This window comes from Halopseudomonas xiamenensis, assembly GCF_014219065.1.
GTDB classification, from domain to species: domain Bacteria; phylum Pseudomonadota; class Gammaproteobacteria; order Pseudomonadales; family Pseudomonadaceae; genus Halopseudomonas; species Halopseudomonas xiamenensis.
Window position 1 is genome coordinate 1 of record NZ_JACLGO010000013.1, and the last position, 56,088, is coordinate 56,088.

Annotated in this window: 56 protein-coding genes (1 of these 56 only partly in view); 35 read left to right on the top strand and 21 right to left on the bottom strand. The window is 58.2% G+C overall.

The window, feature by feature from the left end; translation table 11 throughout:
• Positions 1-355: 355 nt before the first annotated feature.
• The 3 genes from H6X51_RS10390 to H6X51_RS10400 all read right to left on the bottom strand — a co-directional run bounded on the left by H6X51_RS10390 (position 356) and on the right by H6X51_RS10400 (position 3,143).
• On the bottom strand, positions 356-922 hold the full coding sequence (locus H6X51_RS10390; protein ID WP_185267467.1) for a cob(I)yrinic acid a,c-diamide adenosyltransferase: 567 nt from the start codon (positions 920-922) through the stop codon (positions 356-358).
• Positions 923-1,258: 336 nt separating this feature from the next.
• Positions 1,259-2,185, bottom strand: a complete 927-nt coding sequence (locus tag H6X51_RS10395) for a 2-dehydropantoate 2-reductase (protein ID WP_185267468.1) — start codon at positions 2,183-2,185, stop codon at positions 1,259-1,261.
• The gene (locus H6X51_RS10400) at positions 2,178-3,143 is read right to left on the bottom strand and encodes a GGDEF domain-containing response regulator (RefSeq protein WP_185267469.1); all 966 of its coding nucleotides are present in this window, start codon (positions 3,141-3,143) and stop codon (positions 2,178-2,180) included. Before H6X51_RS10400 ends, H6X51_RS10395 begins: the two co-directional genes overlap by 8 nt.
• Positions 3,144-3,254: 111 nt before the next feature.
• Here H6X51_RS10400 and H6X51_RS10405 point away from each other — a divergent pair, with 111 nt between their 5' ends.
• Entirely contained in the window at positions 3,255-3,740 is a 486-nt protein-coding gene (locus tag H6X51_RS10405; protein WP_185267470.1) for a YajQ family cyclic di-GMP-binding protein, read from the top strand.
• Positions 3,741-3,942: 202 nt separating this feature from the next.
• Here H6X51_RS10405 and H6X51_RS10410 read toward each other — a convergent pair whose 3' ends face one another.
• Together H6X51_RS10410 and H6X51_RS10415 are read right to left on the bottom strand one after the other, a co-directional pair.
• The gene (locus H6X51_RS10410; protein ID WP_185267471.1) at positions 3,943-5,307 is read right to left on the bottom strand and encodes an AmpG family muropeptide MFS transporter; all 1,365 of its coding nucleotides are present in this window, start codon (positions 5,305-5,307) and stop codon (positions 3,943-3,945) included.
• A 13-nt stretch (positions 5,308-5,320) separates the two neighbouring features.
• Complete coding sequence (locus tag H6X51_RS10415) at positions 5,321-5,668, bottom strand: MGMT family protein (protein ID WP_185267472.1); 348 nt, start codon at positions 5,666-5,668, stop codon at positions 5,321-5,323.
• Positions 5,669-5,711: 43 nt separating this feature from the next.
• Here H6X51_RS10415 and H6X51_RS10420 point away from each other — a divergent pair, with 43 nt between their 5' ends.
• Positions 5,712-6,722, top strand: coding sequence for a DUF481 domain-containing protein (locus H6X51_RS10420; protein ID WP_185267473.1), 1,011 nt, complete (start codon positions 5,712-5,714; stop codon positions 6,720-6,722).
• 64 nt (positions 6,723-6,786) lie between these two features.
• On the opposite strand, the gene H6X51_RS10425 is transcribed toward H6X51_RS10420, so the two are convergent.
• Positions 6,787-7,545, bottom strand: coding sequence for an SDR family oxidoreductase (locus H6X51_RS10425; protein ID WP_185267474.1), 759 nt, complete (start codon positions 7,543-7,545; stop codon positions 6,787-6,789).
• 206 nt (positions 7,546-7,751) lie between these two features.
• On the opposite strand from H6X51_RS10425, the gene H6X51_RS10430 reads away from it, so the two are divergent.
• The 3 genes from H6X51_RS10430 to groL all read left to right on the top strand — a co-directional run bounded on the left by H6X51_RS10430 (position 7,752) and on the right by groL (position 10,377).
• The gene (locus tag H6X51_RS10430; RefSeq protein ID WP_185267475.1) at positions 7,752-8,204 is read left to right on the top strand and encodes an FxsA family protein; all 453 of its coding nucleotides are present in this window, start codon (positions 7,752-7,754) and stop codon (positions 8,202-8,204) included.
• Positions 8,205-8,393: 189 nt separating this feature from the next.
• Entirely contained in the window at positions 8,394-8,687 is a 294-nt protein-coding gene (locus H6X51_RS10435) for a co-chaperone GroES (RefSeq protein ID WP_105643190.1), read from the top strand.
• A gap of 46 nt (positions 8,688-8,733) precedes the next feature.
• Positions 8,734-10,377, top strand: a complete 1,644-nt coding sequence (gene groL, locus H6X51_RS10440; RefSeq protein ID WP_185267476.1) for a chaperonin GroEL — start codon at positions 8,734-8,736, stop codon at positions 10,375-10,377.
• A 264-nt stretch (positions 10,378-10,641) separates the two neighbouring features.
• Here groL and asd read toward each other — a convergent pair whose 3' ends face one another.
• Together asd and H6X51_RS10450 are read right to left on the bottom strand one after the other, a co-directional pair.
• A complete protein-coding gene (asd, locus tag H6X51_RS10445) occupies positions 10,642-11,496 on the bottom strand; it encodes an archaetidylserine decarboxylase (RefSeq protein ID WP_185267477.1) in 855 nt (284 codons plus the stop codon).
• A 12-nt stretch (positions 11,497-11,508) separates the two neighbouring features.
• Positions 11,509-12,318: a rhodanese-like domain-containing protein gene (locus H6X51_RS10450; protein ID WP_185267478.1), complete on the bottom strand. Its 810-nt coding sequence runs from the start codon at positions 12,316-12,318 to the stop codon at positions 11,509-11,511.
• 204 nt (positions 12,319-12,522) lie between these two features.
• Between H6X51_RS10450 and motA the strand changes: the two genes are divergently transcribed.
• The 8 genes from motA to H6X51_RS10490 all read left to right on the top strand — a co-directional run bounded on the left by motA (position 12,523) and on the right by H6X51_RS10490 (position 22,624).
• Positions 12,523-13,377 carry a flagellar motor stator protein MotA gene (gene motA, locus H6X51_RS10455; RefSeq protein ID WP_185267479.1) on the top strand — a complete coding sequence of 285 codons (855 nt, stop codon included), beginning with the start codon at positions 12,523-12,525 and terminating at the stop codon, positions 13,375-13,377.
• Between the two features lie 3 nt (positions 13,378-13,380).
• Positions 13,381-14,424 (top strand): flagellar motor protein MotB, encoded by a 1,044-nt coding sequence (motB, locus tag H6X51_RS10460; RefSeq protein ID WP_185267480.1) that lies wholly within the window; start codon positions 13,381-13,383, stop codon positions 14,422-14,424.
• 325 nt (positions 14,425-14,749) lie between these two features.
• Positions 14,750-15,766 carry a helix-turn-helix transcriptional regulator gene (locus H6X51_RS10465; RefSeq protein WP_328795659.1) on the top strand — a complete coding sequence of 339 codons (1,017 nt, stop codon included), beginning with the start codon at positions 14,750-14,752 and terminating at the stop codon, positions 15,764-15,766.
• A gap of 216 nt (positions 15,767-15,982) precedes the next feature.
• Positions 15,983-17,974 carry a dynamin family protein gene (locus H6X51_RS10470; RefSeq protein WP_185267481.1) on the top strand — a complete coding sequence of 664 codons (1,992 nt, stop codon included), beginning with the start codon at positions 15,983-15,985 and terminating at the stop codon, positions 17,972-17,974.
• Positions 17,968-18,630 carry a hypothetical protein gene (locus H6X51_RS10475; RefSeq protein WP_185267482.1) on the top strand — a complete coding sequence of 221 codons (663 nt, stop codon included), beginning with the start codon at positions 17,968-17,970 and terminating at the stop codon, positions 18,628-18,630. Before H6X51_RS10470 ends, H6X51_RS10475 begins: the two co-directional genes overlap by 7 nt.
• Positions 18,623-21,757: an ATP-binding protein gene (locus H6X51_RS19940; RefSeq protein WP_221627309.1), complete on the top strand. Its 3,135-nt coding sequence runs from the start codon at positions 18,623-18,625 to the stop codon at positions 21,755-21,757. Before H6X51_RS10475 ends, H6X51_RS19940 begins: the two co-directional genes overlap by 8 nt.
• Positions 21,750-22,304, top strand: a complete 555-nt coding sequence (locus H6X51_RS10485; RefSeq protein ID WP_185267483.1) for a hypothetical protein — start codon at positions 21,750-21,752, stop codon at positions 22,302-22,304. The genes H6X51_RS19940 and H6X51_RS10485 overlap by 8 nt, the downstream gene beginning before the upstream one ends.
• The gene (locus tag H6X51_RS10490; RefSeq protein ID WP_185267484.1) at positions 22,304-22,624 is read left to right on the top strand and encodes a hypothetical protein; all 321 of its coding nucleotides are present in this window, start codon (positions 22,304-22,306) and stop codon (positions 22,622-22,624) included. Before H6X51_RS10485 ends, H6X51_RS10490 begins: the two co-directional genes overlap by 1 nt.
• Before the next feature lie 174 nt (positions 22,625-22,798).
• Here H6X51_RS10490 and H6X51_RS10495 read toward each other — a convergent pair whose 3' ends face one another.
• From H6X51_RS10495 to H6X51_RS10505, 3 genes are read right to left on the bottom strand one after another with little or no spacing between them, the layout of a single operon-like run.
• Positions 22,799-23,449: a HEPN domain-containing protein gene (locus H6X51_RS10495; RefSeq protein WP_185267485.1), complete on the bottom strand. Its 651-nt coding sequence runs from the start codon at positions 23,447-23,449 to the stop codon at positions 22,799-22,801.
• A 22-nt stretch (positions 23,450-23,471) separates the two neighbouring features.
• Complete coding sequence (locus H6X51_RS10500; RefSeq protein WP_185267486.1) at positions 23,472-23,873, bottom strand: helix-turn-helix domain-containing protein; 402 nt, start codon at positions 23,871-23,873, stop codon at positions 23,472-23,474.
• Between the two features lie 2 nt (positions 23,874-23,875).
• Positions 23,876-24,163: a type II toxin-antitoxin system HigB family toxin gene (locus H6X51_RS10505; RefSeq protein ID WP_185267487.1), complete on the bottom strand. Its 288-nt coding sequence runs from the start codon at positions 24,161-24,163 to the stop codon at positions 23,876-23,878.
• A 224-nt stretch (positions 24,164-24,387) separates the two neighbouring features.
• Between H6X51_RS10505 and H6X51_RS20235 the strand changes: the two genes are divergently transcribed.
• The gene (locus H6X51_RS20235; protein ID WP_268898603.1) at positions 24,388-24,519 is read left to right on the top strand and encodes a hypothetical protein; all 132 of its coding nucleotides are present in this window, start codon (positions 24,388-24,390) and stop codon (positions 24,517-24,519) included.
• Between the two features lie 337 nt (positions 24,520-24,856).
• On the opposite strand, the gene rsgA is transcribed toward H6X51_RS20235, so the two are convergent.
• On the bottom strand, positions 24,857-25,882 hold the full coding sequence (rsgA, locus tag H6X51_RS10510; protein WP_185267488.1) for a small ribosomal subunit biogenesis GTPase RsgA: 1,026 nt from the start codon (positions 25,880-25,882) through the stop codon (positions 24,857-24,859).
• Between the two features lie 119 nt (positions 25,883-26,001).
• Here rsgA and orn point away from each other — a divergent pair, with 119 nt between their 5' ends.
• Positions 26,002-26,544 (top strand): oligoribonuclease, encoded by a 543-nt coding sequence (orn, locus tag H6X51_RS10515; protein ID WP_185267489.1) that lies wholly within the window; start codon positions 26,002-26,004, stop codon positions 26,542-26,544.
• Between the two features lie 204 nt (positions 26,545-26,748).
• Here the strand turns inward: orn and queG are convergent, their stop codons facing one another.
• The gene (gene queG, locus H6X51_RS10520) at positions 26,749-27,825 is read right to left on the bottom strand and encodes a tRNA epoxyqueuosine(34) reductase QueG (RefSeq protein ID WP_185267490.1); all 1,077 of its coding nucleotides are present in this window, start codon (positions 27,823-27,825) and stop codon (positions 26,749-26,751) included.
• Positions 27,826-27,890: 65 nt separating this feature from the next.
• Between queG and H6X51_RS10525 the strand changes: the two genes are divergently transcribed.
• From H6X51_RS10525 to H6X51_RS10575, 11 genes are all read left to right on the top strand, one after another.
• Positions 27,891-29,387, top strand: coding sequence for an NAD(P)H-hydrate dehydratase (locus H6X51_RS10525; RefSeq protein WP_185267491.1), 1,497 nt, complete (start codon positions 27,891-27,893; stop codon positions 29,385-29,387).
• Complete coding sequence (gene tsaE / locus H6X51_RS10530; protein ID WP_407925963.1) at positions 29,384-29,866, top strand: tRNA (adenosine(37)-N6)-threonylcarbamoyltransferase complex ATPase subunit type 1 TsaE; 483 nt, start codon at positions 29,384-29,386, stop codon at positions 29,864-29,866. The genes H6X51_RS10525 and tsaE overlap by 4 nt, the downstream gene beginning before the upstream one ends.
• Positions 29,867-29,922: 56 nt before the next feature.
• Entirely contained in the window at positions 29,923-31,275 is a 1,353-nt protein-coding gene (locus H6X51_RS10535) for an N-acetylmuramoyl-L-alanine amidase (RefSeq protein ID WP_185267550.1), read from the top strand.
• A gap of 14 nt (positions 31,276-31,289) precedes the next feature.
• A complete protein-coding gene (gene mutL / locus H6X51_RS10540) occupies positions 31,290-33,143 on the top strand; it encodes a DNA mismatch repair endonuclease MutL (RefSeq protein ID WP_185267493.1) in 1,854 nt (617 codons plus the stop codon).
• A complete protein-coding gene (gene miaA, locus H6X51_RS10545) occupies positions 33,143-34,117 on the top strand; it encodes a tRNA (adenosine(37)-N6)-dimethylallyltransferase MiaA (RefSeq protein ID WP_185267494.1) in 975 nt (324 codons plus the stop codon). The genes mutL and miaA overlap by 1 nt, the downstream gene beginning before the upstream one ends.
• 132 nt (positions 34,118-34,249) lie before the next feature.
• A complete protein-coding gene (gene hfq, locus H6X51_RS10550) occupies positions 34,250-34,504 on the top strand; it encodes an RNA chaperone Hfq (protein ID WP_185267495.1) in 255 nt (84 codons plus the stop codon).
• A 17-nt stretch (positions 34,505-34,521) separates the two neighbouring features.
• Positions 34,522-35,823 carry a ribosome rescue GTPase HflX gene (hflX, locus tag H6X51_RS10555; protein ID WP_185267496.1) on the top strand — a complete coding sequence of 434 codons (1,302 nt, stop codon included), beginning with the start codon at positions 34,522-34,524 and terminating at the stop codon, positions 35,821-35,823.
• Positions 35,824-35,941: 118 nt separating this feature from the next.
• Positions 35,942-37,150: an FtsH protease activity modulator HflK gene (hflK, locus tag H6X51_RS10560; protein WP_185267497.1), complete on the top strand. Its 1,209-nt coding sequence runs from the start codon at positions 35,942-35,944 to the stop codon at positions 37,148-37,150.
• Positions 37,150-38,022 carry a protease modulator HflC gene (gene hflC / locus H6X51_RS10565; RefSeq protein WP_185267498.1) on the top strand — a complete coding sequence of 291 codons (873 nt, stop codon included), beginning with the start codon at positions 37,150-37,152 and terminating at the stop codon, positions 38,020-38,022. Before hflK ends, hflC begins: the two co-directional genes overlap by 1 nt.
• A gap of 149 nt (positions 38,023-38,171) precedes the next feature.
• A complete protein-coding gene (locus H6X51_RS10570; RefSeq protein ID WP_185267499.1) occupies positions 38,172-39,362 on the top strand; it encodes an ATP phosphoribosyltransferase regulatory subunit in 1,191 nt (396 codons plus the stop codon).
• Positions 39,363-39,411: 49 nt separating this feature from the next.
• A complete protein-coding gene (locus H6X51_RS10575; RefSeq protein ID WP_185267500.1) occupies positions 39,412-40,701 on the top strand; it encodes an adenylosuccinate synthase in 1,290 nt (429 codons plus the stop codon).
• 104 nt (positions 40,702-40,805) lie between these two features.
• Here the strand turns inward: H6X51_RS10575 and H6X51_RS10580 are convergent, their stop codons facing one another.
• The 4 genes from H6X51_RS10580 to camD form a co-directional block, all read right to left on the bottom strand.
• On the bottom strand, positions 40,806-41,129 hold the full coding sequence (locus tag H6X51_RS10580; RefSeq protein WP_185267501.1) for a 2Fe-2S iron-sulfur cluster-binding protein: 324 nt from the start codon (positions 41,127-41,129) through the stop codon (positions 40,806-40,808).
• Between the two features lie 67 nt (positions 41,130-41,196).
• Positions 41,197-42,465 carry an NAD(P)/FAD-dependent oxidoreductase gene (locus H6X51_RS10585; RefSeq protein ID WP_185267502.1) on the bottom strand — a complete coding sequence of 423 codons (1,269 nt, stop codon included), beginning with the start codon at positions 42,463-42,465 and terminating at the stop codon, positions 41,197-41,199.
• A gap of 17 nt (positions 42,466-42,482) precedes the next feature.
• Positions 42,483-43,730 (bottom strand): cytochrome P450, encoded by a 1,248-nt coding sequence (locus H6X51_RS10590; protein ID WP_185267503.1) that lies wholly within the window; start codon positions 43,728-43,730, stop codon positions 42,483-42,485.
• A gap of 23 nt (positions 43,731-43,753) precedes the next feature.
• Positions 43,754-44,839 carry a 5-exo-hydroxycamphor dehydrogenase gene (gene camD, locus H6X51_RS10595; RefSeq protein WP_185267504.1) on the bottom strand — a complete coding sequence of 362 codons (1,086 nt, stop codon included), beginning with the start codon at positions 44,837-44,839 and terminating at the stop codon, positions 43,754-43,756.
• Between the two features lie 107 nt (positions 44,840-44,946).
• On the opposite strand from camD, the gene H6X51_RS10600 reads away from it, so the two are divergent.
• On the top strand, positions 44,947-45,639 hold the full coding sequence (locus H6X51_RS10600) for a TetR/AcrR family transcriptional regulator (protein ID WP_185267505.1): 693 nt from the start codon (positions 44,947-44,949) through the stop codon (positions 45,637-45,639).
• 36 nt (positions 45,640-45,675) lie between these two features.
• On the opposite strand, the gene H6X51_RS10605 is transcribed toward H6X51_RS10600, so the two are convergent.
• The 3 genes from H6X51_RS10605 to H6X51_RS10615 all read right to left on the bottom strand — a co-directional run bounded on the left by H6X51_RS10605 (position 45,676) and on the right by H6X51_RS10615 (position 47,964).
• Entirely contained in the window at positions 45,676-46,665 is a 990-nt protein-coding gene (locus tag H6X51_RS10605) for an MBL fold metallo-hydrolase (RefSeq protein WP_185267506.1), read from the bottom strand.
• Positions 46,666-46,766: 101 nt separating this feature from the next.
• The gene (locus H6X51_RS10610; protein ID WP_185267507.1) at positions 46,767-47,513 is read right to left on the bottom strand and encodes an SDR family NAD(P)-dependent oxidoreductase; all 747 of its coding nucleotides are present in this window, start codon (positions 47,511-47,513) and stop codon (positions 46,767-46,769) included.
• A gap of 34 nt (positions 47,514-47,547) precedes the next feature.
• Positions 47,548-47,964 carry a nuclear transport factor 2 family protein gene (locus H6X51_RS10615; RefSeq protein WP_218278807.1) on the bottom strand — a complete coding sequence of 139 codons (417 nt, stop codon included), beginning with the start codon at positions 47,962-47,964 and terminating at the stop codon, positions 47,548-47,550.
• A gap of 158 nt (positions 47,965-48,122) precedes the next feature.
• Between H6X51_RS10615 and H6X51_RS10620 the strand changes: the two genes are divergently transcribed.
• Entirely contained in the window at positions 48,123-48,644 is a 522-nt protein-coding gene (locus H6X51_RS10620) for a nuclear transport factor 2 family protein (RefSeq protein WP_185267508.1), read from the top strand.
• 20 nt (positions 48,645-48,664) lie between these two features.
• Here H6X51_RS10620 and H6X51_RS10625 read toward each other — a convergent pair whose 3' ends face one another.
• Positions 48,665-49,660, bottom strand: a complete 996-nt coding sequence (locus H6X51_RS10625) for an NADPH:quinone oxidoreductase family protein (protein WP_185267509.1) — start codon at positions 49,658-49,660, stop codon at positions 48,665-48,667.
• Positions 49,661-49,891: 231 nt separating this feature from the next.
• On the opposite strand from H6X51_RS10625, the gene H6X51_RS10630 reads away from it, so the two are divergent.
• The 7 genes from H6X51_RS10630 to H6X51_RS10660 form a co-directional block, all read left to right on the top strand.
• Positions 49,892-50,404, top strand: coding sequence for a nuclear transport factor 2 family protein (locus H6X51_RS10630; protein ID WP_105643216.1), 513 nt, complete (start codon positions 49,892-49,894; stop codon positions 50,402-50,404).
• Between the two features lie 31 nt (positions 50,405-50,435).
• On the top strand, positions 50,436-51,539 hold the full coding sequence (ribBA, locus tag H6X51_RS10635) for a bifunctional 3,4-dihydroxy-2-butanone-4-phosphate synthase/GTP cyclohydrolase II (RefSeq protein WP_105643217.1): 1,104 nt from the start codon (positions 50,436-50,438) through the stop codon (positions 51,537-51,539).
• A 203-nt stretch (positions 51,540-51,742) separates the two neighbouring features.
• Entirely contained in the window at positions 51,743-52,897 is a 1,155-nt protein-coding gene (locus H6X51_RS10640; RefSeq protein WP_185267510.1) for an LLM class flavin-dependent oxidoreductase, read from the top strand.
• A gap of 108 nt (positions 52,898-53,005) precedes the next feature.
• Complete coding sequence (locus H6X51_RS10645) at positions 53,006-53,533, top strand: flavin reductase family protein (RefSeq protein ID WP_221627311.1); 528 nt, start codon at positions 53,006-53,008, stop codon at positions 53,531-53,533.
• 178 nt (positions 53,534-53,711) lie between these two features.
• Positions 53,712-55,346, top strand: coding sequence for a class I adenylate-forming enzyme family protein (locus tag H6X51_RS10650; RefSeq protein WP_185267511.1), 1,635 nt, complete (start codon positions 53,712-53,714; stop codon positions 55,344-55,346).
• A gap of 50 nt (positions 55,347-55,396) precedes the next feature.
• Positions 55,397-56,053 carry a carboxymuconolactone decarboxylase family protein gene (locus tag H6X51_RS10655; protein WP_185267512.1) on the top strand — a complete coding sequence of 219 codons (657 nt, stop codon included), beginning with the start codon at positions 55,397-55,399 and terminating at the stop codon, positions 56,051-56,053.
• On the top strand, positions 56,054-56,088 hold the start of the coding sequence (locus H6X51_RS10660; RefSeq protein ID WP_146114526.1) for a hypothetical protein. Its footprint extends 154 nt past the window's final position; the window shows 35 of its 189 coding nt (coding positions 1-35); its start codon is at positions 56,054-56,056; the stop codon falls past the right edge of the window.

Below are 56,088 nucleotides of genomic sequence, written 5' to 3' on the forward strand. Positions count from 1 at the left end.
CACTGATGCAGCACCAGACAGCCTATCAACCAAAAACATCAGGTTGAGGGTTGCCTGGAACCATAGAATCTCCCACACCAGGCTGGGAGGCCGCGCCCAGTCTCAGCCCAACACACAACCTGTTGGAGCGGCACGAAGTGGGGTGTAGCGCGCCTGCGACTTCTGAGCCATCGCGTCGTCGAATCTGATCGTGGCCCGATGTGCTCGACAGCCCGGTTGGGTGCAGTGTGGGTTTCGGGGTGTAGCGCCCCCGCGCTACGCCTGCGACCTCTGAGCCACAGCGTCGTCGAGCAGGGGCTCGACAACCCGATGTTGGATGGGAGCGGCGCCCCGCCGCGAGCGCTCTGTCAGACTACTATTGGGCCGGCTTTGGCTTGGGTTGCCACAGCACCTCGGCAGTACTATCCAGGCGCGCAATGCTGCGGGCCGTAACGAACAACAGATCGGACAGGCGGTTAAGGTAGGCCAGCGCCTGCGGATTGATGGTTTCTTTGCCGGCCAGGGTCTGGTAGCGGCGTTCGGCCCGGCGGCAGACACTGCGCGCCAGATGCGCCTGGGCAATCTGCAGTGATCCGCCGGGCAGGATGAACTCCTTCAGCGGCGGCAGCTCGGCGTTGAAGCCGTCGATCAGCGTCTCCAATTCGGTCACGTCCGCCGCCTCGATAATGTTGACCCCGGGAATGGCCAGCTCGCCACCGATATCGAACAACCTGTGCTGGACCGGCGCCAGCGCGACATGCACCGGCTGCAAGGCAGTGCTGGTCAACCCCGCCAGCAGTACGCCAATGCAACTGTTCAGCTCATCCACCGCGCCCATGGCCTCGATGCGCGGGCTGTCCTTGCCGACCCGACTGCCATCGGCCAGACCGGTGGTGCCGGCATCGCCGGTACGGGTGTAGAGTTTGCTCAAGCGGTAGCCCATGGCCGATCTCCTGCGGAAAAGATGCCAGACTAGCGCAGGTGCGGGCTACAAGCTACAAGCCGCAAGCCGCAAGCCGCAAGCCGCAAGCCGCAAGCCACAAACCACAGACCACGTCATCCTCGGCGCAGGCCGAGGATCCAGTGTTCCGGTTGACTCGGAGTGGTCGGTGGATCCTTCGCCTTCGCGAAGGATGACGGAGTTGCGTTAAGGATGACGGGAGTTGCGTTAAGGATAACGGGTTACGTTAAGGGTGACGGGTTGCATTAGGAATGATGGGGTTGTCCGAAGGATGGCGGAGCCCTGGGGCAGGGTGCTGGTGCGGCTTGCGATGAAAGGTCAGCAGGTCGGCAGGCCCAGTTCGGCCAGGCGGTTTTGCAACTGCCGGTACAGGGAGTCCAGTACCGGGGTGGCCAGGCCAGCCTGGCGGGCGGTGCGGCAGGCGTGGCCGAGGATGAAGTCGATCTCGGTGCGCCGCCGCGCCCGTAGGTCCTGGCGCATGGAGGAGCTGTTGGCGGCAGTGGCCTGGATCACCTCCAGGATGCGCTGGCGCAGCTCGGCCAGGGGCAGGATCACGCCCTGGCTGGCGAGCAGTGCGTGCAGTTCGGCCAGCAACGGGGCGAAGGAGGCGCCGGCCCGCTCGGCTACCTCGCCATTGACGCAGTCGTGCAACGCGGTGATGGGATTGATGGCGCAATTGACTGCCAGTTTCAGCCACAGCACCGGCATGATCTGCGGCTCCCAGTGCCAGTCGATACCGGCAAGGTCGAGCAGTGCCAGCCAGTCGGGGGCCGGTTGCTGCTGCGGATCACCGACCAGTGTCCGGCCGACGCCGGCCCAGACCACATGATTGGCCGCCCGCTTCCAGGCACCATCGGTGACGCTGGCATACAGCACCCGTTGCGATGTCAGGCGCGCGCGCACCGCCTGCTGGCTGCCCAGGCCGTTCTGCAACAGCAGCAGCTGGCTGTCGGCAGCCAGGCGCGGCGCTACGCTGTCCAGCGCCTCGGTCACGGCCCAGGCCTTGGTGGCGATGACCAGTCGCTGGATCGGCTGCTGGCTGGCTCCGGCCAGCTCGGCCGGGACATGGATACTCTGGCTCCGGCCCTGTTGCTCCAGCAGCAGTTGGTCCTGACCGCTGTGCCAGTCCCGCAGGGCCCGGGGCGTGCGCAGGATCAGCCGGCAGTCGATGCCGGCGTGTGCACAGCGAGTGGCCCAGAGCAATCCCAGGCTGCCGGCGCCGAGTATGTACAATGTCTCAGACAAGTTGTGGCATCCGCACTTCGGTGATCAGGTTGGTGGCGTAGGCCTGGCTCAGGTGCTGCTCGACCTGTTGCAGCAGGTGCTCGGCGCTGACCTGCGGATCGTGCTTGGTCAGGGTGCTCAGTGACATGCCGGCACGCACCGACAGGTAACCCTCGCTGGTCTTGAACGCCTTGAGATTCAGGCCGTCATGCAGGCGGCGAAAGCTGTTGGGCTTGCAGTCATCGGCATTGTCACCGACGGTGCAGATAGCGAAGGTATCAGGACCAATGCGGGCGGTCACATCCATCGGCCGGACCAGTTGCTGCAGACGACGGGCGATGCCCTTGAGCAGTTCCTGCTGCACGGCCTCGCCAAAGCGGCTGCCCATTTCCTCGAAATTCTGGATGCCCAGCACCAGCAGGGAACAGAAGCCGCCACGCGATTCCACGCGTTGCAGGGCATCTTCCAGGCGCTGTTGCAGATAGCGACGGTTGCCCAGCGCGGTCAGGCTGTCGACCTGGTTGTGCTCTTCGAGCTGCGCATTATTGCTGGCCAGCAGGCGGTTTTCCTCGAGCAGGCGATTGATCAGGTGGGTGATGCGGTCGGCGGCATAGATGCGCGGCAGCAGTTGTTCGCTCATTGCCGACTTGCTGATGAAGTCATCCACCCCGCGGTCGAACGCCTCGCCAAGCACATTGTCGCCTTCCCGGGCGGTCAGCAGCATGACGTAGGTATAGTGATTGGTCTGTTCATCGCGCTGGCGAATGCGGGTGGTCAGTTGCAACCCATCCATCTCGGGCATCAACCAGTCGGCGACCATGACGCTGGCGGCGCGCTCCTCGTGCATGGCCAGCGCGGCCATGGCGGAACTGGCGAAGCGGATATCCGTATACCCCGCCTGGGACAAGGCATGGCCTATGACGGCGCTGCTGAACTTGGTATCGTCCACCACCATTATGCTGAGTTGGGGGTTGGGCATGTCTGAGCTCCCTGCTGCATGTTTTTTAACTGATGCCGGTATAATGCCATGACGTCAGCCCGATGTTCTGCCATACCGTTCATAAATATCATGTTTATTTGAGGTCAAGCCATGCCGTCCTTTGATGTGGTGTCCGAGCTGGACAAGCACGAAGTAACCAACGCTGTCGATAATGCCATGAAGGAACTCGATCGCCGCTACGACCTGAAGGGCAAGGGCAACTTCGAGTTCAACGACAAGGCGCTGACGGTCACTCTCACCGCCGAGGCCGATTTCCAGCTGGAGCAACTGCTGGACATCCTGCGGTTGAGCCTGACCAAGCGCAAGATCGATATCCAGTGCATGGAGGTGAAGGACGCTTATGCTTCCGGCAAGCAGGTGAAGCAGGAAGTACAGTTGCGCGAGGGGATCGATCAGGCGCTGGCGAAGAAGATCGTGGCCAGGATCAAGGAGTCCAAGGTCAAGGTGCAAGCGGCGATCCAGGGCGAGCAGGTGCGAGTGACCGGCAAGAAGCGTGACGATTTGCAGGAAACCATGGCCCTGCTGCGCTCGGCGAATCTGGAGATGCCGCTGCAGTTCAACAACTTCCGCGATTGAGTTGACCAGCGCTGTCGTCGAGTCCGATCGCGGCCCGAGGCGCTCGACAACCCAGGCGGATACGTTCGGGGTGTAGCGCCCCCGCGCTACGCCTGCGGCCTCCGAGCCGCTGCGTCGTCGAGCAGGCGCTCGACAACCCGGCTGGTGTGGCGGTTTTGGGGGTGTAGCGCGCCTGCGCTACGCCAGCGCCCTCGCCAGCACCTCAATCAATCCCCGGCCGACGCACCCGGTCGGGGTGGGCATAGCGGATCAACAGCGCCGCGAGCACGATTGCCGGCAGCCCGGTCAGCGCCGTCACCATGAAGAAATGCACCCAGCCCAGGTGGGCTGCCAGTACCCCGGTGAAGCCGGCGGCGAACTGCCCCGGCAAGGTCATCAACGAACTGAACAGGGCGTACTGGGTGGCAGTGTAGGCGGTATTGGTCAGGCTCGACAGGTAGGCGATGAATACCGAGATGGCCAGCCCGCCGGTGATGTTGTCGGCGATGATCGCCATCACCAGGCCGTAGGGCTCGGCGCCGATAAACGCCAGCCAGGCGAACATCAGGTTGGTCGCCGGGGCCATGAAGGCGGTCAGCAGCAGGATCGGTGCAATGCCGAAGCGTGCCACCAGCAGCCCACCCAGCGCCGCGCCGAGCAGGGTCATGCCCAGGCCGAAGGCCGCGGCGATATTGGCGATCTGCGCCTTGCTGAAACCCAGGTCGAGATAGAAGGGGTTGGCCATCACGCCCATGAAGATATCGCTGATACGGAAGGTGGCGACGAACGCCAGGATCAGCAGTGCGGCCTTGCCATAGCGTTGGAAGAACTCGGCGAAGGGGCAGACGATGGCGCCGATGAACCAGGCGGTGAGATGCCGCCGCCAGCCGGCGTGCCGGGTGCGGTCCAGATAGTCGGCGACCCGCTGCTCGAAATGCAGGGTCGAGGCGCTGACTGCCACTGTTGGCTCGGCGATCACCAGCGTGGTCACTACCCCCACGCCCATCAGCAACGCCATGCTGGCATAGGCCAGGGTCCAGCTGTCGATCGAGGCCAGGTGCAGTGCGCCGGCCCCGGCGGCCAGGATCGCCACACGATAGCCGGTGACATAGGTGGCGGCCATGGCGGCCTGGCGGTGGCGGGCTTCGGCTTCGACCCGGTAGGCGTCGATCGCCACGTCCTGGGTGGCCGAGCCGAACGCCGCCAACACGGCCCAGAGCGCCACCAGGGTGAGGTTTTCCCGTGGATCGGTAAGCGCCATGCCGAGCAGGGCGCCGGCAATCACCAGTTGCGCCAACAGCATCCAGGCCCGGCGGCGACCCAGCAGCCGGCTGAGTAGCGGCAGCGGCGCGCGGTCGATCAGCGGAGCCCACAGCACCTTGATCGAATGCGCCATGCCGACCCAGCTGAGAAAGCCGATCGCCGCCAGTTCGATGCCCAGGTCACGCAGCCAGGCGCTGAAAGTGCCGCCGACCAGCAGCAGTGGCAGGCCGGCGGAGAAACCCAGAAACAGCATGCCGAGCACGCGGGGTTTGAGGTAGACCTTCCAGCCCTCGCGTGCTGGTGTTGCGCTAGTGTCGTCATTCATGGCTGGATCATCATTACAGGGAGTCGGGCCAGCCGTAGCGGGCCATGTTTACGCGGCGGTTGCGAATGATGACACCTTCGGCAAGCAGGCGCTGATATTGTTCCTGGCCAGAGGGGCTGTCTGCCGGCAGTGACAGTTGCCCCTGGCTGTTCAGTACCCGGTGCCAGGGCAGGCTGGTGTCGTCCGGCAACTGGCCCAGCCAGCGTCCGACCAGCCGTGCGCCGCGCCCCAGGCCGGCCAGTTGTGCCAGTCGCCCGTAACTGCTGACCCGCCCGGGCGGGATCGCCGCTAGCACTTGCCAGAGCATCTCCCGGCGGGGATCGCTGGCGGGTGATTTGTCAGCGGTGGAACGTTCAATCATGGATAATGTCTCTGGTTCTATTCAATTTGCGGATGTTTTACCCATGTCTATTCCACGTTTGCTGGCACTATTGCCACTGTTGTTCGTGTTACCTGCCGTTGCCGACACCCTGTGGCTGGATAACGGCGATCGCCTGACCGGCCGCATCGAGCTGATGGAAGGCAACAAGCTGATCTTCCATACCGAAGTCGCCGGCCAGGTGGCGGTGGATGTCAAACGCATCCGTACCCTGGAGAGCGATGGTCCGTTGCTGATCAAGACCAGCGACGATACTAAGCGCGCCCGCCGCATTCAAGCCTCGGAACAGCAAGGGCAGATCCTGCTGGTCAATGGCGAGACCCCGCCACTGCCCATGGCCATCAGCAACCTGCGGCAGATCATGGAGCCGCAGCCGGTGATCGAGGATTGGGTCTGGGATGGGCGCGCGAGCCTGGCACTGGAGCTGGACAATACCGCATCGAAGAAGCGCGACCTGGATATCGATGTCACCACCGAGGCGCGCCATGGCGATTGGCGGCATGTGCTGTCCAGTGAATTCGAGCGTGACTATCGCAATGACGTCAAGAGCCGGCACTGGTGGGAGATGGACTATGCGCTGAGCTGGTTCTTCGCCGATCAGTGGTTCTGGCAGAACCGTGTCAGCTACCAGCGGGACCATATCGGCGATGTGGAGCGGCAGATACAGATCGGTTCCGGTCCGGGTTACGAATGGTGGAACAACGCCCTGGGCCGTTTCGAGACCTCGGCCCGCTTCGAGCATCTGCGCATGGACGGTCGCGATGGCTCGGACAGCCGGACCAACGGCCTGGGCCTGAACTGGGACTACCGGCGCTACCTGTTCGGCAAGCGCTTCCAGCTGGTGCACAACGCCGAAACCATCGTGCCCTACAGTGACAACGTGAACTACATGGTGGATGCCGAGCTTGGCCTGCGCTACCTGCTCAACAGCTGGGCATCGCTGAGCCTGAGCACCGAATGGGACTATGTCAGCAGCTCGGATGAAAAGAGCCTGAACGAGACCCGCTACAAGCTGGGGCTTGGCGTCAACTGGTGACCAGGTCTCGATCAGGGGGGGTAGTGCCTGGTCATGTGAGCAGGACACTACACCTCCGGCAGCCTCAGAGGCGCAGGCCGCCGTCCAGCTCCAGAATCCGTCCGCTGTAGTAGTCGTTCTCGAACAGGTAGGCCGCCGAGTGGGCGATTTCCTCGGGCTTGCCCATGCGCCGCAGCGGGATGCCGGCGGTCATCTTCTCCAGTGCTTCGGGCTTCATGCTGCTGGTCATCTCGGTCTCGATGAAGCCCGGTGCGATACCGGCCACGCGAATACCGTAGCGCGCCAGCTCCTTGGCCCAGACCACGGTCAGTGCGGCGACCCCGGCCTTGGCGGCGGAATAGTTGGACTGGCCCATGTTGCCGGCGCGGGAGATCGAGGAGATGTTCAGAATCAGGCCCTTGCTGCCCAGCTCGATCATCTTCGCCGCCACTTCGCGGGTACCGAGGAATACGCCGGTCAGATTGACGTCGATCACCGACTGCCACTGGTTCAGGCTCATCTTCTGGATCTCGCCGTCCCTGACTTTCAGCAGCAGGCCGTCACGCAGGATGCCGGCATTGTTGATCAGGCCGTTGATGGTGCCGAAGTCGTTCGCCACCCGGCTGACCATATCGGTCACCTGTTCCTCGTTGGCGATATTGCAGACGTAGGCACGGGCCTCGCCGCCCGCCGCCTGACAGGCGGCAACCGCTTCGTCCAGGCGTTCCTGGCCCAGGTCCACCAGGGCCAGGCGAGCACCGCGCCCGGCCAGGTATTCGGCCATTGCCCGCCCCAGACCCTGGCCGCCGCCGGTCACGATAATCACGCTGTCTTTCAATTGCATTCGGGCATTCCTCATGGTTGTCGATTGTTCTGGGAAGGTTGGAAAGGCTGCAAGAATGCAACATCTGGCGAATATTATGAATACCTGACAATAGATATCGGTCACCGGCTGACCTGCCGCCAGGCTGGCGTTCTGCTCCGGGCGGGGCTTGAAAGCGCCCGCTGGTGATCCCATATAGGAACTTTGCACCAATCCATGAGGTTTGCATGCCGCTGTTGCGCATATTGCTGTTGGCATTTCCCCTGATCGAGCTGACCAGCCTGATTCTGCTCGGCCAGGAAGTCGGGGTGGGCTGGACCCTGCTGTGGGTTCTCGTCACCGGTGTGCTGGGGCTGGTACTGATCCAGCGCAACGGCTGGGGCATGCTGCAGCGCCTGCAGCAGCAGATGGTCAGCAACCGCAGCCCGTTCCGGGTACTCAAGTCGGGCATGTGGGGCGTGCTGGCCGGGGTGCTGATCGCCTTCCCGGGCCTGGTCAGCGATGTGCTGGCGATTCCCTGCCTGATCATGGCCTTGCTGCACCGCGGTGGCGGCTCCGGTCCCGATGACCAGGACGGCCCGCGCACGTACCGGCGTGGCGAGTACACCATCATCGAGGGTGAATGGCAGGCCGGTGAGCCGCCGCGCCCCGATCCGGACCGCCGGCTGGACAGAGGATAAAAATTTTCCACCCGGGCCTTGAAAAGATTTCCCCGGCCCCCATACAAGGAAGCACCCGTTTTACAGGCACCCGTGTGGGGGCCTGTGTTGGACAAGGACGCGAGATGGCGTCCTTCGGGCTGAAAAGCCTGATTTAACTTGGAATGCCGGACAGCCGGCCATTTGCATACTATTGGGAGACTCAAAACGATGAAAATCCGTCCGTTACACGATCGCGTAGTCGTTCGTCGCAGCGAAGAAGAAACAAAAACCGCTGGCGGTATCGTTCTGCCTGGCTCTGCAGCAGAAAAACCGAATACCGGCGTGGTGATTGCTGTTGGTACCGGGCGCCTGCTGGACAATGGTGAGGTACGTCCCCTGGCCGTGAAGGAAGGTGACAAAGTGGTTTTCGGACCCTATTCCGGCAGCAGCACCATCAAGATCGATGGCGAAGAACTGCTGATGATGAGCGAATCCGAAATCTACGGTGTCCTGGAAGGCTGAGCCCCGCCAGTTGATCCTCAACGAATTCATTTGAAGGAAAGTGAAAATGGCTGCTAAAGAAGTATTGTTCGATGTTTCCGCGCGCAACAAGATGCTGGCTGGTGTCAATGTCCTGGCCGACGCGGTCAAGTCCACCCTGGGGCCGAAGGGCCGCAACGTCCTGATCGAGCGCAGCTTCGGCGCGCCGCTGATCACCAAGGACGGCGTTTCCGTGGCCAAGGAAATCGAGCTGAAGGATCGCTTCGAGAACATGGGCGCGCAACTGGTCAAGGACGTTGCCTCCCGTGCCAACGACGACGCCGGTGACGGCACCACCACCGCCACCGTACTGGCCCAGGCCATCGTTACCGAAGGTCTGAAAGCCGTTGCCGCCGGCATGAACCCGATGGATCTGAAGCGCGGTATCGACAAGGCTACTGCCGCTGTGGTTGCCGAGCTGAAGAACCTGTCCAAGCCCTGCGCCGACTCCAAGGCCATCGCCCAGGTAGGCACCATCTCCGCCAACTCCGACGACTCCATCGGCAACATCATTGCCGAAGCCATGGACCGCGTTGGCAAGGAAGGCGTGATCACCGTCGAGGAAGGTTCCGGTCTGGATAACGAACTGTCCGTTGTTGAAGGCATGCAGTTCGACCGCGGCTACCTGTCCCCGTACTTCGTCAACAAGCCGGAAACCATGTCCGCCGAACTGGACAACCCGTACATCCTTCTGGTCGACAAGAAGATCTCCAACATCCGCGAAATGCTGCCGGTACTGGAAGCCGTCGCCAAGGCCGGTCGTCCGCTGATGATCGTTGCCGAAGACGTCGAAGGCGAAGCGCTGGCTACTCTGGTGGTCAACAACATGCGTGGCATCGTCAAGGTCGCTGCGGTCAAGGCGCCGGGCTTCGGTGATCGTCGCAAGGCCATGCTGCAGGACATCGCCATCCTCACCGGCGGTACCGTGATCAGCGAAGAAGTCGGCATGAGCCTGGAAACCACTACCCTGGAGCACCTGGGTCAGGCCAAGCGCGTACAGATCAACAAGGACAACTCCACCGTGATCGACGGTGCTGGTGCCCAGGCTGATATCGAAGCCCGCGTTGCGCAGATCCGCAAGCAGGTTGAAGAAACCACTTCCGACTACGACAAGGAAAAACTGCAGGAGCGTCTGGCCAAGCTGGCTGGCGGTGTTGCGGTAATCAAGGTCGGCGCCGCTACCGAAGTGGAAATGAAAGAGAAGAAGCACCGCGTTGAAGACGCGCTGCACGCTACTCGCGCTGCCGTTGAAGAAGGCGTGGTACCTGGCGGTGGTGTGGCCCTGGTACGTACCCTGGTGGCCTTCGAGAACCTGACCGGTGACAACGAAGACCAGAACGTCGGTATCAAGCTGCTGCGCCGCGCCATCGAAGCGCCGCTGCGCCAGATCGTCACCAACGCTGGTGAAGAAGCTGCCGTGGTACTGCAGACCGTACGTGCCGGCGAAGGCAACTACGGCTACAACGCCGCTACCGGCGAGTATGGCGACATGATCGAAATGGGTATCCTGGACCCGGCCAAGGTGACCCGCAGCGCGCTGCAGGCTGCCTCGTCCGTAGCCAGCCTGATGATCACTACCCAGGCCATGATTGCCGAGCTGCCGGAAGAGAAGCCGGCCATGCCTGACATGAGCGGCATGGGTGGTATGGGTGGCATGGGCGGCATGATGTAATCAGCCGACCCGGCTAACCACGCCAGTCAAAACCCCGGTACGGATATCCGTACCGGGGTTTTTTGTTGCTTGCCAGTCAGGAAGGCGGGCAGGTTTCCCCTGGGGTTGGCGAGCGCGTGCTCGCCGATAGCTCTCAGCCGTTGCCATGCTGGCGTAGCGCCCGAGCGCGGACCGGGGCGCTACACCCCGGGGCTTCCTGGGGTTGGCGAGCGCCTGCTCGCCGACAGCTCCCAGCCGTTGCGGTGCTGTTGTAGCGCAGGTGGGCTAGCCAGCCAGCTTCTCACCCATCTTCTGACCCATGCGTACCAGGCTGCCCGCGCCCAGGTGTTCGTCCCAGCGGGCACGGCCCGGGCCGAACAACACTATGGCGGTGGAGCCGAGCTTGAAACGACCCATTTCCGCGCCGCGTTCGAGCTGCGGCGCGCTGGTGCCGTACTGCTCGCTGCGCAATTGCCGGCGCGGCGGGGCGACCAGGCCAGCCCATACCGTCTCCACCGACGCGACTATCATCGCTCCGACCAGCACCACTGCCATCGGGCCGGCCTCGGTATCGAACAGGCAGACCACCCGCTCGTTGCGGGCGAACAGCTCGGGCACGTTCTCCGCGGTGCTCTGGTTGACTGAGAACAGCTTGCCGGGGACATAGATCATGTCGCGCAGGGTGCCAGCCAGCGGCATGTGCACCCGGTGGTAGTCACTGGGCGACAGGTACACGGTGGCAAACTGGCCGCCCTGGAACAGCTCGGCATGCTGTGGATTGCCGCCCAGCAGCTCCAGCACGCTGAAGCTCTGGCCCTTGGCCTGGAAGATACGGCCATGCTCGATCTTGCCCAGTTGGCTGATGGCGCCATCGGCCGGGCACAGGATGCTGGCCGCGCCATCGTCCAGCGGCCGGGCGTCGGGCAGCAGGGCGCGGGTGAAGAAATCATTGAAACAGCGATAGGCGGTCGGGTCCGGCTCCAGCGCCTGGCTCATGTCGACCTGGTAGCGTTTGACGAACCAGTTGATGAAGGGGTTCTTCACCCAGCTCCAGGTGCAGTTGGCCAGGCCGCCGGCCAGGCGTGACAGCAGATGTTGCGGCAGCAGGTACTGCGAAGTGATGAACAGACGATCGCGCATGCGGTAACAGCCTCAGAGTTCTACGGGGGTATCGGGGTGGTTGCCCCACTCGGACCAGGAGCCGGCATAGGCCCTGACCCGGGGGTAACCGAGGATTTTCGCGGCCAGATAGGTGAAGCCGGAGCGGTGGTGGGTCTGGCAGTGGGTGACCACCTCACGTTCCGGGACGATACCCAGGGCGCGCAGTTGATCGGCCAGGTCATCACGCAGGCGCAGCCCGCGCTGCGGGTCCATGCCGGCGGTCCACTCGAAGTTGATGGCGCCGGGGATGTGACCGCCCTTGGCAGCCAGCACCTTCTCGCCCCGGTGTTCGGCCGGTGAGCGGGCATCCCAGATCACCCGGTCGGGGTTGTCCAGGTCGGCCATCAGGGTATCCAGGTCGATGCTATGGCTGGGGTCGATGCTCAGGCTCGGCTGGGTCGGCTCTGCCTGGTTGACCTGCTGTTCCAGTGGCCGCCCCTCGGCCTGCCAGGCCCGCAGGCCACCATTGAGGTAGCTATAATGCGGATGACCGACGCTGTCCAGCAGCCAGATGAAACGCCCGGCCCAGCCGCCGCCTTCATCGTCGTAGACGATGTAGTGCAGGTCGGCATGATGGCCCAGGCCGCCAAGGATCTGCTGCAGGCTCTGCAGGTCCGGCAGCAGTCCTGGCCTCGGCGCCGGCGCGGTGATGCTGCCGGGGGCCAGGTGTACTGCACCGGGGATATGCCCGGCCAGGTACTGTTCGGACTTGCTCAGGTCGACCAGGCGCACCTGGGCGGGATCGAGTTGTGCCGGCAACTGGCTGGGCTCCAGCAGTAGTGGCAAAAAAATATCATTCATGGCCTGTTCCAGTCAGATGATTGACGCGCCACTGCCGGCGAAGCGGCAACTGGCGCTATAATCTCGCTCAGGATTTGCGAAACGCGGCCGATAGCGGGAGACAGTGAAGGTGCCACATTGTCGTTACCGGCGATTCGAAATGCAGACTATAACGCGAAAGCGACCGAGTTGCTGTGCCTGGTTAGCTGGAGATCATTTGTCCATATGTTGAAAATTGCGGGTTACATCGTCGTTCTGGCCAGTGTGCTGGGTGGGTTCATGCTGTCCGGAGGTATGCTCGCAGCCCTGTGGCATCCATTCGAAATCGTCATCATCGGCGGCGCCGCGCTGGGTGCCTTCCTGGTGGCCAACAATATGGATACGGTGAAGAAGGTATTCGGCAAGATCCCGGTGATCTTCTTCGGCCACCGCTTCAACAAACCCTTCTACCTGGACGTGCTCGGACTGCTGTACGAGATTCTCAACAAGAGCCGCCGCGAAGGCATGATGGCGATCGAGGCGGATATCGAGGAGCCACAGGAAAGCCCGATCTTCAGCAAGTATCCGGCGATCCTCAAGGACCAGGGCATGACCGCCTTCATCTGCGACTACCTGCGCATCATGTCCACTGGCACCATGGCGCCGCATGAGCTGGAAGCCCTGTTCGATGTGGAGATATCCACCCTCACCGAGGAGCTGGGCGGGCCATCGCATGCCCTGAACCGGGTTGCCGATGCGCTGCCGGGGTTCGGGATCGTCGCTGCGGTGCTGGGGATCGTGGTGACCATGAGCATTCTCGGCGAGGCGGACAATGCCATGATCGGCGAGAAGGTCGGCACCGCCCTGGTCGGTACCTTTCTCGGTATTCTCGCGGCCTATGGCTTCGTCGGCCCGTTCAGCGCGGCGATGGAGCATGAGGCCACCGAAGAGGCCAATACCTACGAGGCGATCAAGATGTGCCTGGTGGCCAGTGCCCAGGGGCTGCCGCCGGCACTGGCGGTGGAGTTCGGCCGCAAGGCCCTGTTGTCCGCGCAACGTCCGAGCTTCACCGAGCTGGAATCCTCGGTCAAGGGGCGCTGATCGGTGAGCAGCGAACAACCGATTATCGTCAAACGGGTCAGCCGCAAGGCCGGCGGTCACCACGGCGGCTCCTGGAAAATCGCCTTCGCCGACTTCGCCATCGCCATGATGGCGTTCTTCCTGGTGATGTGGCTGGTGACCGTGGCCACGCCGGAACAGCTGAAGATGGTCTCCGAGTACTTCAAGGACCCGATCAATTTCGATGGTGGCAGTCGTCATCCGATTGACCTCGGCGGCTCGCCGACCCCGGCGCCGCAGCGCACGCTCAACGAACCGGCGGCGGATATCGAGCAGCCACCGCTGCCCACACAGCCCCAGCTCGACGACTCGCCCATGCAGTCGCAACCCGATCCGTTGCCGGACATGCTGGAGCTGCGCGAGCTAGACCTGCTGCTGCAGGAATTGCAGAACAAGATTGAAACCGAGCCGGTACTGCAGCGTTTCCGCGAGCAGATTCTCATGGAGTTCACCATGGAGGGGCTGCGCATCCAGATCGTCGATGCGGAAAACCGCCCGATGTTCGCCAGCGGCAGCCCGGACCTGCAGCCCTATTTCGAGGATATCCTGCTGGCGCTCAGCGACACCATTGCCAAAGTGCCGAAGAAGATCAGCATCAGCGGCCATACCGACGCCATGCCGTATGTCGGGCGCCGTGACTATGGCAACTGGGAACTGTCGGCACAGCGGGCCAATGCCGCACGGCGCACCCTGGAGGCCGCCGGTTATCCCGTGCAGCAGGTGGCGCGGGTGGTTGGCTACGCCGACTCGGCACTGTTCGATGGCGCCAACCCGCTGAATCCGATCAACCGCCGGATCGATATCGTGGTGATGAACCGGCGCGCCGAGCAGGCCATGTTGCGGGATGTCGGTGGCACGGCCGGTCCTGCCGAGAGCGTCGAGCCGGGGGAGGGCGCCGATACGGAACCGGAGGTACCGTCACCATCCGCGGATTCGGCGCCCACCAGCGACAGCGAACCAGCCACCCAACCGGAGCGCCCGCGAAACCTGTTCGATGACTCCAGCCAGCCCCTGCAACAGGGACTGTAAGCCCCCTGGGGGTGTACGCGCCTGCGCTGCGCCTGATCGCAGACGATACTCGCTGCCTGTAGGAGCGGCGCCTCGCCGCGATCCACGCCCCCACCAGCTCCCCAAGCTCGACCCAAGAAATCGCCCCTCATGCGACACCAACTGACGCATCCCCAATGAATAATCCCCCTCAAGTCGCTCAGCCCCGTAACAGAGCCTCCGCGACCCCAACGCATGGCATGTTGGCACCAGCAGGTAATGTTGTTAGGATGCCAAAACGCCATAAGTCCAAGCATTACCCACGGAAAAAGTATCCGAGGGTTGACATGGAAAGTAAGGGAATCACGTGGTTGAACGCTCAGACCCCAAGGACCGCCTGTTTAGACTGTTCGCCCTGTTGCGACTGATCCCCCGCGAACCCGGCCGCATCTCCACCCCCGAACTGTACGATAAGCTGAAGGCGCAAGGCTTCGACATGACCCGGCGCACACTGCAACGCGACCTCAACGTCAAGCTGAGCGCCGAATTTCCCTTGTTGTCCCACGAAGAGGGCAACACCAACTACTGGAGCTTTTCAAAGCACGCCCCACACTGGGACTTCCCCAGCCCGGACCTGCCGGTAGCACTGGCATTCCTGTTGGCGGAAAGCCATCTGGAAAAGCTCCTGCCCCAAGGCCTCCTGCAACTGCTGGAACCCTACTTTGAGCAAGCCAGGGCGCAGCTGGAAATACAGCAACACATGCCACCCGCACGCTGGGCCAAACGGGTACGCGCCCTGCCCAACGGCAAGACACTGCTGCCAGCCAAGGTCGACAGCGCAATCTGGACCACCGTCTCCACCGCCCTGCTCAAAGGCCACAGCCTGCGAGTCACCTACCTCAGCCGCAGCAAACAACAGCCCAGCGAGATGACCTTGCACCCGGCCGGTCTGGTCGCCCGCCACTCGCAAAGCTACCTGCTGGCTCGGGTCGAAGGCTACAACGACGTCCGCCAGTTCGCGCTGCACAGAATCCAGCAGGCCACCGCGTTGGAAGCACCGGCAGAGATACCGGATGACTTCGATATCGACCATTACCTCCAGGGCAGTCTCAACAATCCTGCGCCAGCTGAAATGGTTGAACTGGTTGCTGATGTGTCTCCGCAGATTGCCTGGCTGCTCAGAGAAACGCCGCTCAGTACAGAGCAGAGTTTGGAGCCGTTGGAGGGGACAGATTGGCATCGGCTGCGGGCCATGGTGCCGGATGATAAGGAGACGCTGTGGTGGGTGTTTGGGTTGGGGGAGAATGTGCGGGTTTGGGAGCCAAATGTTTGGGTTAAAATAATCAAAGAAAAGATCGCTAAGCTGGAGAAATTGTATGTGTAGTGACCATGAATGGGTCTAATCCAAGAAATGTGAGAAAGAAAGTTGTTGCTACTTCAGCAAAAAAATAACTAACAGAAGATGGATTGCTACACAGCATCCTCTAGAAATTTTTTGCTAAAAACAGTACATCTTGAATATTGTGTCGCATTTTAACTTCTCATCGAGATTGTAGTTTTTTTCAGTCATAGTTGGACAAAAATCAAAAAGGAATCGAAAATGCCAATCGGACAACGATACAAAGCCCATAAAAATAACGTGATAGACCTTTTTAACGGGTACAAAAATAAAAGAGGCGATCTCAATGATGGTGTTGATATGAATTTTCTTGAGAAAAGAGTGGACGCATTAAAGAATGGTAAGTTCACGCTGGCGGTGGCGGGCGAAGTCAAAGCAGGCAAGTCAACCTTCATCAACGCCCTTTTAGGAGAGGAGCTTCTTCCTTCCGATGTGCTTCAAGCAAGCAGCGCCATCGTCGAGATTTTCAAATCGGAAAGCCCCGTCTTGAAGGTTAAATTTGCCGATGACCATGAAGAGACCTTCAATGATGAAGTTAAGAATCATCTACACAAAATATGCAGCTTGAACGATGAATACCGCGGAATACCAACGACATTGATAGACGGCTACATAATTGAATCCGGCAAGAAGCCTCTGGTTATTGATGACAAACTCATTGAAAATCTTGAAGAAGTATCCGGCGAAAGAAATCTGAAAAGCAAAAGTTCGACCATCAAGAAGTACATTTCAAAAAGAACAACGGGCAAGATCCCCGTTCAAATTGAATTCGGCTACCCTTTGAAATGGGATTTTGACGAGCTGAGAATTGTTGACACCCCCGGCGTCAATGCAACAGGTGGAGTACAGGATGTTACGTTCGGATTTCTTGAAAAGGCCAATGCAATTTTGTTTGTTCGCCACATAAAAGCCGTTGAAACAGAGTCTTTCAAAAGGTTTCTCGATTCAACTATTTCTGATCGCAGCCAGGAAACGCTATTCTTGGTTCTGAGTCATGCGGGTGATCACTCAGATAGCGAAGTGGACCGGCTAAAAAATGAAGCCACTCGTTTATATAATGAACGCATACCCCAAGACCGAATATTGGCAGTAGACAGCTTACTTAAAATTATTTCCAATTCGATTGATAGCGGAAAAACCAAGGAGCAAATTGAAGAGTCGTCCGAAAAAATAGAAGAGTTCCTCCCAAAATTTGAAAAAAGGGCCCAGAAGTCTGGACTCAAACTACTTGACCAGATAGAAAAAGATTCTCGCTTTGGAGAAATGCTCTCTTCAATTGAGGAGTTCTCCATGAAAGCACCCAGCCTCCAGCTTCAGGAAATCCTGGAGAAGATAAAGAGCGGGTATGGCGAGCAGGAAAAACAGCTCTCTGAAAACCTCAAGCTTCTGGAAACCAAGAAAAGAAACCCTCAAGAGTTTGAAGAAGAAATAGATCGCATCAGCCAGGCACTTAGCGAATACAGGCTATTGACCCAAAAAACCACGGAAGACCTGATACAGGATTTTTCCGGAACGAACTCGAAATGGGAACAAGGCATCAATAATATCGAGGCGAAATACCCAAAACTCATCACCAACAGCGAAAGCATCGAAGCTGTAAGGAAAAATGCGATTGACGCTTTTGATGCTGTGGACGAGATAATCAATGGTTTTCAGAACGAGATTACACAAAGGCTTGCAGGCACTCTCAACAAGATATCAAAGACGTTTGAAGAAAAACACCGTATATCTATCCCAAAAGTTGACCTCAACTCGCTTGCAGAACAGACAAAAAAAGAAGCCTACTTCACGAGAAGCACCTACAAGGATCGAGAATTAGATTTTTGGGACTATGCCACGCTGGGAATTGCTCGCTTTTTTCGAGACAAAGCAGTAAAAACAGGAACAGAAAAAATATTTGACAAAGATACACACATTGTAAAATATAGAGACGCATGCAATAAAGATCTTTACGCCATCATCACCGACCTTCCAAAAAAATCAGACGAGGTTCGCGAGGCTTATTTGAAGGAGTTCACAGAAAAAATGAACTCGGCGATCAAAGAGCGCCAGGATGCTCTAGAACAAGAGAAAGACAATAAACGCTCAAACGATGAAATAACCAAAGAGATTAGCGCGCTTGACAGCAAAAAAAAGGAGCTTCCAGATGAAATAAAAAAGTGCGAAGAGCTGCTGGGGGAAATGCAATGGTAGTCAACAAGATCAGAGCAGATATTTCCGAAGAGTTCTCGAGCATAAAGAACTCTTTGCAGACACACCTGCACCCCTACTTCCATATAACTCAAACCAAACAGTTTTTGCGGAAACAAGTCCCAAATAGAATTGTCTATAAGTCCGAGGTCCTTCTTGACACTCTATTGAACTATCTGATGAAGGATGCCAGAGAGAAAATCGAGATCGCCGATATCGAGCTGCAAAATGCATTCTTCGATATGGATTTTCGCAAGCGCATCCACGAGTGGACAAGACAAATGCAAAACAAGCTGGTGCTGGAGCCGGAAATTGTCCAATACTCAACCGACCCACGATGGAAGCAAGGGCTGATTGCTGGGGGGGTTACCTTCATTGCTGGAACAGCTATCACCGCGGGACTTGCCCCCAGCATAGTCGGCCCCATTGTGTCGGGAATGGCTACCATCATCCTTGCCGCGCTCGCTTTCAAGCTCGCCTACGATAAGGCATCGCCCAATGCTCGCGAAGCTATTAAGGAAGATATCGACCGCTACCTTGAAAGCTCTCGGGAGCAGGTCTTCGCATGGCTGGAAAAGGTTGCAGCGGCCTTTGACCATGATTTCCACGCGTTCTGCTCGGCCAATGGCCTTATCCTGACTGGAGAGGTCAATGAGTAACTTGACTCCCAGCAAGCAGCAAATGTCCGTAGATTTTTCACAAAAGCTCGTTGAAGCCTCAGAGAAACTTGTGCCCTGGTGGTCCGTCGATCCCAACAACGTGCTGAAAACAGAAACGGAAAAAGATCCCAATAGCTACCTGAACAGCTATTACCTGTTCCCACTGGATGAAGTATCTATAAACGCCGATTGCGATGATATTCCAGGCTTCATCAATGAGCGCTTCCAGAATATATTGGCTGCTGCCAGTCATTCAGGCTTCTCGGTTGCCCTCGTGCTCAGCAGCAGAAGCGGCAATAACCGCATTTTCCTTGGACTCAAGGATGAGTCAGGCGAAAAGTATGGGAAGGAAACATTCGAATCCATTGTGAACGGCATTTTTCCGGGAAAGAATATTCGGTACGATGAGGCGACAAGCATAAGCTCCCTGACCGAGGGCTGCTATTACGGAGGCATGGTGACCGGTGTGCCTATAGTGAAAATCGAGGACAAAAAGCAGAAGTTCAACCTGTCGTCGGTTACCCGCAGCCTCTACGGAAAGGACTATCTCTTCGCGATCATCTCCAGGCCGGTTTCTGAACAGGAAAAACAAAGCGTATTTAATGAACTGGTTCAGCTTAGGGACGACATGCATGCCTTGGCAAAACGCACCCTTGGCGAAAACCAATCGCGGGCTGAATCTGAAACATTGACAGACTCAAGATCGAAAACAAGCGGGCACAGCGCTGGGGGAACTGTAGGCTTTGGTATTCCAACACCTTTCGGCTTCATTGGGGTTGGAGGGAACTACTCACATAATTGGTCAGATACAGAGGGGAATAGTAAAGCCCACGGAAGAACCGATACTTTTGGTAATTCTCTTTCCTTTGAACAGCAGAATGGCTATGCCCTGGAGCTGGAGAAAATTGCGGATCAATATATCGAAAGAATGATACGCGGCTTTGCTGCGGGCTACTGGGAAACATCCATCACCTTTGCCACCCAGGATAAAGTCACCAGTGACATTCTGGCTGGCACTTTTGTTGGTGAGCTTGCAAAACCTGGCGACAAGCTGCTACCCCCACCCCGTATCTATCGGGACAGCCTCGGTGACAAAGCGTTGTTCATTCCTAAAAAGAGTTCTGCCAACAACCTTTTCCCCCAATCGCTTGCTTCGTATATTACTAGTGAGGAGCTGGCGCTTGTTTCTTCTCCGCCGGTGGATTCGGTGCCGGGCTATGAAATACAGAGAATGCCCACACTAGCTTTGACGGATATTGGCGGCAAGCAAGAAATAGTATTGGGCTGCATCACCGATCATGGAAACCCGATCAGCGGCATGCACCTTCATCTGTCCAAGAATGACCTGAACAAGCACCTTTTTGTCTGCGGCCTGACCGGAAGCGGAAAAACCACTACAGTCAAGCATATTCTGAAAAGCCTTGCCCAACCGAAGAAAAGCACTCCATTTTTGGTTTTGGAGTCGGCCAAGCGCGATTATCGCCAACTTTTGGCAAATGATGTTTTCAAGAACAATCTGAATATATTTACCATTGGTGATGCTACGACCAGCCCCATCCGCTTCAACCCTTTCTATATCCAGGAAGGTGTTCATCCCTTGGTGCATATCGATTACCTGAAAGCCATCTTCAACGCCAGCTTTTCCCTTTATGGCCCCATGCCCAGCATTGTCGAAAAATGTCTGCATGCCATATACATCAGGAAAGGCTGGGACTTGACCCTGGGTACCCACCCCCATTTTATCAACAGCAAGGGGCACCTTGACGAGAAAAAGTATAAACAGGAAGAACATTACTATTGTTTCCCAACGTTAACTGACCTGAAGAATGAAGTTGATCATTACATAAAAAATGAACTCGACTATCAGGGTGAGCTGAGGGACAACATTCGTACCGCCATCATTGTACGTCTGGAAAGCCTTTGCGTTGGCGCAAAAGGCTTGATGTTCAATACCCATGACTTCTTCCCCATCGAAAAGCTCCTTTCGGAAAATACCATTTTGGAGATGGAGAGTCTGGCAGACGATGACGACAAAGCCTTTTTTGTGGGGCTTATTCTGGTACTTCTCAGCGAATACCGGCAAAAAGAAAACCCAGCGGTCAATCCGGGAATGGGCAACAAGGGGTTGCGCCACTTCATGGTGATCGAAGAGGCCCACCGACTATTGAAGAATGTTGAAACCGAGCGAACAACAGAGATGATGGGTAATCCCAAGGGCAAGGCAGTTGAAGTATTCTGCAATATCCTTGCTGAAATGCGCTCTCTAGGTCAGGGAGTTGCCGTTGTTGAGCAAATCCCATCAAAAATCTCCCCAGACGTTATCAAAAACTCTAACACTAAGATTGTTCATCGTTTAGTGTCAAAAGACGATCAATCACTTTTGGCTGGCTCCTTAAGCATTGATGATCATGAGGCTCTCTATCTGAACAGACTTAAGACCGGGCATGCACTATGTCACAAGGAAGGTATGGCGCGGCCAGTGGAATGTGTAATTCAGCCCAACGTTAGTTCACATGCGATCAGTGATGAGAAAGTCAAGAGAATCATGGAGCCTTGGACAGGTAAGGTTCTGCACTGCTATCAGGTTTATCAAATAGGTGATTTGCTTGGCCAAGAGGGTAAAGAACTGACTGTCAGGCTGTTTAATTCACTCGTAACCCTTGAATCAAACGAATTAAAAAAATTGATGGAAAGGGCTAAAGAAGAAATTAGAAAGCTTCTCGTCTTGAAAAAAAACCGGCATCAGGCTGATGAGTCACTGTTTTCAGACTACTTCTCTCTACAAATTATGCTGCTTTTGAATAAGGGGATTTACTGTTGTAGAAACCCTCTTCCAGAGAATTTCAAATCCACACTTGTTCAGGTTATGCAGCAACCAAATGAGCTGGCTAGAAAAAGCCTTATTCATGCGCTGGATAAACTATGGATGCACCCTTCTGCAAAAGATTTCATTGAAGACATTATTGAGACCCTGGTGGGTCGTCATATATATAATAAAGAACGATTGATGGTTGATATCTTGGAAATTAAAAATCATGTGTCTTCATTTTTATTGCTTGCAGACAGTAATACGCTGAATGTGATATCAAAAAAGATACAAAACAAGATGGAGGCTGCTAATGCTTAACGCCGTCGCATCAAAGGCAATGGAAAACATAAGCGAAGCTTTCAAAGAAGCATGTATTAAGGAAAGCAAGGAGCTGTCGCCGCTCCAATCCAGTATGGAGGTTATCGAAAACAGCTCACTCGCAAGCTTGAAAGCTGAAAATGAATTAGAATTGGAAAAGGTTAATGAGGCAAGAGCGGGGCAGATTGAAAAAAATAGAGAGGATGGGGCAAATAGAGAGGAGCTGGCTCTTGAGATTCTGAATAAGGAATTCCCAGAGAAAGATGGATATAAGATCGAAAGAGAGCAGTATCTAAGAGATGAGGATGGAAATATTGTAAAAGACCCGGAGACGGGCGAGGCTAGACGAGTAGATTTTGTGGTAACTAAAGATGGAGAGGTAGTAAAAAGCATTGAAGTGACGTCGGAAACGGCGCCTAAAGATGCTCAGATCGCGAAAGAAGAGCGAATCAGAGGCGCTGGCGGTAACTTTATCAAGGATCGAGATACAGGCCAGCTTGTGGAAATTCCAAAGGATGTTCAGACTGAGGTGAGGAGATACGCTTAATGTCTAAGGTAATCATTTACGATAAAGTTTCTTGGCACTTCCCTGAAGGCAAGAACTGCCCAAGCCTTGAAGCAGCGAAAAAGCATTTTGATATTTTGGCCGCTTGGATTAAAGAAAATGACCTTTTTTCTGCTGAAGGAGAGGAGATATTTGATCTTGGAGTGGGCTCGGATTTTTCAATTACATCCGCAATGCTCAATAAGAACGGCAACGATGTTTTAAGTAAATATTATGCTGACTGGTTGAGGAGTCTTGATTATTCGGGGGATGTGGATATGAAAATACTGGATGATGGGCTTAGTGAATATAAGGGTGGTTAGTTGCTAGGCATGTCACTTAAAATTGATAAGGATTAATATTGGCAGGAGAAGTCGCTCCATTCTTTCGCTCATCCGCAGTGCTTCGGATCAGAAGCGGTTCACCTGCTTAAAAATTAAGGGAAATAGCGCTTGGGTGATAAGGTCCGGGCGGGTGAGCGATTCGGGTTTTATTAGTTATACATTCACCACCGGATAACAGGCATCCCCCCAAAGCGTATTCGGGCTATCCATCATCAGTTCCAGGATCAACGGCACCAACTTGCCCAGCAGGTTGGTGCAGTCGCGCATCTGCTGGCGGTTGACCGCGCCGTTCCAGGTGGCGCCGCCGTGGATCAGTTGGTTGCGCAGGGTGTAGAGGCGGTTGAACAGTACGCCGAGCAGTGCGGGGGTATTACCGCTGGCAAGAGCCTGTTGAGCTGCTGCCTTACCGCCGCTGAAGCGTTTTTTCCAGGTTTCTTCGTTGATCTTGCCGCTCTGGTGGTCCCAGAAGCTCTGGAATACATAGGGATTGTCCAGCAGTACGCGGATGCTGCCGGAGAATTCCTGCCAGACCAGGGCGTCGATGCGTTTGGCGGTATCCAGTGAGCAGAGTTTCTGCAGGAAGGCCTTGAAGGTTTCCTGTTCGGAAAGCCGCAGGTGGTCGTCGATTTCGGTGGCGTAGGCGGCGTTGAAGGCGATCCACAGGAAGATGAAGCGTCCGTCGGCATCATCGGCCATTTCGGCGCGTTGCAGCCAGCTCAGTGCGCGGTGTATGCGCAGTCGCAGGTTTTCATGTTGTTCGTCGCGCTCCTGGCGGTGGCGCTGTTTGAGTGCCTGAAATGTCATGTTGCTTCCTTATCGATCCTGATCAGAAAAATACATCCGCCGGCACTCCGAACCGCTCGGCTAGTGCACGAATATGCCGGACGTTGAGCTGGCGTTTTCCCGCAAGGATTTCGGATATCACTGATTGCGTACCGGCTTCAGGGAGGTCGCCCTGGTTCAGGCCATGCTCCTGCATCAGGTAGCGCAGCACCTCTACCCCTGTTCCTTTGGGCAGAGGCCGCCGGGTCTCGTCATAATCTTCGAGCAGATCACCCATGTGTGAGGCGAGGCTGGCCAGGGGATGATCTTCATCGTCACCTATCATGCGAAGCAGCTCATCCAGTGCCTCAACCAGGGCGTCATAGTCATCTTCACTTGTAGGCTTGTTCAGCAATGGAGCCACATAGCGCCAGTGTTCGCTGGCCTGTTTGATCAATGCGGACATGTTCACTCCTTCCACTTACCTTTGTCATATTCGACATGATCCAGTACATGCTGGATAAAAATCTTCTGCGCGCGGTACTGAACGATGGAAATCAGGCGCAGTTTATTGCCGCCGATGTCGAAGATATGCTGCGGTCCCACTTTGTCTGTCGCCGGAAACAGCTGTTTCATCTCGGCAAAATCCTTCGGGGAGCTGGCTTTGATCAAGCGATACCAAGCGTCGAGAGCCGTGGCAGCATGGGGCCACTTTTCCCGTGCTTCCCAGATGCGTTTCTGTGTGATGACGTGCATACCTGTCCCTGAATATCGCATTTTGCGATTAGGGGTAAGGTAGCTGGTATTTTGCTTGATCGCAAGGCGAGAGGTATTCCGTAGCTGCATGTCGAATATTTCCCACGAGGGCGCGACACGCGACACGAATGGTCGCCTGGTGCCGGCAAGATTCATTTCAAGGGCGGGGCTGGCTCTCTTTGATAGACCTCGCTGTTCAACATCCGGCAGAAGGGAATGACACCATGCTGAAGAATATCCTGGCGGTGGTTGGTGCGTATGTGGTCGGCAAGCAGGTTTATGCCTGGTATCAGGAATACAGTGTGCTCAAGCGTGCGCAGCAGCAACGTGAGGCGAGGGCGGAGGCTGGGGACTGATGCGTTTGGTTGTTGATGAATGGAATCACCTGGTAGCGAGCAAGGAGATGCCATGCCTGTTCCTCCGTCGTCGATGAAGATAACCTGCCGGCGTTGTGGCAGGAGTGAGCTGTTTTCTCCGCAGAGCGATGTGCTGATGCTGGAGGAGTTCCGGCTCGATTGCAGGTGGTGTGGGCACAGGCCTTTGGTGGTGTCCATGCCCAGCCGCAGTTCGGTGTGGTTGGCGCGGTTGGCGCGCAGGTTGAATAAGTACAGGTGAAATGTGGGGTGCCGCTGATGTCGCTCGCGTCGAGCAGGCGCTCGACACGCCGAGGGGCGCATCGAGTGGTATGGAGCGTCAGGTGTCGTTCAGGCTGGCGAGGATGTGCCGGTAGCTGTTCATCCGCGTGGCGGAGATATCCTGGCTGGCTACGGCGGCGAGCAGGGCGCAGCCGGGTTCGTGCAGGTGCTGGCAGTCGCGGAAGCGGCAGTGGCCGAGGAACGGGCGGAATTCGATGAAGCCTTCCAGTAGATCCTCATGGCTGATATGGGTCAGGCCGAACTCGCGGATGCCGGGCGAGTCGATCAGGTCGCCGCCGTCGGGGAAATGGAACAGCCGGGCGGTGGTGGTGGTGTGGGTGCCCTTGCCGGTGAGTTCCGATAATGCACCGACGCGCAGGTCCGCTTCCGGCAGCAGGGCGTTGATCAGCGACGACTTGCCGACCCCGGACTGACCGACGAAGACATTCACATGATCGCGCAGCTCGCGGCGCAGCCCGTCCAGCCCTTCGCCGGAGCCGGCCGACAGGCACAGGGTGCGATAGCCGAGGCGGGCGTAGTCGTCGAGCCAGGCGCGCAGGCCTTCGTGTTCGCCCTGCTCCAGCAGGTCAGCCTTGTTCAGTACCAGCAACGGTTCCAGCTGCGCCTGCTCGGCGGCCACCAGGTAGCGGTCGATCAGGTTGCTGTGAGGCGTGGGCAGTGGGGCGAAGACGATCACCAGGCGATCGACATTGGCCGCCACCGGCTTGAGCTGGCCCCGGTGGTCCGGGCGGTACAGTTCGGTGCGGCGCGGCTGCAGCGCGACGATGACGCCGCTTTGCTGGTTGTCGGCGCGCCAGACGATGCGGTCACCGGTGACCAGCGCCGGCAGGTTGGCGCGGCGGTGGCAGCGACGGACCTCTCCGCGCTGCGGGCCGTCGAGCGCTTCGACGTCGACCTGCACGCCGAAGTGGGCGATGACCAGTCCTTCCTGCTCCGGGCCCAGATCGCCGCCGAGCAGGCTTTCCTCGGCCAGTTCCGCGCGGCGGCTGGCGCGCGCGCTGCGTTCTTCCTGGATTTTCTGGATGCGCCAGTTCTGGCGTCGTGTGAGATGTCGCTTGGCCATGTGTCATGCATCTTGGGAATCCGCCGCAGTGTAGCACGGGCGGCGTATACTGATCGCCTGAACGCGCAGCGGCACTCATCACGCCGCCAACAACTCAACAGCAGCTGATGGGAGCCGCCATGAAACACCCTGATAACCTGATCTGGATCGACCTGGAAATGACCGGGCTGGACCCGGACCAGGATGTGATCATCGAGATCGCCACCATTATCACCGACTCGCAGCTGAACGTGCTGGCCGAAGGCCCGGCGATTGCGGTGAAGCAACCCGATGCCCTGCTCGATGGCATGGATGAGTGGAATACCCGCCAGCACAACCAGTCCGGCCTGGTGCAGCGGGTCAAGGACAGTGTCGTCAGTGCCGAACAGGCCGAGCAGATGACCCTGGAATTCCTTCGCAAGTGGGTGCCGGCCGGTCGTTCGCCGATGTGTGGCAACAGTATCTGCCAGGATCGGCGCTTCCTCTATCGCGGCATGCCCGAGCTGGAGAAGTTCTTCCACTATCGCAACCTGGATGTCTCGACCCTCAAGGAGCTGGCCGCGCGCTGGGCGCCGGCGGTGCGTGATGGGTTTCAGAAGGAAAGCAGTCACCTGGCGATGGATGATATCCGCGACTCGATTGCCGAACTGCAGCATTATCGGGAGCATTTCATCAAGGCTTGAAACAGTGCGGAACGGTTCCCTGCTTGAAACAGCGCGGGACGGTTCCCTACCTCGTCATCCTTCGCGAAGGCGAAGGATCCAGGGGGTGGTTGACTCGGAGTGGCCGGTGGATCCTTCGCCTTCGCGAAGGATGGCGGGAGAGAGTGAAGGATGATTGGGGGAGCGAAGGATAGTGATGGGTCACGTGAGCAGTTGGGTGGAATGTTAGCTGGGAGTCGCTGCGGCGCCATGCCGCTCCAGCGCCCACTGCACATGCTCGCGTACCAGCTCCGAGGGGTGATCCAGGCGGCTGCGCAGCGCCTCGATCACCGGGATGCTGGTATGCGCATTGCCCAGCCCCACCGCCAGGTTGCGCAGCCAGCGTTCATGGCCGATGCGGCGCAGCGGTGAGCCTTCGGTATTGCCCAGGAACTGCTGCTCATCCCAGCGGAACAGGCTGACCAGATCGGCCTGGTCCAACTGGTGGCGTGGACTGAAGTCGCTTTCCCCGGTGGGCTTGGCGAACTTGTTCCACGGGCACACCAGTTGGCAATCATCGCAACCGAATACCCGGTTGCCCATCAGTGGTCGCAGGTCCTCGGGGATCGCCCCCTTGAGCTCGATGGTCAGGTAGGAGATGCAGCGCCGCGCATCCAGTACCCGGTCATCGACGAAGGCCTGGGTCGGACATTGCTGCAGGCAGGCGCTGCAACTGCCGCAGTGCTGCTGGGTGAAGGCGTCGTCGGTGGGCAGCGGCAGATCGACGTAGAGTTCGCCAAGGAAAAAATAACTGCCGGCCTTGGGGTTGATCAGCATGCAGTTCTTGCCGATCCAGCCCAGCCCCGAACGGGTGGCCAGCGCCCGTTCCATGACCGGGGCACTGTCGACGAAGGCGCGGAAGCCGAACGGGCCGATCAGTGCCTGGACGCGCTCGGCCAGTTGCTGCAGGCGGCGACGCATCAGTTTGTGATAGTCACGGCCCAGGGCGTAGCGGGAGATATAGGCGGCATTGCGATCGGCCAGGCGCTTGGCCATGCGGGTATCGCCGGGCAGGTAGTCCATGCGTACCGAAATCACCCGCCGCGTGCCCGGCACCAGTTCCGCCGGGCGCGTGCGCTTGCTGCCATGGCTGGCCATCCATTCCATCTCGCCGTGGTAACCGGCATCCAGCCACTGCTGCAGGCGCTGCTCATGCTCGCCGATATCCGGATCGCTGATGCCCACCTGCTGGAAGCCCAGCTCGGCGGCAAGCACACGAAGCTGCCCGGCGAGGGCTGCGTAATCAGGGGTGGTATCGGGCATGGGCTGTGGTTATGGGATGGCTGGACGTATAATTCTGCCAGACCCTTAGCCAGGTTGACATGCCCATGCGTCCTGAACTCCCACATCATCTGTACAGCGCCGCCGCTACCAGGGAACTGGATGCGCGGATCATCGCCGCCGGAACACCGGGTTTTGAACTGATGCAGCGTGCCGCTGCAGCGCTGTGGCGCGAGTTGCGCCGGCGTTGGCCGGAGCAGCGGCGCCTGACGGTACTCTGTGGCAGTGGCAATAATGCCGGTGATGGCTACCTGGTCGCGCAACTGGCGCAGCGCGCCGGCTGGCAGGTGACGGTGCTGGCAGTGACGCCGCCCGAGCGCCTGCAGGGCGATGCGGCGCAGGCCTGGGCGGCGGCGCGGGAGGCAGCGGTGAGCATCCAGCCATGGCCAGCCAACCTGCCGGGTGAGGGCCTGCTGCTCGATGCCATGCTTGGCACCGGGCTGCGCAGCGCGGTGCGTGAGCCGTTTCGCAGTGCCATCGAAGCGGTCAATGCCAGCGGCCTGCCGGTGGTGGCGGTCGACCTGCCCAGTGGTCTGAATGCCGACCGGGGCGTGGTCGAGGGGGTGGCTGTCCGTGCCGATATGACGGTGACCTTCATCGCCCTAAAGCCCGGTTTGCTGACCGGCGACGGGCCGGACCGGGTCGGCGAACTCTGTTTCGCGGCACTGACCGAGGCGCCGCTGCCGGAGGTGGCGCCGCAACTGGAGCGCCTGGAGCTGGATCTTTGTAAGCAACTGTTGCCACCGCGCCCTCGGGCGGCGCACAAGGGTATGTTTGGCCACGTGCTGCTGATCGGCGGCAACCAGGGCATGGGCGGGGCGATCATGCTGGCGGCGCAGACCGCCCTGCGCTGCGGCGCCGGCAAGGTCAGCGTGGCGACGCGCAGCGAACATGTGGCACCGCTGCTGGCGCGTTGCCCGGAAGTGATGGCGCACGGGGTGGATGATCCGGCACAATTGGCGCCATTGCTGGGGCAGGCCAGCGTGCTGGTGCTGGGCCCGGGGCTGGGGCGCGACGCCTGGGCCGAGCGCATGCTGCAACTGGCGCTGCAGGCGGACCTGCCGCAGGTGCTGGATGCCGATGCGCTGAACCTCATTGCTGCTGAATCTTCGTCAATGTGCCTTGGCGAACGCTCGGTGATCACGCCCCATCCGGCCGAGGCGGCCCGGTTGCTGGGCTGCACCACCGCCGATATCCAGGCTGACCGCCTGGCGACTGCGCAGCGGCTGGCGGAACGCTTCGGCTGCGCGGCTGTCCTCAAGGGTGTGGGCTCGCTGGTTGCCGGCCCGGGAACGCAACGCCTGCCTGGCCTGTGCATGTATGGCAATGCGGGCATGGCCAGCGCGGGGATGGGTGATGTGCTGTCCGGCGTGGTTGGCGCCTTGCTGGCGCAGCGGCTGGACGCCGGCGCGGCGGCGCGCTACGCAGTGCTGTTGCATGCGCTGGCCGGTGATCGGGTGGCCCGGCAGCAAGGCCAGCTGGGCATGCTGGCCAGTGATTTGATCGATTCGATACGTTACTACCTGAACCTGCGGGATATTTGATGACCCTGGAATTCTATGTACAAGGTGACCAGGCCATGGAGAGCCTGGGCGCAGCCATCGGCCAGGCGCTGGATTGGCGCGGCAGTGTCTGGCTGGCCGGTGATCTGGGTGCCGGCAAGACCACCCTCAGCCGCGGCCTGATCCGCGCCGCGGGTCATGTCGGCGCGGTCAAGAGCCCGACCTTCACCCTGGTGGAGCCCTATGAACTGGGCCAGCGCACTATCTATCACTTCGACCTGTATCGCCTGGCCGACCCCGAGGAACTGGAGTTTCTCGGCATCCGTGACTATTTTTCCGACAATAGCCTGTGTCTTGTAGAATGGCCCGACAAGGGTAGCGGCATACTGCCACAGCCGGACCTGAGCATTCGCATCACGGTTGACGGAGAGGGCAGGACGTTGCAGATTGAGGGGCATGGGGAACGCGGCCTGGCTGCAAGCCAACGGCTGCACAGCACAAGAGGCAAAGCGACGCCGTGACGAAGATCAGAACAATAATCAAGCAGGCCGCCGCGCTGCTGCTGGTGGCCACCGGCATGCTGTTCTGCGGCCTGCTGCAGGCGGCGGAGATCAAGAACGTGCGCCTGTGGCGCGCCCCGGACAATACCCGGCTGGTGTTCGACCTGACCGGTCCGGCGGACCACAAGCTGTTCACCCTGTCCAATCCCGAACGCCTGGTGATCGATATCTCCGGCGCCAGCTTCTCGGCTTCCACCAGCGGCCTGGCCTTGCAGGATACCCCGCTGACCGGGGTGCGCTCAGCGCCACGGGATGGCTCCGACCTGCGCGTGGTGCTGGACCTGTCGCGCGAGGTCAAGCCCAAGAGCTTCTCGCTGCCGCCGAACCAGCAATACGGCCACCGCCTGGTGGTCGACCTGTACGACCACGAGCCGCAGTCGTCGCTGCCGGCCACCGCCGAACCCAGTGCCTCGCCACTGCCGCAGCGGCCAACCCGCTCGGTGGCCGAAGCCGGCCAGCGCGACATCGTCATCGCCCTGGATGCCGGGCATGGCGGCGAGGACCCAGGGGCCATCGGCCCCAACAAGACCCAGGAAAAACACGTGGTGCTGGCGATCGCCCGTGAACTGAAGACCATGATCGACGCTGAGCCGGGCTTTAAGGCGGAGCTGGTACGCACCGGTGATTACTTCATTCCGCTGCGCAAGCGCACCGAGATCGCCCGCAAGCATAGTGCTGACCTGTTCGTCTCCATCCATGCCGATGCCTTCACCCGGCCCAGTGCCTTCGGTGCCTCGGTGTTCGCGCTCTCGCACGGGGGAGCTACCTCGGAAACCGCGCGCCTGCTGGCGGATCGGGAAAACCGCTCTGACCTGATCGGTGGTGTCGGCGGGGTCAGCCTGGACAACAAGGACCAGGTACTGGCCAGTGTGCTGCTCGACCTGTCGATGACCGCCACCCTCTCGGCCAGCCTGGACGTTGGCCAGCAGGTGCTGAGTTCGATCGGCAGGATCACCCCGCTGCACAAGCGCCGGGTGGAACAGGCGGGTTTCATGGTGCTCAAGTCGCCGGATATCCCCTCGATCCTGGTCGAGACCGGGTTCATCTCCAACCCGGGCGAGGCGCAGAAGCTGGTCACGCGCAGCCACCAGCAGGCGCTGGCACGGGCCATGCACAGTGGCATCAAAGCCTACTTCCACCGTAATCCGCCGCCCGGCACCCGGATCGCTGCGCTCAAGAGCAACGGCCAACTGGCGCAGGGGCCGCGCGAGCATACCGTGAGCCGGGGTGATACCCTGTCGATGATCGCTACCCGCTACGAGGTCAGTCTGGCCAGCCTGCGCCAGGCCAATGGCCTGCGCAACGATCAGATCCGCGTCGGCCAGGTGCTCAAGGTGCCGGCCGGCAGTATGCTGGTCAAGAACGACTGAACAATAGAAGTCATATGTCCCGAATACGATTGTTGAATCCGCGACTGGCCAACCAGATCGCGGCCGGCGAGGTTGTCGAGCGCCCCGCGTCGGTGATCAAGGAATTGCTGGAGAACAGCCTGGATGCCGGTGCCACGCGCATCGACGTCGATGTCGAGCAGGGTGGGGTCAAGCTGCTGCGGGTGCGCGATGATGGCCGCGGGATCATCGAAGGTGATCTGCCGCTGGCGCTGTCGCGCCACGCCACCAGCAAGATCGCCGACCTGGATGACCTGGAGCGGGTCGCTACCCTGGGCTTCCGTGGCGAGGCGCTGGCCTCGGTCAGCTCGGTATCCCGGCTGGTACTGACCTCCTGCGCCGAGGGTGCGGAGCAGGCCTGGCAGGTGGAAACCGAGGGCCGCGACATGAACCCGCGGGTACAGCCGGCGGCGCATCCCCAGGGCACCACGGTGGAAGTGCGCGACCTGTTCTTCAACACCCCGGCCCGGCGCAAGTTCCTGCGTACCGAGAAAACCGAGTTCAGCCACCTGGAAGAGGTGGTCAAGCGCCTGGCGCTGTCGCGCTTCGATGTGGCTTTCAACCTGCGTCACAACGGCCGCTCGGTGCTCAGCCTGCGGCCGGCGCATACCGAGCAGGAGGCCCAGCGGCGCGTAGCCAGTATCTGCGGCCCGGCGTTCGTCGAGCAGTCGGTGACCATCGATCAGGAGCGCGGCGGGCTGCGCCTGTGGGGTTGGGTCGGACTGCCGACCTTCTCCCGCAGCCAGGCGGACCTGCAGTATTTCTGCGTCAACGGGCGGATGATCCGTGACAAGCTGGTGGCCCACGCGGTGCGCCAGGCCTATCGCGACGTCCTGTTCAACGGTCGCCATCCGACCTTCGTGCTGTTTCTCGAAGTGGACCCGGCGGTGGTCGATGTGAACGTGCATCCGACCAAGCACGAGGTGCGCTTTCGCGACGGCCGCATGGTGCATGATTTCCTGTTCAGTACCCTGTACCGGGCACTGGCCGAGCAACGTCCGGATGGGGCTGCCCCGGCCTCGGAGCAGTCGCTCGGCGGCGAGCTGCAGCAGCCGGCTGCCATGCCAGCGGCGAGCGGCCTGAGCGCCGGGGTGTTCTCCGGGCAGACGCACATGCCGCTGCAGGAGCCGGCGGCCAGCTGGTCGGTGCCGGCCATGGAGCGCCCGTCACCGCAGCAGTTGGCCGGTGCCAGCCAGGGTTATGCCGGGCTGTATGGCGCTGCCGCCAGTCAGCCGGCCATGCCGGCGGAGACCGAAGCCGGCGAGGTTCCGCCGCTGGGCTATGCCCTGGCGCAGCTGCATGGCGTGTTCATCCTGGCGGAAAACGCCGATGGCCTGGTGCTGGTGGATATGCATGCGGCCCATGAACGTATCACTTATGAACGTCTGAAGCAGGCGATGGCGCTGGAGGGATTGCGCAGCCAGCCGCTGCTGGTGCCGGAGTCGCTGGCGGTCAGCCAGCGCCAGGCCGATTGTGCCGAGGAGCATGCCGAGTGGTTCGCCCGGCTGGGCTTTGCCCTGCAGCGCATGGGCCCGGAAACCCTGGCTATCCGCGAGATTCCCGCGCTGCTGCGCCAGGCCGATGCAGCCCAGCTGGTACAGGATGTGCTGGCCGACCTGATGGAGTACGGTACCAGCGACCGTATCGACGCACACCGCAACGAGCTGCTGGCGACCATGGCCTGCCACGGCTCTGTGCGCGCCAACCGGCGACTGACCCTGGCAGAGATGAACGCGCTGCTGCGTGACATGGAACAGACTGAGCGCAGTGGCCAGTGCAACCATGGCCGTCCGACCTGGACACGCATGAGCATGGCCGAGCTGGACAAGCTGTTCCTGCGGGGGCGCTGATGACGCATTCGCCTACGCCCACGGTGATCTGCCTGATGGGGCCGACCGCCGCGGGCAAGACCGACATGGCGCTGCATCTGGCCGAGCGGCTGCCCTGCGAGCTGATCAGCGTGGATTCTGCACTGGTATACCGCGGCATGGACATCGGCACCGCCAAACCCGATGCCCAGACCCTGGCCCGCTACCCGCACCATCTGGTGGACATCCTCGACCCGGCCGAGGCCTATTCGGCGGCGCGGTTTCGCAGCGATGCCCAGCGCCTGATCGCCGATATCATCGGCCGTGGCCGCATTCCGCTGCTGGTCGGCGGCACCATGCTCTACTACAAGGCGCTGGCCGGTGGGCTGGCGCAGATGCCGGCTGCCGATCCGGTGGTGCGCCAGCGCATCGAGACGATGGCCGCGCAGCTCGGCTGGGAGGCAGTGCATGCCGAACTGGGCAAGGTCGATCCGGTATCGGCCGCGCGCATTCATCCCAACGATCCGCAGCGCATCCAGCGTGCCTATGAGGTGTTTCTGCTCAGTGGTGTGACCCTGACCGATTGGCATGCCCGTCAGGCGCTGGAAATTGCGCAAAGCAGCGCGACTGGCGGGGCAAATATGTCCTATACTACGCGCTATATGGCTGTGGCTCCCCGGGAGCGACATATCCTCCATGAACGCATTGCCCTGCGCTTTTCACAGATGATCGAGCAGGGCTTCATCGCCGAAGTGCAAGCCTTGCATGCGCGGGGCGATCTGGATGTGTCGATGCCGTCGGTTCGTGCAGTGGGGTACCGACAGGCCTGGGATTACCTCGAGGGGAAACTCTCCCTCGATGAGATGGTCGAACGAGGTGTGATTGCCACCCGGCAGTTGGCGAAGCGGCAGTTTACCTGGCTGCGCGGTTGGCACGAGGAAATCGAATGGTTCGACAGCCTGGATCCGAAAAGGTCCGACAAGCTCTTGAAACACCTCGGACCCGTCGCAATATAGTCTTTTCGTCGTACTTCCGTCGACAGGTGTCAAGCAGTCATCTGGATACTGGCTGTCCGTCGTGGACTGGCCGGATAATGTATTTCAATCTTATTAGCGGTTCCCATAATGGTTTCCATAAGGAGTGAGGCAATGTCAAAAGGGCATTCACTACAAGACCCTTACCTGAACGTTCTGCGCAAGGAACGTGTTCCGGTATCCATCTACCTGGTCAATGGCATCAAGCTGCAGGGCCAGATCGAATCTTTCGACCAGTTCGTCATCCTGCTGAAGAATACCGTCAGCCAGATGGTATACAAGCACGCCATTTCGACTGTAGTGCCCGGCCGTCCGGTACGCCTGCCGGTACAGGGCACCGGTGATGACGCCGAGGCCGGTAACCCTTGATCGCGCTGGAGGCCTGATTGTTTTTTGAACGCCATGAGGGGGGTGAACGTGCGGTACTCGTTCACCTGGAGGGCCAGGACGAGCAGAACCGTGAAGACCCTCATGAGTTTCTGGAGCTGGTGCGTTCGGCAGGGGCGGAGGTTGTCGATTTCCTGACGATCAGTCGCTACCAGCCCAGTCCGCGTTTTCTCATCGGTAGCGGCAAGGTTGAAGAGTTGCGCAATCTGGTCAAGGCCGGTGAGGGCGATCTGGTGATCTTCAATCACGTGTTGACGCCCAGTCAGGAGCGCAACCTCGAGCGTGAGCTCGAGTGCCGGGTAATCGACCGTACCGGTCTGATCCTGGATATCTTCGCCCAGCGTGCCCGTACCCATGAAGGCAAGCTGCAGGTCGAGCTGGCCCAGCTCGATCACCTGAGTACCCGCCTGGTTCGCGGCTGGACCCACCTTGAAAGACAGAAGGGCGGGATCGGCCTGCGCGGGCCGGGTGAAACCCAGCTGGAAACCGACCGTCGCCTGCTGCGGGTGCGCATCAAGCAGATTACCAAGCGCCTGGAAAAGGTCCGCAGCCAGCGAGAGCAGGCGCGTCGTGGCCGACGCCGGGCGGAGATTCCGGTCGTGTCCCTGGTTGGCTATACCAACGCCGGCAAATCCACCCTGTTCAATACCCTCACCGAGTCCGCGGTGTATGCTGCCGACCAGCTGTTCGCCACCCTCGATCCGACCCTGCGCCGGCTCGAGCTGGCCGATATCGGTCCGGTGGTGCTGGCCGATACCGTGGGTTTCATTCGCCACCTGCCGCACAAGCTGGTGGAGGCGTTTCGCGCCACCCTGGAGGAATCCAGCCAGTCCGACCTGCTGTTGCATGTGATCGATTCGGCGGACGAGGAGCGGATGTCGAATATCGAGCAGGTCAATCTGGTGTTGAATGAAATCGGTGCCAGTGAACTGCCGATGCTGGAGGTCTACAACAAGATCGATCTGCTGGACGATGTCGAGCCGCAGATCCAGCGTGACGGCGACGGGGTTGCGGTGCGCGTCTGGCTGTCGGCGCGTGATGGTCGCGGGCTGGAGCTGCTGGCGCAGGCCATCGCCGAGCGCCTGGGGGACGATATCGTGCAGGAAAGCATCGTTCTCGAGCACGCCGAGGCGCGTTTGCGTGCCCAGTTCTACGCCGCCGGGGCGGTGACCGGCGAGCGTATCGCCGGGGATGGACGCCAGGAACTGGACCTGCGGTTGGCGCGCAGCGACTTCAATCGTCTGCTCAAGCGTGAAGGCTGGCAGCCGGAAGCATTTCTGGAACAACACACTTTGCAATAATGGATGCCGGCCGCGGTTCGCGAACCAGGCGGTATTTGCTGTAGGATTGCGCAAATGACTGCGTCGGCCACCGGTGTCGGCAGAAACAGTTTCACAGGTTTGGACAACGGAGAACGCTATGGCGTGGAATGAGCCTGGTGGTGGTAACAACTCGAATAACCAGGATCCCTGGGGGAGTGGTGGCAACCGTGGCGGTGGCAATCGCGGCGGCAAACAGGGGCCACCCGATCTGGACGAGGCTCTGCGCAAGCTGCAGGACAGCCTGAACGGCATCTTCGGCAGCAAGAAGCGTGGCGGTGGTGATGGCGGCGGCGCTGGTCGCCGGGTCGGTGGTGGCCAGGGCATTCCCAAGGGAGTCTGGGTCATCGGCGCCGTGCTGCTGTTCGTGTTCTGGCTGTTCAACGCCGTGTACATGGTCGATGAACAGGAGCAGGCAGTGGTACTGCGTTTCGGCGAATACAACCGTACCGTCGAATCCGGTCTGCATATCTACTTCCCGCCGATCGAGAAGAAGTACCAGCGCAACGTCACCCAGGTGCGTTCCTATCGCCAACAGGGCCAGATGCTGACCGAGGACGAGAACATCGTCGAGGTACCGCTGGCGGTGCAATACCGGATTTCCAACCTGGAATCCTTCGTACTGAAGGTCGAGGACCCGGAAACCAGCTTGCGGCATGCCACCGAAAGTGCGCTGCGCCACGTGGTCGGCTCCACGCCGATGCACCAGGTGCTGACCGAAGGGCGTGAGCAGATGGGCGTCGAGACCACCGAGCGCCTGCAGCGTTACCTGGATGCCTATCAGACCGGCATCACCGTGGTGCAGGTGAACATCGAGAGCGCCCAGGCACCGGCCGAGGTGCAGGATGCGTTCGATGATGTGATCCGTGCCCGCGAAGACGAGGTGCGTGAGCGTAACCAGGCCGAGTCCTATGCTAACGGCGTAATCCCGGAAGCCCGCGGTCAGGCCCAGCGCCTGCTGGAAGAAGCCAACGGTTACCGCCAGGCCATGGTCGCCCGCGCCGAGGGTGAGGCCGAACGTTTCAACCTGCTGGTCGCCCAGTACCAACAGGCACCGCAAGTGATGCGTGAGCGTATGTTCATCGAGACCATGCAGGAAGTGCTGAGCAATACCAGCAAGATCATGGTGTCCGGCGGCGAGGGTAACAGCAACCTGCTGTACCTGCCTATCGACAAGCTGATGCAGCAGGGTGGTGGCGGTTCGTCCTCCTCTTCCGTTGTCGTGCCTTCCACTACTGGCGCCGACGCCAACACGCGTCTGCCCGCCCAATTGCAGCAGCGCGATCTGCGTTCAAGGGAGAACCGCTGATGACTAACAAGTCGATTTTTGGACTGATCATCGCCCTGGTGGTGATTGTGGTCGGCTGGAGCAGCTTCTTTATCGTCGAGCAGACCCAGCGCGGTCTGGTACTGCAGTTCGGTAAGGTAGTGCGTGACGATGTACCGCCGGGCCTGCACTTCAAGCTGCCGTTCGTGCAGGAGGCCAAGCTGTTCGACGGCCGTCTGCTGACCCTGGATACCGCCACCCAGCGCTACCTGACCCTGGAGAAGAAGGCGTTGATGGTGGACTCCTTCGCCAAGTGGCGCATTGCCAACGTGCAGCGCTACTACACCGCGACTTCCGGTCTGCGTTCGATCGCCGAGGAGCGTCTGTCACGGCAGCTCGAATCCGGTCTGCGCAACGAAGTGGCACGCCGTACCCTGCATGAGGTAGTGGCCGGTGAGCGCGACCAGTTGATGGCCGACATCACCGCTGAGCTGAATGCCAGCGCGCGGCGTGAACTGGGTATCGAAGTGGTCGACGTGCGGGTCAAGGGCATGGACCTGCCGCGCGAAGTCAACCGCAGCGTATTCGAGCGGATGAGCACCGAGCGTGAGCGCGAGGCGCGCGAGCACCGGGCCAAGGGTCGCGAGCTGGGCGAGGGTATTCGTGCCGATGCCGATCGCCAGCAGCGGGTGATCCTGGCCGAAGCCTTCCGTGAGGCCGAGGAAATCCGCGGTCAGGGTGATGCCGAGGCGGCAGCGATCTATGCCGACGCCTACAACAAGGACCCGGAGTTCTACTCCTTCTATCGCAGCCTGCAGGCCTATCGCGAGAGTTTCGCCAGCAAGTCCGATGTGCTGGTGATCGATCCGGAAAGCGAGTTCTTCAAATTCTTCAGGGGCGCGCAACAGCCCTGAAGCGGAACTGGCCACACTCGTCCTATTGGCGGGTGTGGCCGGTGGAAAACATGCTACAATCGCGCAGCCGGGACATCCCGGCTTTTTTGTGGCCGGCGCTGCCTGCTTGTACCTGATCCGCTAGCCCTTACGTAATAAAGGTTGTGAAAATGCCTACTGTTGATCGCTGGCTGTTGCCTGACGGGATCGAAGAAGTGCTGCCTGAGGAGGCGGCGCGTACCGAAGCGGCCCGCCGGCAACTGCTGGACCTGTTCTCCCGCTGGGGGTATGACCTGGTCATCACCCCGCATATCGAGTACCTCGAATCCCTGCTGACCGGCTCCGGTCACGATCTGGACCTGCAGACCTTCAAGATGACCGACCGGATGTCCGGCCGCATGCTGGGCCTGCGCGCCGATATCACCCCCCAGGTGGCGCGGATCGACGCCCACACCCTGGGTGCCGAAGGCCCCAGTCGTCTATGCTATTGCGGTAGCGTGCTGCATACCTTGCCACGGCCATTGTCCACCTCGCGCAGCCTGATCCAGCTGGGTGCCGAGCTGTACGGTGATGCGTCCAGCGCCAGTGATATCGAAGTCATTTCGCTGATGCTGGAAACCCTGGCGGCCAGCCGAGTCGAGCAGGTGCACCTCGACCTGGGCCATGTGGGCATCTACCGTGGTCTGGTACAGGCTGCCGAACTGGATGATGCAACCGAGCGGGCGCTGTTCGATGCCCTGCAGCGCAAGGCCGGTGATGAGGTGCGGGAGTTGACCGCGCGTATCGAGCAGCCCTCGCTGGCGGCCATGCTGTGTGGCTTGGTGGACCTGTCCGGTGACATCGAGGTGCTGGAGCGGGCCCACGTGCTGCTCGACGGCGCCCCCGAGCAGATCACTGTGGCACTGGATGAGCTGGCGGAGATCGCCCAGACCATAGCGCAGCGCTACCCGTCGGTGCCGCTGTACTTCGATCTGGCCGAGCTGCGTGGCTATCACTACCACACCGGGGTGACCTTTGCCGCCTTCATTCCCGGCACTGGCCAGAGCATCGCCCAGGGCGGGCGTTACGATGAGATCGGTCGGGACTTCGGCCGGGCGCGCCCGGCTACCGGCTTCTCCACCGATCTGCGGCTGCTGGTCGCCTGCGGGCAGATCGAGGCCGACAGCCGCAGCCATGGTATCTGGGCACCACATGCCAGCCAGCCGGGCCTGCAGGACAAGGTCATGCAGCTGCGCAGCGCCGGCGAGCGGGTGATAGTGGCGTTGCCCGGCCAGTTGGATGCTGATGCGGTAGGTCTGGGCTGCGATCGGGCCCTGCGCTTTGAAAACGATTGCTGGCAGGTTACAGAACTGCAAGTTTGATTCCGTGGCCTGCTGGGCCAGTCCATAACGAGTGAGGCAAGAGCTGAACATGGGTAAGAATGTTGTCATCCTGGGCACCCAATGGGGTGATGAGGGCAAGGGCAAGATCGTCGATCTGCTGACCGATCAGGTATCGGCCGTGGTGCGCTATCAGGGAGGACACAACGCTGGTCACACCCTGGTCATCGACGGCGAGAAAACCGTCCTGCACCTGATTCCCTCCGGAATCCTGCGCGACAATGTGGTGTGCTACATCGGCAACGGTGTGGTGCTGTCCCCCGAGGCGCTGGTCAAGGAAGTGACCGGCCTGGAAGCCAAGGGCGTGCCGGTGCGTGAGCGCCTGCGCATCAGCCCGGCTTGCCCGCTGATCCTGCCTTACCACGTAGCCCTGGACCAGGCCCGCGAGAAGGCCCGCGGCGAAGCCAAGATCGGCACCACCGGTCGTGGTATCGGCCCGGCCTATGAAGACAAGGTCTCGCGCCGTGGCCTGCGCGTCGCCGACCTGTTCCACCGCGAGCGTTTCGCTGCCAAGCTGGGCGAGGTGCTGGATTACCACAACTTCGTACTGCAGAACTACTACAAGGTCGAGCCGATCGACTTCCAGAAGACATTGGAAGAGGCGATGAAATTCGCCGAGTGGCTGGCACCGCTGGTGACCGACGTCACCGCGCGTCTGCACGAGCTGCGCCGCGCAGGCGCCAACATCATGTTCGAAGGCGCCCAGGGCTCGCTGCTGGATATCGACCATGGCACCTACCCCTATGTCACCAGCTCCAACACCACCGCCGGCGGCACCGCCACCGGTTCCGGTTTCGGCCCGCTGTACCTGGATTACGTGCTGGGCATCACCAAGGCCTACACCACCCGCGTCGGTTCCGGCCCGTTCCCCACCGAACTGTTCGATGATATCGGCGAGCGCCTGGCCCAGCGCGGCCACGAGTTCGGCTCCACCACCGGCCGTGCCCGCCGCTGCGGCTGGTTCGATGCCGTCATACTGCGTCGTGCCATCGAGATCAACAGCATCAGCGGTCTGTGCCTGACCAAGCTGGACGTACTCGACGGCCTGGATGTGATCCAGATATGTGTTGGCTATCGTGATGCGGACGGCGCGGTGCTGGAAGCGCCCACGGATGCTGACAGCTATCTCGGTCTGGAACCGGTATACGAGGAGGTTCCCGGTTGGAGCGAATCCACGCTGGGCGTACAGTCGCTGACCGACCTGCCAGCTAATGCGCAAGCCTACATCGCGCGTATCGAGGAGTTGGTCGGAGCGCCGATCGACATGATCTCGACCGGCCCGGACCGTAACGAGACCATCATTAAGCGTCAGATTTTCTGAGTTGAGCTGATTGGACTTGAGGGCCTGGGTTCTGTATTGCACAGGACTCAGGCCTTTTGGTTTTTACTTGCTTTGATCGTAGTAGTGGATGTGACCGCTGAGAATCACCACTGCCGGTCGGGTATTTCTACCACGAGGCCGTCGAGTGTTGGGGACATGACAATCTGGCAGCATAGTCTGCTGTTGGGTTTTACTTCAGCTGCCGCGCATTCCAGCATACCGGCTTCGCGCTCTGTGGGTGCGAGCAGCCTGTCACAAAACGCCTCGTCCACATAAACGTGACAGGTCGCGCAACTGGCGCTACCTCCACAGTCGCCCACGATGTCATAGATGCCGTTGGACACTGCGGCCTGCATCAGACTGACTCCATCCGACACATCCAGTTCATGCCGGGTTCCATCATGTGATATGTATACGACTTTAGACATTGTTCTTATCCTTGTACCCATTGGGGTAAAAAAACCAGTCTTCTGACTGTAGAATTGCTGGCTATATTCAGGCGTAATTCGGCTCAGCTCTTGCTGCGGCTATGATCTCTTTCAATGGTACGCTCTCATCGGCCAATAGAGCTGGATCAATCAGGAGTTGATCGGTGACCATCTGCTTCGATAGATTGAACTCCACTGGACGGTTCACTGTATCTACAGCTAATGCCCGATTGTTTTTGAGATAGAAAACGCTGAAGTCTGGTTGCTCCATACTGCCTCGAATTACGATCCGCTCGTAACCATCGGAGAGGCCAACCATCTTCAATCCTATGTCATATTGATCAGACCAGAACCAGGGAGCAGCTTCGCTGCGATAGGTTTTTCCACACAGGATTGCGGCGATTTTTCTTGCCTGCTCCAGAGCATTGGGCACGGACTCGATACGGACCCAGCGGTTATAGATGCTACTGTGAAAGCGGGCGCAGTCGCCGAGTGCCATGATCGCTGGATCTGATGTTTGCATCAGTTCGTTGACGATGATTCCATCATCGACCTGCAGCCCGGCTGCGCTGGCCAGTTCGCAATTTGGAACCAGCCCGATGCCGGCGACCACCAGATCGGCATCGAGTCGTCTGCCATCGGCGCAGACTACGGCTCGTACGTGCTGCTGATCTGCAGACATCTCAAAGCCGGCAATCTGGGTGTTGACCTCGATATCCACTCCTGCTGCGCGGTGCAGGCGTTCATAGAAAGACGACACCAGTGGCGCGGTTACGCGATCCAGTACCCGATCTGCGATCGTCAGCAGCGTGACCTGCATACCTGTTTTAATTGCGGAGGCGGCAACCTCCAGGCCGATGTAGCCGCTCCCTATCACCACCATCCGGTTGCCAGGCACCAACTGAAGACGAATACGTTCCGCGTCCGATAGCGTGCGCAGATAGCAAAAATTGTCCGCCTCCGCCAAGGGGCCGCAGTCCGCCGGCATGGTGCGTGGACGGCCGCCGGTTGCCAGAACTAATCGATCATAGCTCAGTGCTTGTCCGTCGGCGAGCTGTACCTGAGCAGCTTCGCGGTTAATAGCATCGACTCTGATGCCGCTCAGCAAGTGGATATTCTGTGCCTGATAAGCTTCTGGTGTTCTTAGATACAGGCTTTCGGCAGTTGCTGTACCAGCCAGATAAGCTTTGGATAGGGGGGGCAGGTGGTGTGGAATATCAGCGCTTTCCCCTATCAGAGTAATCTCGCCTTGCCAGCCATTGGCTCTTAGGCCGAAGGCAACTTCGACCCCGGCCTGCCCAGTTCCTATGATGACTACTTTTTCATATGCTTTCACAATGCGGCCTCCCGCAGCTAAACCGCTTTGGTCGACGCAGTATCCCAAACCAGGGGCAGGGATTTTACGCCGCTGACTATCCCGCTCTGATGTTGTACCTCAGCACCAGGCTTGATGGAAAAATCAGGGATTCGTGCGAGCCACTCTTCCAGAGTGATGATGATTTCCCGCCGTGCCAGGTGTTGACCCAGACATAAGTGACTGCCGTGACCGAAGGTGGTATGTGAAATGTCCTTACGGTCGAAGTTCACATGCATTGGGCAGGCATTTTCCCGATCATCCAGACCGGACAACAATTGGGGTAGCAGAATAAGGTCATCCTTCTTCATCTGTACGCCATGGAACTCATAATCGCTGCCCAGGATGCGCCCGTCGGCAACTAGCGAGAATCGCCGTAGTAACTCTTCGGTGGCTGCGGGTATGCTACTGGGATTCTCTGCCAGCTCTCGGCGATGTTCAGTGCTTCTTGCCAGAAACTCCATGGCAAAACTGAGAAAGTTGACTACGGTATCCAGACCGCCTAGCAACAGCAGGCCGCAGAGTCTCTTGGCTTCATCATCGGTAATGGGGCGGCCATCAATTTTTCCATTGGCGACAATACTGATCGCATCCGTCCCCGACTTTCCTTTGCGCTCGGCAATGATGGGTATCAGGTATGTATACAGCGCATCTCGTGCCTCGGCAAAGGTCATGCTGCCGTCGGGCCGAGTCATCTGGTCGCATATATATTTGAGATGGGGAATATCCTTATCGGGTAACCCTGCCAGCAACATGAAAATGCGAATGGGGAAGGGCTCGGCATAAGCGTCGGTGAAATTGCATTCGCCCTTTAAGCGCAGATCGTCAATGAGCGTACAGGCCAACTCGCGGATCTGTGATTCCAGCCGGTCCACCACCGGTAAGCCTACTACGCTATTGGCAAGGGCCCGGTATTTACGTTGTTCTGGCGGATCCATTGAGGTTGGAATGAAATCGTAAGCTTCACCCACTTCCCGTGGGATAAACGGACATTTGCTGGAAAAATACTGGTGGTTCTCATAAGCCTCGCGGATGATTTTTGCGCGCGTTGCTATCCAGTGACCGCCGTTGCGCTGAGTCCAGACAATATCCGGGACGTTCGGTCCCTGTAGTGCCGCCCATGCCTGCTGTACGCCTTGCGACAAATTCGGTGGGTTATACATGTCAAAATCGAAGACGAGATGCTCAGGCACGTGAGGCGGCAGCGGAGCAAGACCATTGTTGGTAAGCATGGTTTCAGTACTCATTGTTATTCTCCTGACTCAATATTTCATAGAGTGGGGTCGATCACGGGTTTGATCAGGTTGCCAGTCTTGACTTGCTCAAGCGCTTTATTCGCATCCCTGATGGCAAAGCGTTGAGTAATCAGGTCTGCAAGTGGATATTTTTCCTGCATCTGGGCGGCAAAGTGCATCGCCTGGTAATAATGTTTTGGTTTGGGAAAGGTCGCGCCTGATACATGAATATTCTTTATGGTCAGATCACGTGGCGAAATCGGTTGGGTTCCAATAGCGCCCCAGAGGCCGAGCAGTATGTAGCGCCCATGGTTGCCAGTCAGGTCTACTCCTTCAGGGAAGGCGGGTAGCGCGCCGGCTGCTTCGACAACAACACTGGCTCCACGTTTGCCGAAGCGGTCGCTGACGATGCGCTGGCGCTCCTCTGTAGTAGTGTCCTGGAGCGAGATGGTCTCGGTTGCCCCCAGACTGCGGGCCATTTCCAGGCGGGTCTGGGAGTAATCAATGGCAATAACGTCCTTTGCTCCCGAGGCAGCAGCGACCAGCACAGCTGCCAAACCTACCGGGCCAGCGCCTTGCACCACGACAGTGTCGCCCAGCCCAACAGGGCCGCAACGGTCGTAGCCACGTAATACAGTAGGGAGGGCACAACCCAGGGCGGCCAGCGCCTCAGGTTGGGCATGATCTGGCAGACGATAGAACGCCATGCCGTTTGGCAGGCAGGCAAAATCGGCGTAACTACCCCAGTTGGGCTTCTCGGCATGTTCAAAAAAAGTTGAATTGTCGCAGGGTGTCTCGTCCAACACGGTGCAACTGTGGCAGCGGTGACATAGCGCGATGGGCGCCCAATACACCAGGTCGCCCGGTTTTACCGGAACGCCGGCATAGTCGGTGTTGACACCCTCGCCCAGCTTCTCGATCCGACCAACACCCTCATGACCAAGGATGATGGGAAAGGGCATTGCGCCTGCTTCACCGGAAACAATGTGCACATCGCTACCGCAGACACCGCCAAGCACGACACGGACCAATGCGCCGCCGGGTTGTGGGTCGAAAATAGGCACTTCCCAGGTTTCAACCCGATTTTGTTCCACCATTACTGCCGCTCTAGCGTATTGCATGCTTGCACCTCTTTTTTATTATGTTTACTGGTTCCGTCAGGGAGCCTGACCTGTGTTGCCCAGGATGCTGGGTTGGGTCCTATATCGGTGATATAGTGAGCATATCCATGGCTCGGAATTTAGTCAACACGCGCGATGAAAAATACAGTGTTGGCTATGAACATTGGCAAACAGCAGGGGGAGGGCTCCCATTGGCCGCAGTGAACTCACCAAAGAAAAAGATGCGGATGGAAATCAGTCAGGTAGATGTCAAGCGCGATCTGTTGCGTGCGGCAAGGCAGTTACTCAGCAGCGAAGGGCGAGAAGGTGCAACCATGCGGGCAATTTGTGCGGCCGCGGGTGTGACGCCACCTACCTTGTATCATTACTATGGCGATTTGGAAGGTTTGCATAAGTCGGCAATTGATGAAACCTATCTGGAGGTTGCGAAGGCTTATCATGGTGGTGCGGAGGAAAAAGGTCCGTTGAAGGGCATTCGTGATGGATGGGCGACATTTCTTGAATTTGCCCACTCTGAACCGAACATGTGCCGCATTGTTATTCAGCAGATAATGGCAGGGAATCCGCCGAGCATGGTAAGCGAGACATTGCGGGGGCTAGTGGAGGACCTGAAGGAAGTCCATGGCCGGGGGCTATTGAAGTTCTCCTCCGAGGACACCGCGCAACTGTTATGGATGTCGGCTTTAGGTGCATTGACCTACGCAGTCAGCAAAGATGGCCTGGTATTGGAGGGCTCTGAAGAGCCTGTGTTGCAAAAGGCGTTGCTTGAAATAACCCTGGGTGCGTTGTTTGAGTCTTGACGAAAAGGCGGGCACGGGTGGGCCCGCCTGTGGTTGCTACTCGGCTGACTCCAGACTGTCCACTATTGGAGAAAACTCGGCCGGAACCCACGCATAGGCGTCACTCTTGACCCGAACATGGCCCAGGCCGGGGAATGGGAGGTGCGCACCGGCAATCCAGAATTTCTGCGCAGAGCTCCTGGAAAGCAATTGCAGTCTCGAAGCTCTGGCTTGATCGGTATCGACGTCAGCTTCTATTACAACGTCAGGGTGAGCAAACTGCACTGCATGGTTATGCACTATATCCCCCCATACCATCAGGCGCTCGGTGCCTGAGCTGAACAGGTAGGCGGTATGACCGGGCGTATGCCCGTAGGCAGGAACACTTTTCACCCCGGGGAGCAGCGTATCATCCGGTTGATAACGTTGAAGCTTTTCTTCGGTATAGGGCGCCATGGCTGTGCGGGTCATATCGAAGAAAGCCTGGTCGGTTTCTGCGATATCCCCCATGGCTGTATCCAGCCAGAACTCTGCCTCTGCCTGGGGAACGTAAATGATCGCATTGGGAAAGGCTGGGGTGCCATCAGCATTGGCCACACCGCAGGAATGGTCGGGATGCAGGTGAGTCAGCAGGACAGTATCGATCTGCTCCGGCTTGTAACCTGACGCTCGGAGGTTGTTTGCCAGGGAGCCCATAGTAGGTCCGAAGCATTCTGCAGCGCCTGCATCTACCAATATCAAATGGCTGCCGGTGTTGATGAGATAGCCATTTACCGCTGTTTGTATTCCCTCTTCAGTATTGATGAACATTTCATTCAGCAGGTTTTGCAAATTGTCTTTACTTATTCCCTTCAGCCACGCCGGGTCAAAATGAACGTAGCCATCATACAGGGCGGTAACTTCCAGCTCGCCGATGTTCATTCGATAATAGCCGGGTACCTGATGTGGTTGCTTTGCTATGGGCTCGGCCAGAGATGTCGATGCTGCAACAACTGCCGCTAAGCCTGCTGCCAGCAAGGATCTACGGAAAAGAAATCTTGAAGACATGATGGTTATTCTCCGTGCCTGACAATGGATGTCAGGACGTGAAAAATCAGTACATTGATGATATGGAGCGCTCCAATGCACGTCGGGTTGAGCCTGGTTCGCTATTGGGCCAGCATGCCGGCGTCTACCAGATACTCGCTGCCGGTGATGTACGATGCCTCGTCAGACGCCAGGAACAACACTAGATTGGAAACCTCTTTTGGGTCAGCAATACGGCCCAAGGGAATCAAGCTGAGGGCATCACCTCCACTTTCATTGGTTGCTTCCACCATCATCGGAGTCTGAATAAAGCCTGGGTGAACCGAGTTGACGCGGATATTCCTGTTGCCGTATTCGACCGCCGTGGCCTTGGTCATGCCGCGCACGGCAAATTTGCTGGCCACATAGGCCAGGTTCGGGAAACCATAGTTGGCGGCCATGCCGGCAATCGAGGAGATGTTCACGATGGAACCGATGCCGGCTTTGAGCATGGATGGCAGAACAGCCTGCATACCGAGAAAAACGGAATGCTGGTTGACGTTGCAAACCTTCAGGTAATCTGCCTCGCTGAGCGCCAGGGTGTTGGCGACCGGACCGAGTATGCCGGCATTGTTGACCAGCACATTGATGTACCCATGCACGGACTCGGCCTTGGCGACCACCTCGGTCCAGGATCTGGCGCAGGTAACGTCGTGCTTCAGGAACAGCGCGTTGCCGCCCAGTTCATCGGCCAGCGCCTGCCCGACCTGTTCCGATACATCGGTCAATACCACCTTGGCGCCTTCGGCAATGAAACACCTGGCATGGGATTCGCCCATGCCCCTGGCGGCCCCGGTAATCAGCGCCACTTTGCCTGTCAGTCTACCCATGATGTCATCCTCTTGTTATATTGGTCGTTGTGAACTACTCGGCGATAAAGGTTTCGTACAGATGCAATGTGTCACTGTATTCCTTGATGCCGGTGATGCGCTTGCCGTCCACTTCGAACAGGAAGTGGTAGGTGTTTCTGAACACTCTTCCATTGTTCAATTCCGAGCACGACTCGGCTTCCACCGCGACCCGCTTGCCTTCGGCGGTCATCCCGCCGGGGGTGATCGGCAGAGCGCCCTGCTTGTACGCATTGACGACGCCGCTTAGCAGTTCGCCCATCTGTTGCTTGTCATAGCTGCCCGAGATACCGGGCACATTACCGGATACCCACCAGATACAGTCATCGTCCAGGCATTCGAGAATACCGGCCACATTGCCGGTCGAGAAAACACACAGAAAGTGGCGCACCACCTCTTTGTTGCGTTCAAGCAAATCGTTGGTTGTGTTCACTGCACTACTCCTGCGCCTGGGATTGCCTGAACAGAGCAGGCTGATCCTGATTTTTGTTGTGTGGTCGACTATCAATAGCATTCCTGCTTTATCGTGGTCAACATTTGTGTTGATATGGGTTGTTGTGGACGTTACACAAGAACAGGAGAGAAATAAAAATGAACAAGGCACTGCAGGTATTGCTGGACAAGCAGGCGATCCATGAAGTACTGGTTCGTTACTGCCGTGGTGCGGATCGCTGCGATGAGGAGTTGATTCGTTCCGTCTACCATGATGACGCCTATGATGATCACGGTTACTGGCGGGGAAGCGGAAGCGACTTTGCCCGCTTCGTGTCTGCCCGCCTGACCGCCGCCAATCTGACGACCACGCACTCGATCAGCAACGTCCTGATCGAGGTTGACGGGGATCGCGCCCTGTCCGAATCGCAGGTCGTGGCGACACTGTTGCGCAAGGGTAGCCCACGGCTGGCGGACGTGATGGGCGCACGTTATCTGGACCGCTTTTCCCGGCGCAATGGCGAGTGGAAAATCGATGAGCGCACGGTGGTGCTGGATTGGCACAAGGTTGAAACCTGGGCCGAAGCGGACGCGCCGATCCCCCTGGATGGCTTCACGCGGGGCGCCCGCTTTCCGGCTGATCCGGTGCATCGATTCATGACGACAGGGAAGCCTCGCTGAGCGAGGCTAATGGTGTTCCGTCAGTGGAGGTCGCCGGTTGGCGTGATCACCAGTTTGCCGATCAGGCTGCGCGATAGTATGGCCTTGAGCGCTTCCGGCGTCTGCTCCAGCGGATAGGTCTTCGAGATCAGCGGTTCCAGCTTGCCCGTCCTGTACATGTCCGACAGTTGGGTGAAGCTGGCCTGATGCTGAGCCGGGTCGCGTTGCACGGCGGGCCACCAGAAGATACCAACCACCTGGAAATTCTTCAACAACAACAGGTTGGCCGGAATCTGCGGAATCTGGCCGCTGGCAAAGCCGACGATCAGCAACCGGCCGTCATGGTTCATGCAGCGCGACATGCTGTTGAAGGCTTCGCCGCCAACGGTGTCCATGCACAGATCGGCGCCCCGGCCATCGGTCAGTTCCAGCACCCGTTGCTTCAGATCTTCACGGCTGTAATCGATCAAGTGATGCGCGCCATGTGCCTTGGCAGCCCCCAGCTTATCGGCGGAACTGGCGACGGCGATTACCCTGGCGCCGAGAGCCCTGGCAATTTCGATGCTGGCCAAGCCCACTCCGCCTGCGGCGCCCAGCACCACCAGCGTTTCACCCTGTTGTATCCGGCCGCGCCGGACCAGCGCGTAGTAACTGGTGCCGTACGACGAATAGAACCCGGATGCCGTGACATAGTCCATGCCCTCGGGCACCGGAACCGCCAGTTCGGCACGGGCCACGGCTTCTTCGGCAAAGCCGCCATGGCCGTCCCTTGTCAGTGCCATAATCCGGTCGCCTACACGGTGGCGGGTGATATTGGTGCCGGCTTCAATGACTTCGCCAGCGACTTCAAACCCTGGAGTGAAAGGTAGTGGTGGTTTGACTTGATACTGACCCTGGATGAGTAGGTTGTCAGGAAAGTTGACCGCGGCAGCATGGACTCTGACTCGGATATCGTCAGGCCCTATGGGCGGACTGTCCACATAGCCTGAGATCAGTGTCTCGGCCGGGCCGTATTCTTCGCAAATGATGGCTCGCATGGTAGCCCTCTCGCTAGTGTTATTCGATGAGAAGTAGAGCATGAGCAGCTGGGATACTGACGTTGGAGTCAGCTCAAGTCAACTTTAATGTTGATTTCTTGATTCAAAGGTACGCACTCAGCAAAATGCAATCATTCATCAAGCGAATAGCATGGGGGATCAACCTTTGTGTTGACTGGGGTTGATAAAGATTGCAGGATTGCTCCAAGCAAAAAAGAAAGGATATGCGCCATGTCAGATGTGGAACGCAGACTCAAGTTACTTGAAGACCGGGCTGAGTTACAGGACCTAGCCGTCCGCTATTTTGTCGCGACAGACGATGACGACTACGCGACGATGGAAATGCTATTTGCACCTGATGCCGTCTTCCGTGCGGGCGGATTCACAGGGGGAACTGATCGTGCAGCGATCATGGCGTTTCTTCGCAACGCCAGGGCCAATATGGGCGTCACTATCCACACCCCTCATTACAGCCTGATCACGTTTACCGGTGAGAGCAGTGCGACTGGCGTGGTTGGCGCCCACCTTGAAATTGCCATGGGTGGTGAGAGTCTGTTTGGAGCTGTGCGTTATCAGGATGAATACGTACGTCTGGATGGAAAATGGTATTTCGCACAAAGGGAAATGCTGACAATACATATGGGTCCATGGGAGCAGGTAGTGACATCGCTGACCACCGAGTTGCGTGTGCGCTGGCCCGGTAGCGATCCGCAACCGGCCGACCTGCCGGCTCGCCAGGGCTGAGCCGTTCAATCGACCATTCAGGGTTGCAGTTATGCAGTTAGACACGATAGAAGACATCATCGAGGACATCCGCCTCGGGAAAATGGTCATATTGATTGATGACGAGGATCGCGAGAATGAGGGCGACCTGGTCATGGCTGCCCAGCATGTCAAGGCTGAGCATGTAAACTTCATGGCCCGCTTTGCTCGAGGGCTGATTTGCATGCCGATGAGCAAGCATCAGGCGGAACGCCTCGGCTTGCGCTTGATGGTGGAACGTAATGACTCGGGATTCGGTACCAAGTTTACTACCTCCATTGAAGCATCCACCGGGGTGACTACTGGTATCTCCGCCGCGGACCGAGCGCGTACTGTGCAAGTAGCGGCGAAGCCAGATGCCCGTGCGGAGGATATTGTTCAACCGGGGCACATCTTTCCATTGATCGCTGAGCCTGGCGGGGTATTGGTACGTGCTGGTCATACTGAAGCATCATGTGATCTTGCCCGGTTGGCTGGGCTGAATGAGGCCGGTGTCATTTGTGAAGTCATGAATGACGATGGGAGTATGGCTCGTCTACCTGAATTGCTTGAATTTGCCCGTGAGCACGGACTTCGTATTGGGACGATTGCTGATTTGATCCACTACCGTGCCGTATATGAGACTACGGTTGAGCGGGTAAGTCAGAGTCAGGTCATGACAGGGCATGGGGAGTTTCTCCTGCACACCTATCGGGATCGGATCAATGGAGATCTTCACCTGGCGCTCACGCAAGGTACGCTGGATCGTTCGCCAACCCTGGTTCGTGTGCAGCAAGCAGTTGCTCTGCGTGATCTGTTGGGTATCCAGATCCCCGGCAGTAGTGGTTGGAATATTCAACGTTGTCTCGCCCGCATCGCAGCGGAAGGGAAGGGGGCACTGGTGCTCCTTGCAGGTCATGAAACATCCAACGACGTGAAACTCAGAGTTGATGTGCTGACAGGCAAGTCTAAGTTGTCCAGAGCTCCTGCAGATGGGGATCCGCTCATGATAGGGGTAGGCTCTCAGATACTCAGGGATCTTGGTTTGGGGGATATGCGGCTGATGGCCGGGCCGGCAAAATATCACGGTATTTCCGGGTTCAACCTGCAGGTTTTTGAGTACGTTGACTGCAACTGACTACGCATCCAGTTTACGCGCTCAAAAGAGGTACTGGTAATTGTAGTAGCATTTATTTTTAAAAATATTATTATTTTTCAGTAAGTTATATGCAGCTTCCATGGGTGCTGCTTTTTTTTGCCCACCAAATCAACATTTGTGTTGACTTAGTGGTGAGCCCTGATTAATTTGTAAGAACCAAAGAACGGGATGGGGAAGACAATATGAAATTCAATTTGATGCAAACGGGAGTGATTGGCCGCCGGCATGAACTGGAAGCCGGTATGGCCGGCCAGCGGCCCGAGCTGTATCAGCGTTTCCTGGAAGAGGTACGCGGCTATGTACGCCTGGCTGACGATCTGGGGTACGGGGCTTACTGTCAGCCCGAACACCACCTGCAGATCGAAGGGTTCGAGATCAACAACCACCCGGGCATGTTCAGTTTGTATGTAGGCTTACACTCCAAGCGCATGAAGGCCGGCATCATGGGCTATACCCTGCCCACACATAATCCGGTACGGGTCGCCGAGGAAATTGCCACGCTGGATCATATGCTCCAGGGTCGACTGATGGTGGGCTTTACCCGTGGTTACCATGCACGCTGGGTTGACTCCATGGCGGCTCGCCCGGGTGTGAGCGCCACTACACCGGTGAATGCCAAGGCGCGTGACGAGCAGGATGCGCTGAACCGCGAAGTGTTTGAAGAGTCCTTGCAGATCATCAAGAAAGCCTGGGCCAGTGATGTGTTCAGCCACAAGGGCAAGCACTGGGAGTTTCCGCCCAATGGCGGTTCATCGGGTCATCCGGCCTATGCCAGCATGGGTAAAGGCATGGATGCTGATGGGATCGTACGTAAGATCGGCATTGCTCCCAAGTGCTATCAAAACCCCCATCCGAAGATCTATGGTGGCTTTGCCGGCAGCATGCGGACAGTGGATATGTGGGCCCGCGAAGGAGGCAAGCCGATCGTACTGGCGGCAGACCTGGACTTCTGTGACACCTTGTGGAACCGCTATGCCGAAACGGCGCGGGCCCATGAGCGTGATGTTGCCCGTGAAGACGTTGCCGCCTGGGGTGGTTTTTTGATGCTGACTGACGACAAGGAGCATGCGCAGAAGCTGATGGCCGAGCATCAATGGTTCTGGGACAAGTGGTTTATCCCCTTCGGTCAGAAGATGCCGAACGTTCTGATCGGCAGTGCCGATGAGATTGCCGACCAGATTGGCCGTGCCCATGACCGTCTGGGCTTTAATGAACTGTTTCTCATGTTTGGCCAGGGCCACCTGGATCCGGAACAGAACAATGAAGAGCTGGAGAAGTTTGCCTCATTGGTTGCGCCACGCTTCTCCACCAAGGACGCCGAAGGCACCATGGTGTGAGCTTGGCAATCACTTGAATATTGGTCGATGGATTTGACCCGTCCCGGCTGCCATTCAGGCCCTATTAGGCTCGAGTGGCAACCGAATCAATTTATCTGGAGGTGCGCCATGACTGATATTCTTGGCGAAGAGAGAAGCGAAATGATCGACCCAAGCCGATTCAGAAAGGTTCTGGGGCATTACCCCACCGGGGTATGCGCTATTACCGCAGTGGATCCAGAAGGGAACATAGCCGGTATGGCGGTGGGCTCTTTTACATCTGTTTCGTTGAACCCACCATTGGTTGCGTTTCTACCTGATCGCAGTTCGACCAGTTGGCCAAAAATAGAGCGTGCCGGGAAATTCTGCGTCAATGTACTGAGCGCTAAACAACTGGATGTCTGTAGGCGGCTTGCCTCCAAGGCCGAAAATAAATTTGAAGGTTTGGACTATTATCTTTCCAAAAATGGGTCGCCCATCATAAAAGATGTTGTTGCGTGGATAGACTGTGACCTGGAACGGGTTGATGAGGCGGGAGACCATTATATCGTTCTTGGCGCTGTCCGTGATCTTCAGATTGAATCTGGGAGTGGATCGTTACTATTTTCCCACGGCGAGTATGGTGGTTTTTCGCCACTCTCAACGTGTTCGATATAATCTTGAAAAATGACCATTCATGATGATTGCCTATGATGGTCTGGGGATGGAGATTTAAATGGTAACTGTTCTGAATTTTTTGGTAATACTACAAATAAATACAGATTAAGGTGGCAGGTCCATCTAGAAGCCATGCTGATTGCTCAGAATAATAACCATATTAGTGGGAGAGCCTTCAATGACAAAAAGAAAGGAATGGTTTGAGGTTTCAACTATTGGAGACTTATTGGTGCGTGCGGCCAGTCAGTTTCCGGACCGGGAAGCGGTTATATTTCCAGATGAACGGCGAACCTATCAACAACTTTATGACAATGCTTTGCAGGTGGCCCGTGGGCTGTTTGCACTGGGTGTTCGTTCAGGAGAGCACGTCGGGCTGATGTCTGCCAACTGTCCAGAATTTATAGAAGGACTATTGGGAGCATCCATGCTTGGATGTGTGGTAGTGCCTATCAACGCGCGGCATAAGGCCAGCGAGATCGGCTATATCATTGAAAATGCCAATCTGGTGGCACTGCTTACAACTGCAGGCGAGAACGAATATACCAATTTCACTCAGTTATTCTGTGATGCGCTTCCCTCTCTGGCCGATGCGGAGTCGCCCGCCGCTCTGGCCCTTACACAAGTACCACGATTACGCAGCACCGTTTTACTGCGTGGGGAGGGACGCCGAGGTTTTATCGGACAACCGGAATTTCTACGGTTGGCGGAGACGATCAGTGATGGCGAGGTTCATGCGGCCAGGCTGCGTATAAGCGTAAGTGATTTGGCCTTACTGGTTTATACGTCAGGTACCACGGCGAACCCCAAGGGCTGCATGCTTAGCCATGAAACCATTGTACGTGGATCGGTGCACCGCACACGTACTCGCTACGCTACGAGTGAACACCATATTGCTTGGAATCCAGGCCCTCTTTTCCATATAGCGGCTCTCGCTCCATTTATCGGCGTAATGGGAGTCTACGGCACCTATTTGACGGATACCTTTTTTGAACCGGGTCGGGCAATTGCTCTGATGGAGCAAGAAAATGTCGAAATGGCCTGGCCATGGTTCCCGGCAATTGTGCAGGGTGTGCTGGACCATCCCACATTTGATCCGAGCAAGCTCGCTTCGCTACGAAAAATCATGCTGATTGGCCCGCCGGCGTTGGCGAAGAGGGTTCTGGATACTTTTCCCGGGACGGAGCTGCTCCAGGCATGCGGTATGACTGAGACCGCCGGAATCTTTGCACTGAGCGACCCTGAGGATACTCAGGAGCAGCGAATTCACACCCAGGGTCGTGCTGCTGTAGGTATGGAAGTGCGTATCGCCAGCCTAAGTGGCGAGGGGGATGCTGCGCCCAATGAGGTGGGGGAGATTCTGGTGCGTGGGTACTGTGTGATGGATGGTTACTACCGTGACCCGGAGAAAACCGCATCAAGCCTGGATAAGGACGGTTGGCTGCATACTGGCGATCTCTACCTGCGCACAGAAGAAGGTAGCCTGATTTTCAATGGGCGCCTTAAAGACATGCTCAAGGTTGGAGGTGAGAATGTCGCTGCAATTGAAATAGAAGCCTATCTCTGTGAGCATCCTTGTGTTGCTATCGCTGAAGTGGTCGGTAAGCCTGATCGGCGTTTGGATGAGGTGCCAGTTGCGTTTGTCGAGCTGAAACCGGGTAAAGCTGCTCAGGCTGAAGAGCTGATTGAGTTTTGCAAGGGTAACATCGCCAGTTTCAAAGTGCCCCGCGCCATCTATTTCATGAACCCGGGAAGTTGGCCAATGTCAGCGACGAAGGTCGACAAACGTGCGCTGAGAAATATGTTGTGCGAATAAGCCAGGTAGTGTCTATGAGGTTTTATGAAAGCTAAGACAGAGGTCTATTCATGGCGTTGACACTTGACTCTATCCATAGAGTGGTACAGGAAATAGTGAAAGATGTGAAGGAGGGAGAGCCTCTGTCAGAGCTCGATGCTGTTCTTGTAGGTCTGGCTGTGCGCGCGTCACCTTCAGCCCTGGATGTTGTGGGTGTTGATAAGTATGTGCGCCTTGCGCTTGATGCCGGGGCTACCTCTGCACAGGTGCATGAAACGTTGGTCCTGGTTTCAGGGCTTGGTGTACATACACTCATGGCAGGTTCACCGATTGTAGCTTCCGTATTGCTTGAGCGGAATGACCCCTTGATGCTTGAACCGTTCGATTCCCAGCGGCAGAAGCTGTGGTCTACTTACATAGGCAACGATCCGTTCTGGAACAGTATGGAACGAGAGGTTCCCGGTTTTCTTGAGTCTTTGCTGAGACAGTCACCGGACGCATTTGAGGCATTCTTCCAATACTGCGCTGTTCCATGGAAAACGGCAGCGTTGCGAGCCTATATCAAGGAATTGATTTCACTGGCGGTGGACGCCTCACCAACTCATCGCTTTTTACCTGGCTTGCGTTTGCATTTAGCGAATGCACTTCAGCTAGGGGTTGGCCGCAAGGCGATTTTACAGACACTGGCCATTGCCGCTGCGGCTCCTGCCCACGAAGGGGTTATATAGATGATTGGACATATTCCACTGAGTGCAGACGATCA

Bases quoted from the DNA above. Each gene is read 5' to 3' on its own strand.
- H6X51_RS10490 (WP_185267484.1), top strand. From the start codon at position 22,304: ATGTCTAAGGTAATCATTTACGATAAAGTTTCTTGGCACTTCCCTGAA.
- H6X51_RS10500 (WP_185267486.1), bottom strand. From the start codon at position 23,873: ATGTCCGCATTGATCAAACAGGCCAGCGAACACTGGCGCTATGTGGCT.
- camD (WP_185267504.1), bottom strand. From the start codon at position 44,839: ATGCAATACGCTAGAGCGGCAGTAATGGTGGAACAAAATCGGGTTGAA.
- H6X51_RS10580 (WP_185267501.1), bottom strand. From the start codon at position 41,129: ATGTCTAAAGTCGTATACATATCACATGATGGAACCCGGCATGAACTG.
- hflK (WP_185267497.1), top strand. From the start codon at position 35,942: ATGGCGTGGAATGAGCCTGGTGGTGGTAACAACTCGAATAACCAGGAT.
- H6X51_RS10410 (WP_185267471.1), bottom strand. From the start codon at position 5,307: ATGAATGACGACACTAGCGCAACACCAGCACGCGAGGGCTGGAAGGTC.
- H6X51_RS10605 (WP_185267506.1), bottom strand. From the start codon at position 46,665: ATGTCTTCAAGATTTCTTTTCCGTAGATCCTTGCTGGCAGCAGGCTTA.
- H6X51_RS10420 (WP_185267473.1), top strand. From the start codon at position 5,712: ATGTCTATTCCACGTTTGCTGGCACTATTGCCACTGTTGTTCGTGTTA.
- asd (WP_185267477.1), bottom strand. From the start codon at position 11,496: ATGCGCGATCGTCTGTTCATCACTTCGCAGTACCTGCTGCCGCAACAT.
- H6X51_RS10390 (WP_185267467.1), bottom strand. From the start codon at position 922: ATGGGCTACCGCTTGAGCAAACTCTACACCCGTACCGGCGATGCCGGC.
- H6X51_RS10535 (WP_185267550.1), top strand. From the start codon at position 29,923: ATGCTGTTCTGCGGCCTGCTGCAGGCGGCGGAGATCAAGAACGTGCGC.
- mutL (WP_185267493.1), top strand. From the start codon at position 31,290: ATGTCCCGAATACGATTGTTGAATCCGCGACTGGCCAACCAGATCGCG.
- H6X51_RS10600 (WP_185267505.1), top strand. From the start codon at position 44,947: ATGGCTCGGAATTTAGTCAACACGCGCGATGAAAAATACAGTGTTGGC.
- H6X51_RS10400 (WP_185267469.1), bottom strand. From the start codon at position 3,143: ATGCCCAACCCCCAACTCAGCATAATGGTGGTGGACGATACCAAGTTC.
- H6X51_RS19940 (WP_221627309.1), top strand. From the start codon at position 18,623: ATGAGTAACTTGACTCCCAGCAAGCAGCAAATGTCCGTAGATTTTTCA.
- H6X51_RS10575 (WP_185267500.1), top strand. From the start codon at position 39,412: ATGGGTAAGAATGTTGTCATCCTGGGCACCCAATGGGGTGATGAGGGC.
- H6X51_RS10640 (WP_185267510.1), top strand. From the start codon at position 51,743: ATGAAATTCAATTTGATGCAAACGGGAGTGATTGGCCGCCGGCATGAA.
- H6X51_RS10435 (WP_105643190.1), top strand. From the start codon at position 8,394: ATGAAAATCCGTCCGTTACACGATCGCGTAGTCGTTCGTCGCAGCGAA.
- H6X51_RS10505 (WP_185267487.1), bottom strand. From the start codon at position 24,163: ATGCACGTCATCACACAGAAACGCATCTGGGAAGCACGGGAAAAGTGG.
- H6X51_RS10570 (WP_185267499.1), top strand. From the start codon at position 38,172: ATGCCTACTGTTGATCGCTGGCTGTTGCCTGACGGGATCGAAGAAGTG.
- H6X51_RS10475 (WP_185267482.1), top strand. From the start codon at position 17,968: ATGGTAGTCAACAAGATCAGAGCAGATATTTCCGAAGAGTTCTCGAGC.
- H6X51_RS10525 (WP_185267491.1), top strand. From the start codon at position 27,891: ATGCGTCCTGAACTCCCACATCATCTGTACAGCGCCGCCGCTACCAGG.
- rsgA (WP_185267488.1), bottom strand. From the start codon at position 25,882: ATGGCCAAGCGACATCTCACACGACGCCAGAACTGGCGCATCCAGAAA.
- H6X51_RS10450 (WP_185267478.1), bottom strand. From the start codon at position 12,318: ATGAATGATATTTTTTTGCCACTACTGCTGGAGCCCAGCCAGTTGCCG.
- H6X51_RS20235 (WP_268898603.1), top strand. From the start codon at position 24,388: ATGCTGAAGAATATCCTGGCGGTGGTTGGTGCGTATGTGGTCGGCAAG.
- H6X51_RS10620 (WP_185267508.1), top strand. From the start codon at position 48,123: ATGAACAAGGCACTGCAGGTATTGCTGGACAAGCAGGCGATCCATGAA.
- H6X51_RS10650 (WP_185267511.1), top strand. From the start codon at position 53,712: ATGACAAAAAGAAAGGAATGGTTTGAGGTTTCAACTATTGGAGACTTA.
- H6X51_RS10415 (WP_185267472.1), bottom strand. From the start codon at position 5,668: ATGATTGAACGTTCCACCGCTGACAAATCACCCGCCAGCGATCCCCGC.
- miaA (WP_185267494.1), top strand. From the start codon at position 33,143: ATGACGCATTCGCCTACGCCCACGGTGATCTGCCTGATGGGGCCGACC.
- H6X51_RS10645 (WP_221627311.1), top strand. From the start codon at position 53,006: ATGACTGATATTCTTGGCGAAGAGAGAAGCGAAATGATCGACCCAAGC.
- motA (WP_185267479.1), top strand. From the start codon at position 12,523: ATGTTGAAAATTGCGGGTTACATCGTCGTTCTGGCCAGTGTGCTGGGT.
- H6X51_RS10405 (WP_185267470.1), top strand. From the start codon at position 3,255: ATGCCGTCCTTTGATGTGGTGTCCGAGCTGGACAAGCACGAAGTAACC.
- H6X51_RS10470 (WP_185267481.1), top strand. From the start codon at position 15,983: ATGCCAATCGGACAACGATACAAAGCCCATAAAAATAACGTGATAGAC.
- H6X51_RS10630 (WP_105643216.1), top strand. From the start codon at position 49,892: ATGTCAGATGTGGAACGCAGACTCAAGTTACTTGAAGACCGGGCTGAG.
- H6X51_RS10610 (WP_185267507.1), bottom strand. From the start codon at position 47,513: ATGGGTAGACTGACAGGCAAAGTGGCGCTGATTACCGGGGCCGCCAGG.
- H6X51_RS10425 (WP_185267474.1), bottom strand. From the start codon at position 7,545: ATGCAATTGAAAGACAGCGTGATTATCGTGACCGGCGGCGGCCAGGGT.
- H6X51_RS10485 (WP_185267483.1), top strand. From the start codon at position 21,750: ATGCTTAACGCCGTCGCATCAAAGGCAATGGAAAACATAAGCGAAGCT.
- H6X51_RS10590 (WP_185267503.1), bottom strand. From the start codon at position 43,730: ATGAGTACTGAAACCATGCTTACCAACAATGGTCTTGCTCCGCTGCCG.
- queG (WP_185267490.1), bottom strand. From the start codon at position 27,825: ATGCCCGATACCACCCCTGATTACGCAGCCCTCGCCGGGCAGCTTCGT.
- H6X51_RS10625 (WP_185267509.1), bottom strand. From the start codon at position 49,660: ATGCGAGCCATCATTTGCGAAGAATACGGCCCGGCCGAGACACTGATC.
- hflC (WP_185267498.1), top strand. From the start codon at position 37,150: ATGACTAACAAGTCGATTTTTGGACTGATCATCGCCCTGGTGGTGATT.
- orn (WP_185267489.1), top strand. From the start codon at position 26,002: ATGAAACACCCTGATAACCTGATCTGGATCGACCTGGAAATGACCGGG.
- ribBA (WP_105643217.1), top strand. From the start codon at position 50,436: ATGCAGTTAGACACGATAGAAGACATCATCGAGGACATCCGCCTCGGG.
- groL (WP_185267476.1), top strand. From the start codon at position 8,734: ATGGCTGCTAAAGAAGTATTGTTCGATGTTTCCGCGCGCAACAAGATG.
- H6X51_RS10655 (WP_185267512.1), top strand. From the start codon at position 55,397: ATGGCGTTGACACTTGACTCTATCCATAGAGTGGTACAGGAAATAGTG.
- H6X51_RS10430 (WP_185267475.1), top strand. From the start codon at position 7,752: ATGCCGCTGTTGCGCATATTGCTGTTGGCATTTCCCCTGATCGAGCTG.
- hfq (WP_185267495.1), top strand. From the start codon at position 34,250: ATGTCAAAAGGGCATTCACTACAAGACCCTTACCTGAACGTTCTGCGC.
- H6X51_RS10495 (WP_185267485.1), bottom strand. From the start codon at position 23,449: ATGACATTTCAGGCACTCAAACAGCGCCACCGCCAGGAGCGCGACGAA.